The sequence below is a fragment of the Tsukamurella hominis genome (assembly GCF_965137015.1).
GTDB lineage: Bacteria > Actinomycetota > Actinomycetes > Mycobacteriales > Mycobacteriaceae > Tsukamurella > Tsukamurella hominis.
Window position 1 is genome coordinate 219536 of sequence record NZ_CBCRZG010000003.1, and the last position, 57671, is coordinate 277206.

Below are 57671 nucleotides of genomic sequence, written 5' to 3' on the forward strand. Positions count from 1 at the left end.
GCCCTCGATGTCGGCGATCGCGCGGGCGGCGGTCCGCCGCGGGAAGCCGCAGACGGCGGGGGTGGGGTGCAGCGCGAGCGCGAGGTCGAGCGCGGTGGTCGCGGGGTCGGCGAGGCGGCCCTCGATCTTGGTGCCGAGGTGCCACACGGGTCCGGCCCTCGTCACCGACGGTGCGGCGGGCACGTCCAGTTCCGCGCACAGCGGCGCGAGCGCGGCGGCGATCTCGTCGACCACGTAGGCGTGCTCCTCGCGGTCCTTCTCCGAGTCCAGCAGGCCCTCGGGCGTGGTCGCGGTGCCGGCGAAGGGGTGGCAGAAGACGGTGTTGCCCATGCGTCCTACGAGGATCTCCGGGCTGGAGCCCACGAGCCAGCGGCCGCGGTAGGCGTCGCCGGCGGCGGCGAGGTCCACGGCGAAGGCGTTGCCCTCCAGGTCGCGCTGCTCCAGGGCGGCGGCCACGGCGAGCGGGTCGAGCGGCGCGGCGGCCTCGAAGTCGACGGCGCGCGCGAGCACCACCTTCTGCAGCTCGGAGTCGTCGATGAGCGCGATGGCGCGGCGCACCCGGTCGACGTGCTCGGCCGGCGCGGGGTGCTGGGCGGTCTGGGTCAACGTGGGCAGCTCGGCGGCAGCGCCGGCGGGGGCTCCGAGATCGGCCCCGCGCGCTCCGCTCCCGGCGGCCGGTGCCACATCGCCGAAGTGCTCCGGCACCGTCAGCGCCGCGGGATCGGCCAGGTCGAAGGGCAGCGCGCCCACCACGGCGGGGGCGGTGCCGGCGCGCAGCGCGGCGGCCGCGGCGTGCGGGTCCAGGAAGGTCGCGGCGGTACCGCGGGCGGCCAGGCGCTGCCCGGCCGCGGTCAGCAGGAAGTGCGGATGGTCGCTCTCCCCGCTCGCCGATGCCGTCATCGCAGTGCCTCCAGAACCTTGCTCGTAGTCTCCACTCTGCCGCATCGTCCCGCCACATAGGTGAGTGCGTTGGCGTGATCCTGCGCGGAGAAGTCGGCGACGGCGTCGCGGACCACGTAGGGCTGCACGTCGCGCATGAAGGCGTCCAGCGCCGTGGTCATGATCCCGATGTGGGCGTAGATGCCCGCGATCACCAGCTGATCGCGGCCCCAGGCGCGCATCCGCTCGGCGAGGTCCGACTTGGCGAAGGCGCTGTAGCGCCACTTGGTGAGCAGCACGTCGTCGTCGGCCGGGGTCAGCTCGCCGATGATGTCCTGGTTGGCCGTCTTCAGGCCCGGGCCCCAGAAGTCGGTGAGCAGCGCGCGCTCCTCGGGGTCCTGGTCGCCGGGCTGCGCCGTGTAGACGACGGGCACGCCGGCGGCGCGGGCCGCGGCGCGCAGCGCCACGATGTTCGGCACCACGGTGTGCAACGGCTCCGCGTCGCGCTCGAACGGCCCCACGAAGTGCTCCTGCATGTCGTGGATCAGCAGGACGGAGCGCGCCGGGTCGACGGTCCAGTCGACGGTGTCGGGGCACTCGATCTCGGGCAGGTCGTAGACGACCGTCTTCGGCAGGCTCACAGCTTCTCCTCGTCCTTGCGCCCGACGAGATCCGCCAGCGCGCGCCGCAGTTCGCGGCGACTGATCTTTCCGACGCCCGTCGTGGGGAATTCGCCGACGAACTCCACCCGGTCGGGCACCTTGTACTCGGCCACGCCGCGGGCGCGGACGAACTTCTTCAGTTCGGGCACGGTGGGCCGCTCGCCCCCGGTCAACACCACCGCACACGTGCGCTCCCCCAGGAACTCGTCGGCGACGGCCACGACGGCCGCGTCGATCACCAGGGGGTGGGCGATGAGGTGGTTCTCCACCTCCTCGGCGGCGATCTTCTCGCCGCCGCGGTTGATCTGGTCCTTGGCGCGGCCCTCCACCACGAGGTGCCCGCTCGGGAGCCGCCGCACGATGTCGCCGGTGCGGTAGAAGCCCTCGTCGTCGAAGGACTCGGCGTCGACGCCGCCCAGGTAGCCGCGGATCGTGTACGGCCCGCGCGTCCACAGCAGCCCGGGCTTGCCCTCCGGGACGGGCGCACCGTTCTCGTCGAGGACGCGCACCTCGTCGTCGGGCGAGATGGCGCGGCCCTGCGTGCCGAGGACGAGCTCCTCGGGGTCGTCGTCGCGGGTGTAGTTGACCAGGCCCTCGGCCATGCCGAAGACCTGCTGCAGGCGGCAGCCGAGCTCCGGGGTCACGCGCCGCGCCGCCTCGGGCGGGAACTTGGCGCCGCCCACCTGCAGCACGTCCAGGCTGGCCAGGTCGGCGGTCGCGCCGGGCACTGCCTGCAGCCACAGCATCGCGAGCGGCGGGACCAGCGACGTCATGGTCACCTTCTCCGCCTCGATCAGGGGGAAGGCCTTCGACGGTGCCGGGTCCGTCCCGAGCACGACGGTGCCGCCGGCCCAGAGGACGCCGAGGATGCCGGGGCTGCTCATGGGGAAGTTGTGCGCCACGGGCAGCACCACCAGGAAGCGAGTGCCAGGCCCGAGTCCGCAGATCTTCGCGGACTCGCGGACGGAGTACAGGTAGTCGGCGTGGGTGCGCGGGATCAGCTTCGGCACACCGGTGGTGCCGCCGGAGAGCTGCAGGAACGCCAGGGATTCCGGATCGACGGTGACAGGTGTCCCCTCCGCGACGTCACCCGCGAACGGCAGGTCGTCGACGACGAACGCCTCGGCGCCGGTCTCGGCGGCGACCTCGGCGGCCAGCGCGCGGTGGTCGAAGCGGTTGATGGTCGCCGCCGTGATCAGGGCCTTCGCGCCCGACGTCTGCACGAAGTGCACGAGCTCGCTGCGGCGGTGCGCCGGCAGCGCGAACACGGGAACGGCGCCGATCCGGAAGAGCCCGAACAGCACGGTGACGAACTCGGCGGTGTTCGGCAGCTGCAGCACCACCCGATCACCTGCGGCGATCCCCGTGGCGCGCAACCCCGCGGCGGCCACGGCGGCCGCCGTGTCCAGCTCGCGGTAACTCAGTCGCACCGGCGCGCCGGCGACGTCCTGCGCGACCAGCGCTTCGGCGTCGCCGAAGCGCTCCGCGGCCTCCGGCAGGAAGGACGCGAAGGTCTCGCCGGTCCAGTAGCCCGCCGCGCGGTAGCGCGCGGCGAACTCCTCCGGGAAGTAGCGGGTCTGCGTGCTGGTCATACGGTGGCGCCTCCGTCGACGGTGAGTACCTGCGCGGTCACGTGCCGCGCATCGGGCGAGAGCAGGTAGTCGATCGCACCCGCGATGTCGTCGGCATCGGCGATGCGGCCCAGGGGGATCCCCAGCCGGTGCCGCGCCAGGTCGCCCGCGATCGCGGCCTCCGCGGCGGCGGCGCCGCCGAAGGCGGTCTGCATGGGCGTGGCGGTGGATCCGGGCGCGACCACGTTGATCCGCACGCCGCTGCCCGCGAGCTCGAGCGCGAGGGTCAGGGTCGCGTTGTGCGCCGCGGCCTTCGACGCGCCGTACGCGCCGAGGCCGACGCGCGGGCCGTTCCCGGCGTTGGAGCCGACGACCACGACGGCGCCGGCGCCGCGCTCCGCCATCCGGCGGGCAGCGGCGGTGAGCACGTGCACGGTGCCGGTGAGGTTCACGGCGAGCGCGGCGGCCCAGTCCTCGGCCGCGGTGTCGAGAACCGGCCCGGCGACGAGGATTCCCGCGCAGTGCGCGAGCGCGTCCACGGGCCCGCCCGCCTTCTCGGCGGCATCGAGCGCCGCGGCGACGGCGTCGGCGTCGGTCACGTCGAGGACGTGCGAGGTGGCAGTGCCGCCCGCGTCGGCGACGGCGCGGGCGGTCGCGACCAGCCCGTCGGCGTCGCGGTCCGCGAGGGCGACGGGGCCGCGCCGCGCGAGCCGCAGGGCGGTCGCTGCGCCGATCCCGGAGGCGGCGCCGGTGATGAATGCGTGCATGTCTGCGTCCCCGGGTCAGCCGAGATAGGCGCCGGAGTCGCCGAGGATCTTGGCGGCGGGGTGCTCGGCACCGTCGGCGGTGCGCACCGTCTCGACGATGAGCGCGGGGTTGCCGCCGCGCCAGGAGTCCGGCCCCGCCACCACGGCGATGCCGTCACCGTCGGGCACGCAGACGCGGCCCGGGGTGCCCCCGTACCGCTTGGTGGACACCGAGGCTCCGGTGATCGCGAGCCGTTCGCCACGGAAGACGGTGTGGGCGTTCGGGTACGGATCGGACTGGGCGCGGATGAGCCGCTCGATCGCGTCGGCGGGCCAGGACCAGTCGATGGCACTGTCGGCGTCGGACCGCTTGTGGAAGTAGGTCGCGGCGGCGGGGTCCTGCGGGATCGGCTGCGCCGTCCCGGCTTCCAGTTCGCCGAGCGACCGGGCGACCAGCGGGCCGATCAGGTCGACGGTCCGGTGGAACAGGTCGACGGTGCGGTCGTTCGGGCCGACGGCGACGGACTCCTGGGCGATGATGGGCCCGGTGTCGAGGCCCTCGTCCATGAGGTGCGCGGTGACGCCCACGTGGGTCTCACCGTTGATGAGCGCCCAGATCAGCGGTGAGAAGCCGGCGTACTTCGGGAGCAGCGAGTCGTGGATGTTGAGGGTGCCCAGGCGCGGCATCGAGTAGATCGACGTCGGCAGCCAGGTGCGCCAGTTGTTGGCGACGATGATGTCGGGCTCGGCGGCCGAGACCGCTTCGAAGAGGGCCTCGTCCGGCTTCTTGGCGAGGTGCACGGGCACGCCGCGGGACGTGGCGAGCTCCTCGACCGAGTCGTTCCACATCATCTCGTACGGGTTGTTCGAGACGGGGTGGGTCACGGCGAGCGCGACCTCGTGGCCGGCATCGAGGACGGCGGACAGTGTGCGGTGGCCCCAGGTCTGGAAGCCGAAGGTGACGACGCGCATCATGCTCCCTTCGCGACGGTGGTCAGGCGGGTGTCGGCGACGAGTCCGTCAAGGATCTCGCCGGCGCGGACGGCGACGTTCGACAGGAGCGTCGAGCCGAGGCCGTGGGTGGACTCGGTGGCGCCCTGGACGTACAGGCCGTCGAGCGGCTCGCCGTCGATGGTCAGCACGTAGTCGCGGCCGACCTGCATGCGCTCGGGCGCGACGTCCCAGCCGGCGAGGACGTCGGAGACGCCGATGGAGCGGAAGCCGGTGGCGCACACGACGGCCGAGTAGTCCTGGCCGGTGGTCTCGCCGGCGATCCGGTCGCGCAGGGTGACCCGCACGCCGGTGTCGGAGCCCACCGCCGAGGTGACGACCGTGGCGGGGCGCATCAGCAGCCGGCGATGGCCGGAGACCTTCTCCTGGTACTCGACGGCGTAGAGCTCGTTGATCAGCTCGATGTCGACGCAGCCGTAGTTGGTGGTCGCGTGCCGGGCCATCAGCTCCTCGCGGACGTCCGCGGGCGCGTCGTAGAAGTCGTCGACGGCGGAGGGGTCGAAGACCTTGTTGGCGTACGGGCTGTCATCCGCGGGCTGGAAGCCGTAGGAGTTGTAGACGCTCTCCACCACGGCGTTCGGGTAGCTCCGGTGCAGGTACTGCGCGACCTCGGCCGCGCTCTGCCCGCCGCCCACGACGAGGAAGCGGTGCGGCGCTTCGACATCCAGGTCGGCCGCGGCGAGGTGCTCGAGCAGCCGGTGGTTGTGGAACAGGCGCGGGCCGGCGGCGGCCCACTCGGGCAGCCGCTCGCGCAGTCCGGTCGCCACGACGACGGACCGGGCGCGCAGGGCCCCGTCACCGTCGGGACCGGTGAACCGGACGAGCCATCGCGCACCGTCGACCGCACCGTCCACGCGCTCGACGGCGGTGACGGTCGTGCCGTAGTCGATCCGGGCGGACACGCTCTCCGCCACCCAGGACAGGTAGTCGGTGAACTCCACCCGGGTGGGGAAGAAGGTCTGGTGGTTGATGAAGTCCACCAGCCGGCCGCGCGCCTCGAGGTAGCTCAGGAAAGTGAACGGGCTGCGCGGGTTGCGCAACGTCACCAGATCCTTGAGGAAGGCGATCTGCATCGTGGCACCGTCCAGGAGCATGCCGGGATGCCAGGCGAAGGCGGGTTTGCGTTCGAGGATCGTCATCGACAGCGGCGGCAGGCCCGTCCGGTTCCGCTCATCGAGGGCCGCGGCGAGCCCCAGATTCGACGGTCCGGCCCCGATCCCGACCACATCGGCGATCGCGTGCTGCTGTCCCATGTATCTCCCTCGTCGACTATCTAGATAGGATAGGCATACCTGAAAGTAGAGACCATTCGCCAGTCGTGCGAACGTCTGTGTCCATCGACACAGGCCACCCGTCGAAGAGGAGAAACCGTGTTCGGGTCATCCCGCATCACTCGTACCGCCCTTGCCCTTGCCGCCGCTACCGCCCTGGTCACGGGCACCGCAGCGTGCGGATCCGGCTCGCCCACCGACGAGCACGCCCAGCACGACGCGGGCTTCCCCGTGTCGATCACCTCCGCGCTGGGCACCACCGAGATCAAGGCCCGACCGGAGCGCGTGGTCACCCTCGGGTGGGGCAGCACGGAGGCCGCGATCGCGCTCGGCGTGACGCCCGTGGGCATGCGCGACATGTCCTCGGAGCTCGGCAAGGACGCCGGCGGGATCACGCCGTGGGTGCAGGAGAAGCTCGGCGACACGAAGCCGGTCCTGCTGCCGGAGTCGAGCAAGTCGCTCCCGCTGGAGCAGATCGCGGCCCTCAAGCCCGACGTGATCCTGTCGGTCCAGGCGGGACTGACCGCGGACCAGTACGCGCAGCTGAGCAAGATCGCGCCGACCGTCGCACAGCCCGGCCGCAACTGGCAGACCTCGTGGCAGGACCAGACCACGCTGGTCGGCAAGGCGCTGGGCCGCGAGGCCGAGGCGAAGGCGCTGATCGCGGACACCGACAAGCGCATCGCCGAGGTCAAGGCCGCGCACCCGGAGTTCGCCGGCAAGACCGTCGCGGCGGCCAGCGGCACCACCACCGACGGATTGAACTTCTACTTCGACACCGATCCTCGGGTGCAGCTGCTGCAGAGCTTCGGCTTCACCGTGCTGCCCGAGCTGGCCGCCCTGCGGGAGGCCACCCCGCCCGGCAAGTTCGCAGCGCCGGTGAGCTGGGAGAACGTCCCGAAGTACAACGCCGACGTGCTGACCTCGTGGTACCTCGACCCCGCGAAGCGCGAGGCCACCGAGGCCAACCCGTCGTTCGCGAGCCTGAAGGCCGTGCAGCGCAAGGCCTACGTGCCGCTCACGGACCCGCCGCTCGTCTACGCCGTCAGCTCGCCCAACGTCCTCGACGTGCCGTGGCTGCTGGAGCGCTACGTGCCCACGCTGTCGATCGCCGCGAAGCAATCCGCCAACTGATTCGGCGCCGCGCCGCCGGGCGGCGCCGTCCGGCGGCGCCACCGCGCTACAGCCCCGCGGCCTCGAGGGCCTGCTCATAGAGGTCCGTCGCCTCGTCGCGGGACTTGCCCGCGGCGAGGGCGTCGGCGAAGACGGCGCGCAGCTTCTCCTCCCCCGCGGCCTCGAAGCGCTTGGTCCACGCCTCGGCGTCGTGGCGCCAGTACCCGACGACGTCGGCACGGTCGCGCGCCCAGCCGAGTCCGCGCACGTGCTTCTTCGCGGCGCGGGTGTCCGCCGCCTCCCCGGCGAGCCAGAGGTATCCGTCGGTCGGCAGGTCGACGGTGCGCAGTGCCTCCGGCAGGCGACTCGGCGCGGCTCCGTTCCCGGTGCCGATCAGCTCGATGATCTCCGTGCCGGGACGCTCGGGGAGGTAGGCGATCTCGCTGCGGTCGAGGACCTCGGCGATCACCGTGACCTCGACGTCGCCCGGAGTCTCCTCCAGGATCCGGGCGAGCGCGGGCAGCGCCGCGAGGTCGCCCGCGAGGACGTGCCGCGAGGCGTCCGCCGCGGGGTCGTACCAGGAGCGGGGCCCGGCGGCCAGGAGCCGCCAGCCCGGCCGGGCGGCGCGGAACCAGTCGATGGCGGGCCCGTGGCCGTGCTCGGCCACGTCGACGAGCATGCGGCGGGTCGCGGGATCGTAGGCGCGCACCGAGTAGTTCCGGTGGCCGAGGCTGCGCTCGGGATCGGCGATCTCCCAGCCGCCGAGCGCACCGGGATCGTCCGACGGTCGGGCGGTCAGCTCCGTGCCGTCCGGCGAGAAGTAGAAGGCGATGGACTCGTCCCCGGGCGCGATGGGGACGTAGCCCCCGGCGGTACCGCCGCCCACCTCGAACTCGAGTCGCAGCAGGTTCTCCGCGACCTGCGAGGTCGAGGTGAGGGTCAGGACGAAATCGTTCCACTTCATGGGTCACTCCGGGCGGGTCGGGCCGCGGCGCGGATCGGGCACGCTCCGCGGCGAACGGGACGGCGGCATGGTCCGGCGGGCGAGACACCTCATCAGCAAGTGTAGGCTTACCTACCTGACCGCACCGCAGATTACCCCAAGGAGACGGTTTCCGATATGTCCACCTCCCCGCTGACCGCAGACCGCGTGCGCGCCGACGTCGCCGAGCTGCTGCAGGTGCCCGCACACTCGATCGCGGACGACGACAACCTCTTCGACCTGGGCCTGGACTCGGTGCGGGTCATGACGCTGATCCAGCGCTGGCGCGACGCGGGCGCCGCCGAGCTCGAGTTCCCCGACCTCGCGGAGCAGCCGGAGCTCGCCCACTGGCAGCAGCTCGTGGTCGGCGCATGAACCCGTTCGACGAGCCGGACGCCGGCTTCCTCGTGCTGCGCAACGCCCTCGACCAGCGCTCGCTGTGGCCGCGCTTCGCCGAGGTCCCCGCGGGCTGGACCGTCGAGTTCGGACCCTCCTCACGCGAGGACTGCCGGAGCCACATCGAGGCCGCGTGGACGGACCTCCGCCCACGACGCGCCGACCCCCGCCAGCTGATCACCGCCCAGGAGCACCCGACGTGACCCTTGCAGAGGCCGCCCCCACCCCGGCTCCGGCCGGCACCGACGCACCGACCCTGCTGCCGCTCACCGCGGCCCAGCACGGGATCTGGAACGCGCAACGGCTGGAACCCGATTCGCCGTACTACGTGGTGGGCGACGTGCTGGAGATCGCCGGCGACCGCAGGGTCGACCTCGACGCCCTGCGCGCCGCGATCGCGCGCACCGTCGCCGAGGCGGGCAGCCTGCGCCTGCGCGTGGTCGAGACCCCGGACGGCCCGCGGCAGTGGATCGACGCCGCGGCCTCCCCGGCGCCCGACGTCGTCGACCTGCGCGGTGAGCCGGACCCGCGGTCCGCGGCCGAGGCGGCCGTCGTCGCCGAGCGCGCCCACCTCGCGGCGGAATGCGCGGGGATGACGGACCGCGACCTCTTCGCCTTCCGCATCCTGCGCCTGTCGGACACCGAGGTCTGGTACACCCAGTTGGGGCACCATCTGGTCTTCGACGGCTACTCGGCCGCGATGCTCTCGCGCCGCGTCGCCGCGCACTACACCGCGCTCGTGACCGGGGCCGAGCCGCCGAAATCCCCGTTCGGCTCCTTCGCCGACTTCGTCGCCGCCGATCAGGAGTACCGCGCGAGCGAGCGCCACGAGGCCGACCGCGCCTACTGGCGCGACGAACTGACGCCCCTGCCCGAACTTCCGGATCGCCCCGGCGTCGACGGCCCCGCGGGCGAGGTCCTCGCCGCCCGGACCGAGCTGCCCGCCGAGGTCTTCGACGCCCTGCGCCGGGTCGCCGACGAGTCCGGCACCACGTGGGGCGAGGCACTCATCGCGTGCTACGCCGCCTTCCTGCACCGCACGCTCGGCGAGTCCGACGTGGTCTTCGCCATGCCGCTCATGTGCCGCAGCGGTGGTGTCGCCCTGCGCACCCCCGCGATGGCGGTGAACGTGCTCCCCCTGCGCCTGCCGGTGCGCGCCGAGGACCGTCTGACGGACCTGAGCGCCCGCGTCGCGGAGGCCATGCGGCGCATGCGCGCCCATCAGCGCTACCGCGGCGAGGACCTCCCCCGCGACCTGGGCGCGCCGAACGTCGGCGCCCTGCTGCACGGGCGCGGCATCAACCTCAAAGCCTTCGACCTCACCCTCGACTTCGCGGGTTCCGAGGGCACGATGCGCAACGTCGCCGGCGGCCCGCCGGAGGACTACGGGCTCAGCGTGATCCCCACGTCCTCCGGTGGGCTGCTGCTGGGCTTCGAGGTGGACGCGCGCGCCGCGACACAGGAGCAGGTGCAGGGCCGGCTCGACGCGGTGACCACCCTGATCACCCGGCTCTCGTCCCGCGCCGCGCCCGCGCTGGGCCAGGTCGAGCTGCTGCCTGCGGGCCTGCGCGACGCCCTGATCGATCGTTCTCGCACACCGGAATCCACCCATCCCGCGCAGGACGTCTCGGCCGCGCTCGACGCACAGGCCCGCCGCGACCCCGCGGCCCTCGCCCTGGTCCACGGCGACGAGCGACTGACCTTCGGCGAGCTCGACGACCGCGTGCACCGCACCGCGCGGCTGCTCCGCGCCGAGGGCGCGGGCGCCGACGACGTGGTCGCCCTGGCACTGCCCCGCGGCGTCGACCTCGTGGTCGCGATCCTCGCGGTCCTCGACGCGGGCGCCGCCTACCAGTACCTCGACCCGGCGCACCCCGCCGCGCGACACGCGGAGCTGGTCGCGGACTCGCGGCCCGTGCTCCTGGTCGGCGCCGCTGGTTCCGCTGCGCCCGACGACGTCCCGTCGCTCCACCTCGACGATCCGTCCGTCGGGGCCCGGCTCGACGCCCTGTCCGGCGCTCCGCTCAGCGAGTCGGAGCTCGCCGCGCCGCGGCACCCGGACCACCTCGCCTACGTCATCCACACCTCGGGTTCCACCGGTCGCCCGAAGGGCGTCGCCGCGCGGGTCGGCGGGCTCACGAGCCTGCTGCGGCACCACCGCGCGACGCTGGCCGATCTCGCGACGGCCCGCGACGCCGAGCGCCGCCTGCGCAGCGCGCACACCTATTCGTTCTCCTTCGACGCCTCGCTCGACCAGCTGCTGTGGCTGCTGAGCGGCCATGCGCTGCACCTGTACTCGACGGAGACCGCGCGGGACGCCGACGCCCTGCTGGCCGCGTACCGCGCCGACCGGATCGACGTCGTGGACACCACCCCGTCGATGGCGGCGCCGCTCATCGACGGCGGGCTGCTCGACGGCGAGCACCGCCCCACCCTGCTGATCCTGGGCGGCGAGGCGACCGGGCCTGCGCTGTGGCGCCGGATCGCGGCCGCGGGCGTGCCCGCGGTGAACGTCTACGGCCCCACCGAGGCGGCCGTGGACGCCACCGCCGCGGTCGTGGCCGGGGAGACGCCCGTCATCGGCCGGGCCGTGCCCGGCACCGCCGCGTACGCGCTCGACGGTGCGCTGCAGCCGGTCCGCGACGGCGAGATCGGCGAGCTGTACCTCGCCGGCCCGCACCTGGCGCGCGGCTACCTGAACCTGCCCGCGGCGACCGCCGAGCGGTTCGTCGCGGACCCCTTCGGCGAACCCGGCTCGCGCATGTACCGCACCGGCGACCGCGTGCGGTGGGCCGGCGACGGCGGCTACGAGTACCTGGGCCGCGGCGACGGCCAGGTGAAGATCCGCGGCTACCGGATCGAGCTGGCCGAGGTGGAGACCGCGCTCGCCGCGGTGGCGGGGGTGACCAGCGCCGCCGCCGTGGTGCGCACCGACGCCGGCCGGGATCGCCTGGTGGGCTATGTGACCGGGGCCGTGACGGCGGACGGCGTCCGCGCCGCACTCGGCGAAGCGGTGCCGGAACACATGGTTCCCTCCGCGATCGTCGTGCTGGACGAGCTGCCGGTGACGATCAACGGCAAGCTCGACCGCGCCGCCCTGCCCGCGCCCGCCGTACAGACCGCCGGCCGCGCCCCGCGGACCGACCGCGAGCGGCTGCTCTGCGCGGTGGTCGCCGCCGCGTTCGACGTCCCCGAGGTGAGCGTCGACGACGACTTCTTCGGCCTGGGCGGCGACAGCATCAGCGCCATCACGGTGTGCAGCGAGCTCCGGGCCGCGGGGCTCGACGTGCGGCCCCGGGACTTCCTCTCCGGCAGCAGCTTCGCGACGCTCGCCGCCGGCGCCGCCGAGACCGGCGCGCAGGACGAGGGCCCCGCGATCCCCGCCGAGGGCGAGTTCCCCGCGCCGCCGATCGTCGCCGCGCTGCTGGATCTCAACCCGGGCTCGCGGGACATCGCGGGCTACGCGCAGTGGATCGCCCCCGAGCTGCCCGCCGGCGCCACCGCCGAGTCCGTGCGGACCGCCCTGGAGGCCGTCGTCGCCGCGCATCCCGCGCTGCGGCTGCGGATCTCGGGCCGCACGACGCTCACGATCGACGAGGCCGCCCCGGAGATCGAGGTCTCCGAAGGCACCGACACCGTCGAGGACGCGGCCGCCGAGCTCGCCGTCGGCCTGGACCCCGCCGCCGGCGCCGTGCTCCGCGCGCGGATCGTGCGCGCCGACGGCGCCCCGGACCGGCTGGTCCTGGTGATCCACCACCTCGCCGTCGACGGAGTCTCCTGGCGCGTGCTCCTGCAGGACCTGCCGCAGGCGCACCGGGACGCCGCCGCGGGCCGAGCGCCCGCGCTGCGCGCCGAGGCGACGCCCTGGCGCGCACACGCGCTCGCCCTCGCCGAGCGGGGCGAGAGCGGCACGTACCGCGGCGAACTCGAGCACTGGCGGGCGACGCTCGCCGACGCCGAACGGCTCGGCGCGCGGCTGCTCGATCCCGCCGTCGACCGGGTCGGCACCACCACGACCACGCACACCCGCACGGCCGCCGCCCTCGCCGCCGCCGTCACCGACGCCCTGACGCGGGCGTACCGCGCCAACGCGGAGGAGACGCTCCTCGCCGCGCTCGCCCTGGCCCTCCGACTGCGCCGACGCCGCGCCGGCCTCGCCCCGCGGGGAGCCGCGACGGTCACCGTCGAGGGACACGGCCGCGAACAGGTGCTGCCCTCCGCCGATCTCGCGCGGACCGTCGGCTGGTTCACCGTGGAACACCCCGTCCGCCTCCCCGTCCCGTTCGACGACGCGGAGCTCGATGAGGCGCTCGCCGGCGGCGACGCGGCCGGGCGGATCGTGCGCGCCGTCAAGGAGGCCCGCCGCGGCGTCCCCGGACACGGCATCGGCTACGGCGTGCTCCGGCACCTCGACGCCGAGGCCGAGCCGCTGGGGGCGGCACCCGACGTGGTCTTCAACTACCTCGGCCGGTTCGCCGCGCCCGACGACGGCTGGCGGCTGCCCGGCGAAACCCCCTTCGCGGTGCTCGACCCCGCCGCGAAGGCGGTCGAACAGGTGCTCGCGATCAACTGCTTCGACGGTGCCGACGGGCTCACCGTCGAGTGGACCGCGGCGGGCGGCGTGCTCGACGCGGCGACGGTCGCGGAGCTGCAGGCGTGCTGGGCCGAGGCCCTGGCCGCGCTGGCCGCGCACGCCGAGCGGATCGGGCCCGACGGTGGCGGCCTGACCCCGTCGGACCTGCCGCTCGTGACGCTGGACCAGGCCGACATCGACCTCCTGGAGCAGGACGGCCCGATCGCCGACGTGCTCCCCGCCACGGCATTGCAGGTGGGCCTCGCGTACCACTCGCAGGTGTTGGCCGAGGGCGAGCCCGACGTCTACACGGTGCAGGCCGCGACCTACCTCGACGGTCCCGTCGATCTCGACCGGATGGCGGCCGCGGCGGCGGAACTGCTGCGTCGTGTGCCCTCGCTGCGCACCCGGCTGGCTTACACCGCCTCGTCCGACGTGGTGCAGGTGATCCCGGAGACGGCGCTCCCCGACTTCACCTTCGTCGACGTGAGTGACCGCCCGGATCCGGCGGCGGCGTTCGCCGCCGTCGCCGCGGCCGAGCAGGCCCGCCGCTTCGATCCGTCGACGGCACCGCTGATCCGGTTCCTGCTGTGCCGCACCGGCACCGACAGGTACCGTCTGGCCCTGACCAACCACCATTCGTTGCTCGACGGCTGGTCCATGCCGATCGCGGGCCGCACCCTGCTCGCGATCTACGCAGAGCTGGGCGGCGGGCCGGCGGCACCGGCCTCGGCGCCGCTCGACGGCTACTACCGCTGGCGCGCGGACCGGAACGTTCGCGCCGCCCGCGCGGCGTGGGCCGAGGAGCTGGCGGGGCTGGAGGCGCCGACCCTCCTGGCTCCGACCGGTTCCGGCGCGACAGAAGCGGCACCCGAGCGGATCCTGGTCGAGCTCGACGACGACCTGACGCGCGGCCTCGCCGAGCTGGCGCGCACCCGCGGCGTCACGCTGACCAGCGTGCTGCACACCGCGTGGGGCCTGCTCCTGGGCCGGCTGACCGGCCGCCGCGACGTGGTCTTCGGCTGCCCCGTCTCGGGCCGGCCGGTGGAAGTGCCCGACGTGGGCACGATGGTCGGTCAACTCGGCGAGTCCATCGCGATCCGCGTGCGGGCCACGCCGGAGCAGCCGGTCGGCGAGGTCCTCGCCGACGTGCACCGCCGCGCCCTCGCGCTCTCCGATCACCATCACCTCGGCCTCGTCGAGATCACCCGCGCCGCAGGGCTCGGCGATCTCTTCGACACGATGGTCGTCACCGAGAACTTCCCGCTCTCCGACCGCAGCGTGCAGCCGGTCGAGCCCGGCCTCGACCTCACGGGCGTCGACATCACGGACGCCACCCACTATCCGCTCACCGTGGTCGTCCTGCCCGGCGAGCGCCTGACCCTGGGCCTGGGCTACCGCACCGACGTGCTCGCCGAGGACACCGTGCGCGCCTACGGCCGGTGGCTCACCGCCGTGCTGCGCGCCGTCGTCGCCGCGCCGGACACCCCGGTCGGGGCGATCGGCACGCTGCCGGCCGACGAGCGGGCCGCGATGCTGGCGCTGGGCGACGTGCCCCTGCGCGGCGCGTACGGGCCGCTGCTCGAGGAGTTCGGCGCGCACGTCGCCGCGACGCCCGACCACCCCGCCGTGGTCTGCGACGACGAGCAGCTGACCTACCGCGAGCTGGACGAGGCCGCGAACCGGATCGCCCACCGCCTGCTGGCCGACGGGGTGCGGCAGCAGGACGTCGTCGCGGTGTTCGCCGAGCGCGGGCTGCCCTGGTACGTCGCGGTCTTCGGCGTCCTCAAGGCCGGCGCGGTGTACCTGCCGCTCGATCCCTCGTATCCCGCGGCGCGGCTGCAGTTCCTCCTGGAGGACGCGGCACCGTCGGCCGTGCTGACGTGCGGCGCGATCCCGGAGGCGACCACGGCGTCCGTGCCCGACGGGGTGCCCGTGCGCGCGGTGGACCCGTGGGACGTCGCCGGCGAGGCGACCGATCCGGCGCACGCGCGGGAGGGCCTCACGCCGGACGCCCTGGCGTACATCATCTACACCTCCGGCACCACGGGCCGACCGAAGGGCGTCGCGGTGAGCCACCGCGGCCTCCCCGACCTCATGGCCTTCGTGGTCGAGGTGCTCGGCTTCCGTCCGGACGAGCGGGTGCTGCAGACCGGCTCGCCCAGCTTCGACATCTCCGTGCTGCAGGTGCTGGGTCCGCTCATGGCGGGCGCCACGTCCGTCATCGCTCCGGACGCCGTCCGCGTGCCGGGAGACGAGTTGCTGGAGTACATCGAACGGCAACGGGTCTCGGTGATCAACCTGCTGCCCTCCTTCCTGGCGGCGATGCCGGACCACGCCGAGGTCGACCCGTCGGTGATCTTCATGGTGGGCGCCGAGCGCCTCGACCCGGAGCTCGCGGACCACTGGGGGCGGGGCCGGCGCGCCCTGTTCAACTGCTACGGCCCGACCGAGGCGACGATCAACGCCGTCACGTGGCGGTACGAGCCAGACGACCCGGGCCCCCTGCCCATCGGCCGGCCCGACCCGAACCTGCCCTGCTACGTGCTCGACGAGGGGCTCAACCCGGTGGGGACGGGCGTGCTCGGCGAGCTGTACCTCGCGGGCGACTCGCTGGCCCAGGGCTACCTGCACCGCCCGGACCTCACCGCGGCGACCTTCGTGGCGAACCCCTTCGGAGAGCCCGGATCCCGGATGTACCGCACGGGCGACCTCGTGGCGTGGCGGGCGGACGGCACCCTCTCCTTCCACGGCCGCGCCGACCACCAGGTGAAGATCCGCGGCCTGCGGATCGAGCTCGGCGAGATCGAGACCGCGCTCGCGCGGCAGCCCGGCGTGCGCGCCGCGGCCGTGCTGGTGCGCGACGACCGGCTCGTCGGCTACCTCGTGCGCAACGACGGCGCGCAGCCCGATCCGGACGCGATCCGGACCGCCCTCGGCGCGGAGCTGCCGGCGCACACGGTGCCCGCGGCCTACGTCGTGCTGGACCGGCTCCCCCTGGGCCCCACCGGGAAGCTGGACCGGGACGCGCTGCCGGAGCCCGCGACGCGGGCCGACGGCGGCCCCGACCGGGAGCCCGCGACCGCAGCCGAGGCCGCGCTGCTCGCCGTGTTCCGCGAGCTGCTGGGCGACGAGGTGCGCCTCGCCGACGACTTCACCGAGCTGGGCGGCGATTCGCTGATCTCGCTGCAGGTGGTCTCCCGCGCCCGGCGCCGCGGCTTCGAGGTCAGCGCGCGCGACGTCCTGGAAGGACGCTCCGTCGCCGGGATCGCGGCGCGCGCAGTCGCCTCCGCGGCGCCGGACGCACCGTCGGGCAGCGACTTCGAGCAGTTCCTCGACGTCCTACGGCTGGACGGGACCGACGCTCCGGACGTCTTCACCGGGCGGCATCCGGCGAAGGTCGGCGTGCACACCTTCGGCGGCCAGATCCTGGCGCAGGCGATCGTGGCCTCGGCCGCGACGCTCTCCACCGCGGCCCTGCCGCTGCACGCGGCGCACACCCACTTCGTCGAACTCGGCACGGTCACGGAGGATCTCACCTATCGCGTGACCCGCCTGCGCGACAGCCGAGGCGCGGCGAACCGGCAGGTCACCGTCGAACAGGACGGACGGATCCTGGCGGTCATGACGCTCGCCTACCAGGCGGACGCCTCGAACCCGCTGGAGCACACCGATCCCGCGCCGGAGGCCGGCGAGCCGTCGGCCCTCCCGACGATGGCGGAGCGGTTCGCCGGGCACGAATCGGCGTTGCGCGCCCTCGTCGACGCCTCCCACCCCATCGACATGCGGTTCGCGTCGGAGCCGGTGTGGGACAAGCGGGGCGCCGACGGCGCTGACAGCAGGAACCTGGTGTGGATGCGCGCCGACGGCACGCTGCCCGGCGATCAGGTGCTCCACGACGCCGCCCTGGCGTGGGCGTCCGACCTCACCGTGCAGGACCCGATCATCGCCCGGCACGGCCTGTCCTGGGGCTACGACCGGGTGGGGGCGGCGACGCTGAACCAGTCGCTGTGGTTCCACCGGCACACCCGGTTCGACGCGTTCCACCTCCTGGTCGTGGACTCCCCCGTCGCGCGCGGCGGGCGGGGACTGACGACCGGACACTTCTACGCGGACGGCGAGCTGGTCGCCACGGTGACCCAGGAGGCGATGGTGCAGGTGCTCCCGGACTGACCTCGGGGAGCGGAACGCGAACAGCCGCGGCCGGAGTGACGTCCGGGCCGCGGCTGTCGCGTTGTGGAGCGGGTGGAGCCGTTACTTCTTGAACATCTTCTCGACGACGTCGAGCGTCGCCATGGCCTTGTCGAAGTCGGGACGCTGCACCCAGTAGGGCAGGTCGAAGGCCCGGTTCGCGGTGAAGGCCGGGAGCGAGGCGTAGACCGGCTGCGAGCGCAGGGAATTCGCGTCGAAGGTCTGCCCGCTGAAGCCCACGATGAAGATCGAGGGCTGCGTCACCGTGCTGGGCAGCTGCTCCGGGGTGATCTCGTAGGAGTCGCCACCGGCGGTGTACGGCTTGAACTTGCCGCTCGCGAAGATCGGCGCGGGCTCGATGCCGAGCTTGGCGAACTCCGCGGGCACGCCGCGGTTCTCGATCAGGCCGTAGGCCTTGCCCTGCGCGGTCATCGAGAGGAAGGCCACGGGGCCGGGGGGCGGCGTGATGCCGGCCTTCACCTGCGCGACGCGGTCGTCGTACTTCTTCACGGCGTCCTGGTAGACCTGCGGCTGGTCGAAGGCCTTGGCGAGGAACTCGAACTGCTGGTTCCAGCTCTCCAGCTTGTTGTCGACCACGAGCGTCGGGGCGATGGCCTTGAGCCGGTCGTACGCGTCGTTGGTCTGCTTGAACGGGAAGCCGAGGCCCCCGCCGACGATGAGGTCGGGCTTCTCCGCGGCGATCGCCTCGAGGTCGTAGCCGCCGGCCGGCCACTGCATGAACTTCGTGCCGGCCTTGGTGAAGTCGTCCTTCCACGCGTCGAAGGGCTGCGCCTTCGCGGGGTCGCGGTCGGTGTACTCGGTGACCATGGCGGTCACGGGGAGACCCAGGTCGTACAGGTAGCCCGCGAGGTTGTAGTTCAGCAGCACGACGCGCTTCGGCTTGACCGGGATGGTCACGTCGCCCTTCACCGTGCTGACGGTGCGCGTCGCGGACGCCTCGGTACCGGAGTCGGTCGAGCCGCCCCCGCACCCGGCGACCAGCCCGACGGCGCACAGGATGGCGACGAGGTATCGCACGTGCTTGGCCATGAAGAAGCCCTTTCTCGGAATATTTAGGACAGGCTTATCAAAGCACATGCGGCGGTGCGATAGACACCCACCCCGATTCGGTCATGAGGTTAGGGTAACCAAAGTGGTCGGTACCGTGAAGGCATGACACGCGTAGACACAGCCTCCCCCGCCCGCACGGTCGCCCGCACCGTGGCGCTCGCCGTCGCCGGCCTCGTCCTCGTCCTGTTCACCGCCGCCGTCCTCCTCTCCCAGATCTTCGCCGCGGTCTCGGCCGCGTCGGTGTTCGCGCCGGTCTGGCGGGCCGTCGGCACCGTCGGAGCACTGGTCACGGGCACCGATCCGGCGCCCGTCGACGTGGCCACCGGCAGCGATCTCGCCTGGGCCTGGCAGTTCCACGCGGGTGCACTCGTGATCGGCGTCGTGGCGGGCCTGATCTGGGGCGCGCTCGCCGTGCGGTCCGGCGCGCGGGGAGAGGCGGGCGTCGATCGCGCCGCCCGCGTGCTCCGCGCGATCGCCTGCGCCGTGCTCGCGGTCGCGATGCTGCTCTACGGGCTGGCCAAGGTGATCCCGGCGCAGATGGGCCACATGAACCTGCCTGCCTACCAGCTGCAGGCCGTCGGCGATACCGAGCCTTTCTCCCTGCTCTGGGGGTACATGGCCGCCTCGACGCCCTACACGGTGGTCACCGGCGCGATCGAGCTCACCGCCGGCCTGCTGCTGATCGTTCCCCGCACCCGTCTCGCCGGGGCACTGCTCTCGATGGTCGCCCTGACGCAGATCGTGCTCCTCAACCTGTTCTACGACGTGCCGGTCAAGCTGCTCGCCGCCGAGCTCCTGGTGATCGCGCTCGTGCTGGTGTTCCCGTTCCGCCGTGGGCTGCTGCGCGCCGTGTTGCCCGCCCCATCGTCGCCCGCGCGACGGACCGGGACCGTCGTGGCGGCCGTCCTCGCGGTGGTCCTCATCGCCGTCACCGTCGCCGGGAACCTGGCGCGGGTCGGCACGATGAACACCCCGCGCGACCCGCGCGACGGGGTCTGGCGGGCCACGGCCCTCACGGTCGACGGCGCGCCCGCCCTCGCCGCCGGTGACGCGGGCCCCGTCTGGACGTCGATCGCGATCACCCTGCGCGGCACCGCGGACCGTCCGGCGAAGGGATCGGCGCAGGACAGCCTGGTCACCCAGACTCCCGACGGCGCCGTCACCGCCTGGGGGCTGCGCGCCGACGGCGACCGGTTCACCGTGCGCCGGGGCGCCGGCGCCGCACCCGTCGATCTGCAGGTCACGACGGTGCCCGACGGGCTGCGGCTGTCCGGCACCGTCGACGGGCATCGACTCGACGCGCGGTACGAGCGGCGCGACCTCGAGCGGCACAGCGACATCCGGCTGGTACAAGCCCCCTTCGATCGCACGCGCCCTCGGCTGTAGTGGCACAGTGGTCTTCCATGGAGCTACGCATCTTCGTCGAACCCCAGCAGGGAGCCACCTACGCCGACCAGCTCGCCGTCGCGCGGACCGCGGAGGAGGCCGGATTCGGGGCCTTCTTCCGCTCGGACCACTACGTGGCGATGAACGTCGACGGGGCGCCCGGCCCCACCGATTCGTGGATCACCCTCGGCGCGATCGGCCGCGAGACCTCCACCATCCGCCTCGGCACGCTGGTCACCTCCGCCACGTTCCGGTTCCCCGGACCGCTGGCGATCTCGGTCGCGCAGGTCGACGAGATGTCGGGCGGGCGCGTGGAGCTGGGCCTGGGCGCCGGCTGGTTCGCGGAGGAGCACGCCGCGTACGCGATCCCCTTCCCCGATGTGAAGGAGCGCTTCGACCGCTTCGAGGAGACCCTCGAGATCGTGACCGGCCTGTGGGAGGCGCAGGGTCCCTACACCTTCCGCGGCGAGCACTTCTCGCTCACCGACTCCCCCGCGCTGCCCAAGCCCGCGCAGAAGCACGTGCCGATCGTGCTCGGCGGCGCCGGCAAGAAGCGCAGCGCCGCCCTGGCCGCGCGCTTCGCCGATGAGTACAACACGCCTTTCGTGCCCGTCGCCGAGGCCGCCGCGGTGTGGGCCCGGGTGGACGCCGCCGCCGTCGCCGCGGGGCGCGACCCGCAGTCGATCATCAAGTCCGCCGCGCAGGTGGTGTGCGGCGGTTCCGACGAGGCCACCGTCGCGCGCCGGGCCGCGACCATCGGCCGCGAGCTGCCCGAGCTGCGGGAGAACGGCCTCACCGGCTCCGCCGGCGAGATCGTCGACAAGCTGGGCACCTTCGCCGAGGCCGGCGCCTCGCGGGTGTACCTGCAGGTGCTCGACCAGAGCGACCTCGACCACGTCGAGTGGATCGGCGCCGAGGTGCTGCCGCAGGTCGCCGACCTGTAGCCGCCACGCCACCGAAACCGGCCCTCAGCTCGGTCGCGCGGAAGTATTTCCGTCGAGCACGAGCTGAGGGCCGGTTTCTGTACGCAGGTCAGGCGCCGGCGGCCAGGAGGTTGGTCGCGGTGCGGCGCGCGAGCGCCATCGTGGTGATCATCGGGTTCACGCCGGAGCAGGTGGGCATGCCGCTGGCGTCGGCGATCCACACGCCGCGGGTGTCGTGCAGCTCGCCCGACGGATTCGCCACGGAGGTTGCGGGATCCGCGCCGAGCGGTGCGCTGCACATCTGGTGCGCGCTGAACACCGGGGTGCCGCCGGGTCCGATCGGAATCTCGTTCACCTGCGTGATGAAGGCGTCGAGGTCGTCGCCGCGGGTCCACGGCGCGAAGCGCTGTCCGGCCACGTAGATCTGGCGCGCGCCGGCGGCCTCCTGCATCCGGATCGAGGCGGTGATGCCCTCCCGGAAGTGCTTGCGGTCCAACTCGTCGTCGAACGGGTAGGCGTGCACGGCCTCGCCGTCCGCGTCGATGGTCACGGAGCCGACGCCACGGTCCTTGACCAGCACGACCCAGTCGGCGCGGTTACGGTACTGCGCGGTCAGCTCCTTGTGCGCGGCGCCGCCCAGCCAGGGCACGACGCTGGTGAACAGGCCCGGCAGGTGCTGCACGCACTCGACGAGGAAGCCGTACCCCGAATCGGCGTCGGCGAACTCGGTCATCACGCCCGCCATGGCCGGGCCGTGCCACGGGTCCTGCGGCTCGTCGTAGATGCCGCTCACCAGGGTGGCGGGGTGCAGCCGCAGCGTCGTGCCGACGGCCGGGCCGCCGAGCCCCGAGCGGAGCAGGAGCGCGGGCGATTCCAGGCTGCCGGCGGAGACGACGACGGTGGGCGCGTCGATCCGGACGGCGGTCTGCGCGCCGGTCGCCGGGTCGGTGTACGTCGCCTCGACGCCGGTGGCGGCGCCGTCGGCCGTGGTGATCCGCCGCACGCGGGTGTTCGGCAGCAGCCGGGCGCCCGCGTCGGACGCGTCCTGCAGGAAGGTGCGCAGGGCGCCGTTCTTGGCTCCGGTCTGGTCGCCCATGCCGCTGTACGCGCTGCGCACCGGGTCGAACCGGTCGGGGTTCACGTTGAGATCGACCTTCTTGTAGGCGTAGCCGAGCCCGGCGGCACCGTCGGACAGCCGCTCGTGGGGACCGTTCTGCAGCGCGACGTCCTCGTTGCAGCCCATGCGGGTGAAGACCGCGTCCAGGTGCTCGTCGAACTCCGGGCCGAGGGCATCGTCGAGACCCGCGCCGGCCCACTCCTTGCGGACGGTCTCGGGCGTCTTGAGCGAGTTGGACCAGTTGACGGTGCTGCCGCCGCCGACGGTGCCGCCCGCGGCCAGCATGACCATGCCGTCGGCGGACGGGAAGAAGCCGCCGCGCAGGAACAGCGTCTGGTAGGCGAACAGCTCGTTCTGCACGAAATCCGCTTCGTTGCGGTAGCTTCCGCCCTCGACCACGATCACCCTCTTACCGGCCTGGGCCAGGATCGCCGCGGCGACCCCGCCGCCGCTGCCGCTCCCGACGATCACCACGTCCGCGGCGAGGGTCTCGTCCGCGGCCGGGGTGATCGCGGTGATGGTCTTGGGCGTCGCCGGCGGCGCGGAGACCGGTCCCGGATAGCCCATGCCCGCCCACAGCGGGTTACGGCCCTGCTCGTCCATGAGGCCGTAGGCGATCATCGTGGACAGCTGGCACAGGCTCGCGATCGCCAGGCCCGCCTCCGGTCCGGACGCCGCCAGGCCCGCGACGATCGCCTCGCGCGCACCCTGCTCCCCCTCGGCCAGTCCCGCGTCCGCGGCGGCATCGAGTAGCCCGGCCAGGCCCACGAGCTGCTCGTCGGACATGTGCCCGAGCAGGTACTCCTCCACGGCGGCGTCGACCATGAGGTCACTGCCCTTGACCGCCCAGAAGCCGGACGGGTCGTCGTCGCGGGGCACCGACGCGACGAAGGTGTCGACGACGGCGGTGAGTGCGGCGCGCTGGCGAGGATCGAAGGCGAAGGTCATCTCGGTGCTCCCTGGGATTGCGGCATTGTTCGGGAGTTCCAATACTCGCTGTGATGCGCGTCATAGTCTTGGCGTCATGAGCAAGGTTCGCGACCACATTTGTCCGCCGGAACAAAACGGGCCGTCGTGGCAGGGCTGACGCCGCCGGCCCGGGAGTGGCTCGCGGAGTTCGCGCGGGCGGGCGAGAACGAGCAGGCCCTCGACGCCATGGTCGGCGAGGTCGACGACGCGATCGTCGCGGCGCTGCCGGAGATGGACGAGCCGCTCCTGCGCACCGAGCTGGACGCCAGCACCCGGGCGCACTGGCGCGGCGTCCTCGGCAACGCCACCCGTGAATCCATCGTCGTGCACCCCGGCGAGGAGACGCGCGATCTCGCGCGGACCATGGCGCGGCGCGGCTTCGAGCTGCGCGTGCTGCTCGCGGTGTACCGGGTGGGACAGAACGCGGCGTGGGACCTCTTCACCGCGCGCGCCGCCGCCGAGATCGCCGACGCCGAGGTGCGCTCGCAGGTGCTGCTGCACTTCTGGCCGCGCGTGACCCAGTGGCTCGACGCCTCGATCGAGGAGATGATCGGGACCTTCGTCGCCGAGCGCGAGCAGTGGCAGCGGGGCGCCCTGGCGCGGCAGGCCGCCACCGTCGACGCGGTGCTGGCCGGGCAGGACGTCGATCCCGCGGAGGCGACCGCCGCCCTGAACTACCCCGTCGCGGCGGCGCACATCGCCTACACGCTGTGGGTGGACGAGGCCGTGGCCGACGCCGACGTGCAGCGGCTCCTCGAGCGCGCCGCGACGGCCGTGCATCGGGCGGTCGGCGGCGAACACCGCCTGGCGCAGCGGATCGGCGCGCGCTCGCTGCGCTGCTGGAGCGCGGGATCGGGCGTACCCGGCGCTCTCGACCTGCCGCCGACGGTGTGCTGCGCGCTCGGCACCGCGCATCCCGGGCTCGACGGCTTCCGCCGCAGCCACGCGGAATCTGCGGCGGCGCTGACCGTCGCGCGGCGGACGGGGCGCGGCGTCGTGGCCTACCGGGACGTGGAGCTCGCCTGCCTCGCGCACGGCATCGCGGGGCCGGACGGGCCGTCGACGCTGGTGGAGCGCGAGCTGGGCGCCCTCACCGAGGACACCGCGGCCGCGGCGCGGCTCCGCGAGACGGCGCTCGCCTACCTCGGCGCCGGTGGCGACGCGCGCGCCGCCGGCGCGGCCCTGATGCTGCACCCGAACACCGTGCGCTACCGGATCCGCCAGGTGGAGCAGGTGCTGGGGCATCCCATCGACGAGCGCCGCGTGTACGTCGAGCTGGCGCTGCACTCGGTGCGCGCCTTCGGCATCAGTCCTGCAGTGCGCCCTTGAGATAGGCGGCGGCGCCGAGATGCTGGGCGCAGTCGTCGACGATGCTCACCAGCCGCACCGCGACGGTGACCGGCGGGTCCCAGGCCTCGTCGATCACGCGGGCCAGCTCGTCCGGCGTGACGCCGTCGAGGTAGCGGGTCGCCATGGCATCGACGTCGCGGAAGTAGCCGATGAGCAGCGCATCGCTGCCGTGCACCTCGGCCGCCTCGGCACGGGTGTGGCCGTACCCCGTCGACTCCGGCGGCAGGTCGAGGCCGAACCGGCCGTACCAGTCGTTCGCGGTCCAGACCTCCGGGACGCCGGCGATCGGCGCGAGCTGGGCGTCGATCACCCGGGCGCTGTGCCACACCAGCCACGTGATCGTGTTGGCGTCCGGCACGATCCGCCTGTTCGCGATGTCGGGGTCGAGGCCCTCGGTGACGTCCTCCACGTGCTCGCGGATCCGGGCGAACGCGTCGATCAGCAGGTCCCGTGCAGCGGCTGAGTCCATGGTTCCGACGGTACGCCAATAGCGGGACGGTCAGGACTTGGTTGCAGCGAGATACGCGATGACGACGAACGTGAGAAGCACGACGCCGGCGAGGATCCACCAGCCCACGACCTGCGCCATCCTGTACCTGTTGGCCGGTGCCGGAGGCGGAGGCGTGAAGCTGAGCCGTCCCGGAGTTCTCGGTCCGTTCGGGGCGGCGTAGTAGACGGTGACGGTCTGCCCGGCCCCTACACGGATCGGCAGGTTCGCGGTGCCGAACCGGATCGTGCGCACGGGACCGAGGTGCTGCGACACGTATCCGTTCACCTGAACGTTGAGCGTGTGGTCGCCCGCCGAGACGGGAAGGATCGACTCACCCCAGCTCGACATCCGGGCGATGCTGTCGACGAAGACTTCGAGATCGACGCCACTCTCGTAAGCGATCCCCGGCATCGCCGAATCACCGGGCCGGGAGATCAGACGGATCCACCCCTGCGCAGGTACCGCTGGCACCGTCACATCCACTCCCTTCGTCCTCGGCGCCGACCGGCGCGTCGAGGACAGAGTGCCAGGAACACCTTTCGTGATCCTTGTACCGGGCTGAAGGCCGCAGCGCACCGTCGAGGACGGGGCGCTGCGGCCCGCCCGGTCTCTCAGCCGAGGCTGCGGCCGAGCTGGCGGGCGAGGACCGCGGCGAAAGCGGCAGGGTCTGCGACCGAGCCGCCCTCCGCGAGAAGCGCCGTGCCGTAGAGGATCTCAGCGGCGTCCTTGAGCGCCTCGTCTTCGGAGGGCGCCTCCGCGGCGGCGACGCGGTCGCGGAGGCTCTTCACGAGCTCGTTCTCGGGGTTCAGCTCCAGGGTGCGGCGCGTGCGCGGCACCTCCTGCCCGCTCGCCCGGTACATCTGCTCCAACTGCGGCGTGAGGTCGAACTCCCCGCCGACGAGGCAGGCCGCCGAGGTGGTGAGGCGCGAGGTGAGGCGCACGCCCGCGACGTCCTCGTCGAGGGTCGTCGCCAGCCACTCCGTCAGCTGCTCGAAGCCCTCGGCCTGCGGGGCGTCGTCGCCGAGGTCGGCCTCGCCCTTGGCGATCGAGACGAACCGCTTACCGTCGAACTCGGCGCCCGGCGTCCACAGCTCGTCGACCTGATCGGTGAGGAGCAGGACCTCGAAGCCCTTGGCGGCGAAGGCCTCCAGGTGCGGCGAGGCCTCCAGGCGGGCGCGGGAATCGCCGGCCGCGTAGTAGATGACGTCCTGTCCCTCGGGCATGCGGGCGACGTACTCGGCGAGGCCGGTGGTGCCGGTCTCGCTGAACGTCGACTCGAACGACGATGCCTTGAGCAGGGTTTCGCGGTTGTCCTGGTCGTCGAGCAGGCCCTCCTTGAAGACCGCGCCGAACGCCGACCAGAAGGTGTCGTACTTCTCCCGCTCGTTCTCGCGGAGCGCGGTGACCGTCTGCAGGACCCGCTTGACAAGCCGCTTGCGAATCATGACCAGGTGCCGGTCGTTCTGCAGGATCTCGCGGGAGACGTTGAGCGACAGGTCCTGCGCGTCCACGACACCGGCGACGAAGCGCAGGTACGGCGGCAGCAGAGCCTCGCAGTGGTCCATGATGAAGACGCGCTTGACGTACAGCGCGGGGCCCGACTTGGTGTTGCGGTAGAACATGTCGAACGGCGGCATCGTCGGGATGAAGAGCAGCGCCTGGTACTCGAAGGTGCCCTCGGCGCGGACCGAGATGGTCTCCAGCGGCTCGTCGAAGGCGTGGCTGACGTGGCGGTAGAAGTCGGCGTACTCCTCGTCGGAGACCTCCTCCTTCGGGCGAGCCCACAGTGCCTGCATCGAGTTGAGGGTCTCCGGCCCCTTCGCCTCGGCGCCCTCGGACTCGTCTTCGCCGTCCTCGGTACCGGCGGGCGCAGCGGAGACCAGGCGGATCGGGAAGGCGATGAAGTCGCTGTAGCGGCGCACGACCGAGCGCAGCACGTGCTCGGAGGTGTAGTCGTGCAGGCTCTCGTCACCGTCGGCGGCGCGCAGGTGCAGCGTGATGGTGGTGCCGTGACCCGCGGGGATGTCGTCGCCGGTGAGGTCCGTGACGGTGTAGGTGCCGTGGCCCTCGGACTCCCAGCGGGTGGCGGTGTCCTCGCCGGCCTTGCGGGTCACCAGGGTCACGCGGTCGGCGACCATGAACGCCGAGTAGAAGCCGATGCCGAACTGGCCGATGAGCTCCGCGGAGGCGCCCTGCTCCTTGGCCTGCTTCGCGGCCTCGAGCTTGCGCCGGAGCTCCCCGGTGCCGGACTTGGCGAGGGTGCCGATGAGGTCGACGACCTCCGCGCGGCTCATGCCGATGCCGTTGTCGGCGATCGTGAGCGTGCGCGCCTCGGGGTCGGTGCGCAGCTCGATGTGCAGGTCGGAGGCGTCGGCCTCGAGGTCCTTGTCCTGGTAGGCCTCCAGCCGCAGCTTGTCCAGCGCGTCGGAGGCGTTGGAGATCAGCTCGCGCAGGAAGACGTCCTTCTCCGAGTACACGGAGTGAATCATCAGCGACAGCAGCTGATCGGTCTCGGCCTGGAACTGGAGGGTCTCTGCGGTCACGTCGTCGCCTTTCTGAACACGGACGGAGCTTGGTGTGGTTGGTGGAGATCGTTCTGAAACTCGAATCCTGCGGGCCGGCGCGGCGAATACCGCCGCGCCGCCTCGTACGATTCGACTTTCGACAAGGGAGGGCCCGGCACCATCGTCGAGAGGATGCCGGGCCCGAAATCCCTAGCCGGGTGGCAGGACTTAGAAGTCCATGCCGCCCATGCCGCCGGTCGGATCGACCGGGGCACCGGCCTTCTCCGGCTTGTCGGCGACGACGGCCTCGGTGGTGAGGAACAGGGCCGCGATCGAGGCTGCGTTCTGCAGCGCCGAGCGGGTGACCTTGACCGGGTCGTTGATGCCGGCGGCCAGCAGGTCCTCGTACACACCGGTGGCGGCGTTGAGGCCGGTGCCGGCGGGCGAGTTGCGGACCTTCTCGGCGACGACGCCGGGCTCGAGGCCCGCGTTGACGGCGATCTGCTTGACGGGGGCGTCGAGCGCGACCTTGACGATGTTCGCGCCGGTGGCCTCGTCACCCTCGAGAGCGAGGCTGTCGAAGACGGTGCCCGACTGCGCGAGAGCAGCGCCACCACCGGCGACGATGCCCTCCTCGACGGCGGCCTTGGCGTTGCGCACGGCATCCTCGATGCGGTGCTTGCGCTCCTTGAGCTCGACCTCGGTGGCGGCACCGGCCTTGATGACGGCGACGCCGCCGGCCAGCTTCGCGAGGCGCTCCTGCAGCTTCTCGCGGTCGTAGTCCGAGTCGCTGTTCTCGATCTCGGCGCGGATCTGCGAGACGCGGCCCGCGATCTGCTCCTTGGAGCCGGCACCGTCGACGATGGTGGTCTCGTCCTTGGTCACGACGACCTGGCGCGCCTGGCCCAGGACCTCGAGGCCGGCGGTGTCGAGCGACAGACCGATCTCCTCGGAGATGACCTGGCCGCCGGTGAGGATCGCCATGTCCTGCAGCATCGCCTTGCGGCGATCGCCGAAGCCGGGGGCCTTGATGGCGACCGACTTGAAGGTGCCGCGGATCTTGTTGACGATGAGCGTCGACAGGGCCTCGCCCTCGACGTCCTCGGCGATGATCGCGAGCGGCTTGCCCGACTGGATGACCTTCTCCAGCAGCGGCAGCAGGTCCTTGACGGTCGAGATCTTGCCCGAGACGAGCAGCACGTAGGCGTCCTCGAGCACGGCCTCCTGACGCTCGGCGTCGGTGGCGAAGTAGCCCGAGATGAAGCCCTTGTCGAAGCGCATGCCCTCGGTGAGCTCCAGCTGGAGACCGAAGGTGTTGCTCTCCTCGACGGTGATGACGCCTTCCTTGCCGACCTTGTCCATGGCCTCGGCGATGAGCTCACCGATGGCGGGGTCGCCGGCCGAGATGCCCGCGGTAGCAGCGATCTGCTCCTTGGTCTCGACCTCCTTGGCGGCCTTCAGCAGGTGCTCGGTGACGGCCTCGACGGCCTTCTCGATGCCCCGCTTGAGGCCCAGCGGGTTCGCGCCCGCGGCCACGTTGCGCAGGCCCTCGCGCACGAGCGCCTGGGCCAGAACGGTGGCGGTGGTGGTGCCGTCGCCCGCGACGTCGTCGGTCTTCTTGGCGACCTCCTTGACGAGCTCGGCGCCGATCTTCTCGTAGGGATCCTCGAGCTCGATCTCCTTGGCGATGGAAACACCGTCGTTGGTGATCGTGGGGGCGCCCCACTTCTTCTCCAGCACGACGTTGCGGCCCTTGGGGCCGAGCGTCACCTTGACGGCGTCGGCGAGGGCGTTCAGGCCCCGCTCGAGACCGCGGCGGGCCTCTTCGTCGAACGCGATGATCTTGGCCATTGCGAAGTGATTCCTCCAGATAGGGGCCGGTTCGGCCCTACTTTGGACACGTCTTCTAGGTCGATTCGATGCCCGCGACGGACGACCCGGCGTGTCACCTGCGCGGGTTGCGCACAGGGCCCGGTCTCACCTCTTCGACCTAGCACTCACGTAATCCGAGTGCTAAGTCGTTTCTAGCACTCGGCAGGGTCGAGTGCAAGGTCGTTCGCCGTGGGCTGGACGGACCCTTCCTACTCGTGGGTAGGATCCGGTCATGGCAACCCCTGTTCTGGAGTCGAGCGTCGTGATCGACGCGCCCGTGGAGAAGGTCTGGTCGGTCGTGTCCGACCTCGAGGCGATGGGCCGTCGCAGCCCGCAGTGCAAGAAGGTGTTCGTCTTCGGCGGCCCGCTCAAGGTGGGCACCCGCATGCTGAACATCAACCGTCAGGGCTGGAAGGTCTGGCCCACCAACACCCAGGTCACCGAGTTCACGCCGAACGAGCGCGTCGCGTTCCGCGTGGCCGAGAACCACACCACCTGGAGCTTCACCCTGGTGCCCGACGGCGACAAGACCACCGTCGTCGAGCGCCGCGAGGCCAAGGACGGCAAGACCACCGCGCTGAGCAGCGGCCTCATCGCCGCGCTCCTCGGCGGCAACGAGGACTTCGAGCGCGGCCTGCTGGTCGGCATGAAGCAGACGCTCTCGCACATCAAGACCGAGTCCGAGGCGAAGTAACCTCCCGAGATCGAGAAAGGGGCGCACCCGGTGGGTGCGCCCCTTCGTCCTCTGCGGAAGCCCGTGCGGCTACGCGGCGCTCTTGAGGATCAGGTAGGCGGCGCCGATGGCCTGGACCGCCTGCTGCCGCTGCGACGAGGTGAACTCCGCCGCGTACCGGCCCACGGCGACCGAGCACCAGGTGAGCCTCGAGGTCGCGCCCTCGTAGGTGGCGAAAGTCAGGCAGATCCCGCCCGGGACGCCCTTGATCTTCTCCTCCTCGACCTTCGTGAAGGCCTTCCGAGTCTCGTCGGTGAACTCGTCCACGAGGTGCTGCGCACCCTTCGCGTCCTTCGCCCGGTAGACGGTGCTGCCGCCGACGCCGACGACGTCGACGCCCGCATCGGCGAAGGTCTTCACCGACCGCGAGACGTCGGTCTGCCGTAGTACGGCGGACCGGGCGGGCAGGGAGTAGCCGCCGTCGCCCTTCGACGGTGCGAGGGTCAGCTTCGCGACGCCCTCGGGATCGAGCTGCAGTGTGCTCACCTTGTCGAGCGGCGTCGGCTGGAAGCCGTCGAGCGCCTTGGTCTGCCGGTCGAAGTAGGTGCGCAGCTGGTCCACGGAGAGGTCGCCGAAGGCGCCGATCACGTACTGCTTGTACGCGAGGAAGCCCACCGTCGCGGTGCCGACGGGGGCGCCGTACGTCTGCGTGTAGGCGACGGCTGCGTCGTAGCCGGGAATCCTCGTCTCCACCTTCGCCGGTAGATCCTCGCCGGAGGAGTCCTTCTCGCGCGCCCGCAGCGCCTGGCCGACGGCGGCCGAAGCGTCGGCCGGGCTCGCCATGCGGACCAGGACGACGGTCTCGCCGCGTTCCTTCCTCTTCGAGTCGTACTTGGTGCCCTGCTGCGTGTCGCTGGCGCCCACCGAAGCCGCGACCTCGGCCTTGGTGCCCAGTACATCTCCCGCCGCTTGACCGAAGACGCCCTTGACCATCCCCTGAATGGCCGACCGGGACGTGGCGCGCGCACTGCCGCGGAAATGCATGGCCGCATCGATCTCGTGGATGAACGGCACGGTCTCCGCCATCCGGTAGCCCTCGAGCGTCTCCCCGTCGGCCTGAGTCGTCGAGCCGATGGCCCGGGACGCGGTCGCGAACGATCCTGTCTCCGGCTTGGGCACGCCGGACGGATCGGCGACGGGGGTGCCGGCCACCGTCGACGAGCATCCCGCCAGGAACAGGGCCGACGCCGCGAGCGCCGCCAGGGACTTCTTCATGTTCATCCTCACTTCGCCTGCTGCAGAATCAGATACGAGGCGCCGAGAGCCTGCTTCGCCCGTGCGTCCTGCATGTCGCTGACCTCGGCCAGATAGCGCCCCACCGGCACGACGCAGTACGTCCGCTTGTCCTTCGAGCCCGTGTACTGCGGGAACGACCGGCATCGGCCTCCCGGAACGCCCCGCACCGTGGAGGACTCACCTCCGGGATAGAAGCGCGTGTTCTCCGCGATGAATCTGTCCGCGAGTTGCGCTGCACCAGCGGCGTCCCGCGCCCGATAGACGACGTTGTCCGCGTTCGCGATCCGGTCGACGCCCGTGGCGGCGAAGTCCGCCAGCGCGCCCGTCGTGTCCGAGGCGAACGGGGCGAAGCCCCGCGGCGAGTAGGTCGTCTCGAACACCGTCGGCGACTCCTCCACGAGCGTGTACCGCAACAGGTCCTCGTCCGCGCGGGTGAGGGTCGAGAACTTGTCGACGGGAGTCGGCACGAAGCCGGCGAGGGACTTCACCTGCAGGTCGAAGTACTTCTTGATCAGGTCGACGGAACTGTTCGTCCAGGCGCCGATCACGTACCGGCCGCTCGCGAGGAGCCCGACCCGTGAGGTCGAGTCCCCCGCGGACTTGGAGTACGCGATCGCCTCCGAGTAACCGGGTACGGTCTCCGGCTTCTTGGGCCTCGGTGTCTCGGAACCGAACGCCTTGTCGGGCGACAGGACCGCCGGGTTCGCCACCGCCGCCCGCGCCGCGGCCTCGTCCTTGAACCGGAACAGGCCGGTGATCAGGCTCCTCGACGACGTCGCATCGGACCCCGGAGCCTTGTCGCCGGCCGACGTGTACGCGCCGACCTCCATCCCGGCGACCGCGGTAGCGACCCCGTCACCGAACGCCATCTTGACGGTGCTCTCGATCCGTCCCACGGACGGGCGCCCGCCGTACCGGAGCGCAGGGTCGACCTCCGACGCCAGCGGGATGATCTCGACCATCCGGAACGCCTCCGCCGCGATGTGCATCTTCTCCGTCATCGCACCAAGCTGGCGCGGTGCAGTCGCGTAGGACCCCGTGTCCGGCTTGGGCACCCCCGACGGGTCCGCAACGGGTGAGCCCGGCACCGTCGTCGAGCATCCCGCGAGCAGCAGCGCACTCACGATCAGCGGAACCAGCCTGCGCTTCATGCGTCTCCTCAGATCAGTCCTGCCAATGCGCAAGACGCACTGCCACACATCTTCACGTTCGGGCATTGACAATATGCTCCCGCACACCGGGTCGCGACCACCATGTATCGAATTCATCCGTGATCGCGGAGGATCACATAACTCGCCCCCAACGCCTGCACCGCCTTCTCGTGTTGACGAGACGTCACCTCCGAGACGAAGCGACCGACGCTCACCACACACCACATCGAAGTCGATGACCCGCCATTCGAGTACTCGACGCATCTGCCGCCCGGCACTCCGTCGACATTCTTCGACTGAATCACCTTCGATCGCGCGATCAGTTCCCTGTTGAGCGCAAGCCTCACAGCTTCGGCACCGAATTCATCACGCGCCCGGTACACCGTGTTGTAGCCGGATCCCACCGCGTCGACACCGGCCTGATCGAATACCTGGCGCATTCGGCCGACATCCGTCTGCTGGTAGACGAGAGCACGAACCGGGACCGCGAATCCTTGTGAAGATTCGGGCGCCAACGTGAGACGCGCGAGGCCAGGAGAGTCCAACTCGAGGTCTGCGAATTCGGACCTCGGCGTGGGGACGAAGTCCCGCAACGCAGCGGTCTGCCTGTCGAAGTAGACCTTCGCCTGCTCCAGCGAGACGACACCGGAAACCGCCAGAACGAACCGGCCGGTCGGCAGGAACGCCCGCACGGACACCGCCCCCGCGGCCTTCCAATCCTGCGTGTACGCGACCGCTGCCGGGTATCCCGGGATACTGACCTCGACCTTGGGAGGAACTCCCACCCCGTATGTATCCGGGTCCGCCCCCAGCAGTCGCGCCGACACGGCGACACTCGCCTTCTCCGGAGATTCCATACGGACGATCGCCACCGCGAACTGTGCCGGTCGGGCAGGTCGCGGCCGAGCCAGGTCGTAATTGTCCGCCGATACGAGCACACCCACCTCGAGCGCGGCGAGTGCATCCGCGGCGGCCTCGCCGAAGACGTTCTTGAGAGACCACTGGCCGTAGCGAAGCTGCGCCGTGTTCATACCGCCCTGGTGGCTCATCTCGGCGTTGATCTGAGCGAGGTCCGGAATCGTCTCAGCCATCCGATAGCTCTCCATCGATTCCGCAGCGAAGCCATCCGGCGCCGTGAGCGTCCGAGGAATCGTTGCGAACGAGCCCGTCCGCGGCTGCGGCGAGGCTGACGGCGCGACATCCGGCGACCCGGCGACGGTCGACGTGCAACCCGGCAGAACGGACACCATCGCCACGAGCGCGATACAGCCCAGGAGGACGCGCTTCACCACCACCGGGATAGTCAAGCACGGTGTGCCAACGAGCCACTTAAGCCGCGCTAGGGTGAGCCGATGACCGAGCGCAGCCTGCAGGACACCGTCGAGAACCTGATGGACAGGGCCAGGTCGGACCTGGCGGAGCTGGTCGCGCACCCGTCCGTGCACGACTCCCCCGAGTTCGGCGCCGAGCCCAACGCGGCGTCGGCGGCATGGGTCGCGAAGGCCTTCACTGAGGCCGGCATCGGAAGCATCGAGCAGGTCACCACGTCCGACGGGTCGATCGCGATCGTCGGGCACACGCCCGCGCCGGAGGGCGCCCCGACGGTCCTGCTCTACAGCCACCACGACGTGCAACCGCCCGGCCCGCGCGAGGCCTGGAAGTCCGACCCGTTCACGCTCACCACCCGCCCCGGCCCCGACGGCGCGGACCGCTGGTACGGCCGCGGGTCCGCGGACTGCAAGGGCAACCTCGTCGCGCATCTGACCGCGCTGCGGGCGGTCCGCGGCGAGGACGGGTCCTTCCCCGTGGGCGTGCGAATCATCATCGAGGGCTCCGAGGAGGGCGGCGGCGAAGGCCTCGAGGACCTCGTCGCCGAGCGGCCCGAGCTGGCGCAGGCCGACCTCATCGTCATCGGCGACACCGGCAACGTCGCCGTCGGCCGCCCGACGCTGACCACGTCCCTGCGCGGCGTCGCGAGCGTGCGGGTCGAGCTCAGCACCGGCACCTCCGACCTGCACTCCGGCGCGTTCGGCGGGGCCGCCCCCGACGCCCTCGCCGCCCTCATCGCGCTGCTGGCGACCCTGCGCGACGGCTTCGGCAACACCACGATCGACGGGCTCGACAGCTCCGCACGCTGGGCGGGCGAGCCCTACGAGCCGGCGCAGTTCGCCGCCGACGCCGCGATCTACGACGACGCCGCGATCCTCGGCTCAGGCGCCATCGCCGACCAGCTGTGGGCGCGGCCCGCAGTCACCGTCATCGGCCTCGACGCCCCCGCGACAGCCACCGCCGCCGCGGCGATCCAGCCCCGCGCCGCGGCCCTGCTGAACCTGCGGGTGCCGCCGGGCACCGACCCGCGCCACGCCGGCGAGCTGCTCGTCGCGCACTTGACCAACCACGCCCCGTGGGGCGCGCACGTGGACGCGGTCGTCGAGTCCGTGGGCGAGCCCTTCGCCGCCGAGACCACCGGGCCCGCCTACCGGGTGCTGCAGGAGGCCCTCGTCGAGGCGTACGACGGTGCCGAGGTCGCGTTCAGCGGCCAGGGCGGCTCGATCCCGCTGTGCACCCAGCTGCGCAAGGCCGCCCCGACGGCCGAGATCGCGCTGCTCGGCGTCGAGGAGCCGCAGTGCCGCATCCACGCGCCGAACGAGTCGGTCGACCCCGGCGAGCTGCGGCGCACCGCGCTGGCCGAAGCGCTGCTGCTCACCCGGTTGGCCGGCGCGTGAGGCCCGTCGACGAGCACCGCGCCGCGGTCGCCGCGCTGGTTCCCGCACCGCGGACCGTCGACCTGCCGGTGGCGGACGCCCTGGGCCTCGTCCTGGCTCGCGACGTGCCCGCGCCGCTCTCGCTGCCGCCGTTCACCAACTCCGCGATGGACGGCTACGCGGTGCGCGCCGCCGACGTCGTCGCGGGCGCCGTGCTGCCCGTCGCCTTCGACGTGCCCGCCGGCCGCACCGACGTGCCCGCGCTCCCGCCTGGGGCCGCGTGCCGCATCATGACCGGCGCCCCCGTGCCCGACGGTGCCGACGCCATCGTCCCCGTCGAGCGGACGGACGGCGGCGGCGAGCGCGTCCGGATCGACGAGACGCCCGAGCCCGGACGGTTCTTCCGCGCCGCCGGCAGCGACATCGAGGCCGGGGAGACCGCGCTGCGCGGCGGCGAGACCGTCGGGCCCGCCGTCGTCGGGCTCGCGGCGGCCCTGGGCCTGACGACGGTGCCCGTGCTCGCCCCGCCCCACGTCGCCGTGCTGTCCACCGGCTCCGAGCTGGTGGAACCGGGCACGCCGCTGCGGCCCGGGCAGATCTACGAGTCGAACGCCCCGATGCTGGCGAGCGCGATCCGCGAGGCCGGGGCCACCGCGGAGGTCGTGCGGTTCGTGGCGGACGACGCCGACGCCTTCCTCGCCCGGCTCGCCGAGCGGATCTCCGCGGGCGGTGTCGACCTGGTCGTGACCAGCGGCGGCGTCAGCGCCGGGGCGTACGAGGTGGTCAAGGACGCCCTCGCGGCGCGGGGCGTCGACTTCGTCAAGGTCGCGATGCAGCCCGGCATGCCGCAGGGCTGCGGCACCGTCGACCTGGGGGGCGTGCGGGTGACGTTCGTGACCTTCCCCGGCAACCCGGTGAGCGCGCTGGTCTCCTTCGAGGTCTTCCTGCGGCCCGCCCTGCGCGCGGCGATGGGCCTGCCCGACCGCCCCCGACGCGTCGCGCGGCTCGCCGAGCCCGTGGACTCGATCCCGGCAAAACGCCAGTACCTGCGCGGACTCCTCACGAGGAACGACGACGGTACCGATTCGGTCTCGGTTCTCGGCGGGCCGGGTTCGCACTACCTACGATGGCTGTCACAGGCGGATTGCCTGCTGGACGTCCCCGCCGAGGTCGAGCATCTGGCCGCGGGGAGCCCGGTGGAACTGATCCTCTTGACCCACTAACGAGGAGATTCTCATGGTCGCGCAGTACGCAGACACCGTCATGCTCGCTTCGGCCAACTTCAGCGCGGGCTGGTTCGCGTGGATCATCATCGGCGGCCTCGCCGGCTGGATCGCCAGCAAGATCATGGGCACCGACAAGGACATGGGCATCATCAAGAACGTCCTGGCCGGCATCATCGGCGGCTGGCTCGGCGGCTACGTGCTGCGCCTGTTCGACGTCCAGACCGGTGCCTTCGGCTGGTTCCTCACCTTCGTCACCGCCCTGGTCGGCGCCTGCGTTCTCATCGGAGCAGTGAAGCTGGTCACCGGACGCAAGTGATGGCACCGTCGGGTGAGAAGATGTCACCCGATATGACAGCGAACAGTAAGGACGATTAGGTGGCGCGCCGACCTCGCACGCCGGTCGACGGCCATTTGACCGAGCACACCACCGGCATCGAGCACATCACCGAGCTCATCCGGCACACCGTCCCGCCGCTGCACCCCGCGGGGACCCCGTTCATCGCGGGTTCCCTCGGGGTCGCCGCGGTGGGCTACCGCAAGGGCTGGATCCGGGTTCCCGCCCTGCTCACCGCGGCCGCGTGCGCCGGCTTCTTCCGGCATCCCGCCCGCGTGACGCCCACCGCCGACGGCGTCGCGGTGGCCCCGGCCGACGGCGAGGTGACCCTCGTCGACGAGCACGTGCCCCCGCGCGAACTGGGCCTCGGCGACGCGCCGCTGCCCCGCGTCTCCATCTTCCTGTCGGTGTTCGACGCGCACGTGCAGCGCGCGCCGCTGGCCGGCGTCGTCGACTCCGTGGTGCACACCGACGGCAAGTTCCTGCCCGCCGACCTCCCCGAGGCCAGCGACCGGAACGAGCGGAACTCGGTGCGCCTCGCCACCGAGCACGGTCCCGTGGGCGTCGTGCAGATCGCCGGCCTCGTGGCGCGGCGCATCCGCACCGACTGCGCACCCGGCGACACCCTGGAGCTGGGCGAGACCTACGGCATCATCCGGTTCGGCTCCCGCGTCGACACGTACTTCCCCGCCGGCACCGAGCTGACCGTGTACAGCGGCCAGCGCGCGGTGGCCGCCGAGACCGTGATCGCGCGCCTGCCGTGACCGACTCGTCCACCGCGCCGCACCGCCCCGTCGGGGTCATGATCCTGCCGTCGATGCTGACGGTGGCCGCGCTGTGCGCGGGCCTGACGGGCGTGCGGTTCGCGGCGGACGGCAAGGTCGATCTGGCGATCATGCTGGTCGTCGTCGCCGCGATCCTCGACGGGCTCGACGGCCGCGTCGCGCGGCTGCTGGGCGCCTCCACCCGGATCGGCGCCGAGCTGGACTCCCTCGCGGACGCCATCAACTTCGGCGTCACGCCCGCGCTGATCCTGTACTTCGTGTGCTTCCCCGGATCGCCCGCCGGGTGGATCGTCGCGCTGCTCTACGTCGTGGCGATGGTGCTCCGGCTGGCCCGGTTCAACACCCTCGCCGCCGACCCGACGGCGCCCGCGTACACCAAGGACTTCTTCGTCGGCGTGCCCGCGCCCGCCGGCGCGCTGCTGGTCCTGGCCCCGCTGGCCGCCCAGCAGGAGTGGGGCGACGGCTGGTGGGTCAGCACCCCGATGGTCGCGGCGTGGACCCTGTTCGTCGCCGCGCTCACCGTCTCCCGCATCCCCACCTCCAGCTTCAAGACGATGACCGTGCAGCCCGCGAAGGCCGCCGGCGTGCTGGTGGCGGTCGCGGGCCTCGCGGCGCTGATCCTGACCTACCCGTACATCGCGCTGCTCCTCGTGATCGCGCTGTACCTGCTGCACATCCCCTTCGCGTGGTGGTCCAAGCGCTGGGTCGTCGCCCGGCCCGAGGCCTGGGACAACAAGCCCGCCGAGCGCCGGCAGATGCGCCGCGAGCAGCGCCGCGCGGTGCGCCCGCACCGTCGCGCCGCGACCGCCGGCCGCGGTCCCCGGCGCTCCACCGCCCGCCTGGGCCTGCGCCGCCCGACCCGCGAGGACTGAACCGGTCGCGGCCCGCCGCCGTGCGGCGCCGCGAACTAGGGTGGATCGCGTGTCGAACCTCTCGCTCACCGTCCGCCTGCAGACCTCGGCCCTCGAGGCGCGACGGGGCATCGTCCGCATCCATCCCGAGGCCCTCGCAGCGCTCGGCCTGCGCGAGTGGGACGGGATCGAGCTGCTCGGCGCGCGCCGCACCGCCGCGGTCGTCGCTGCGGCCCCGGCGGGCACCCCGCCCGGCGTCGCGCTCCTCGACGAGCTGACCATCACCAACTGCGGCCTCCGCGAGGACGCCACCGTCGTGATCACGCCCGCCACCGTCTACGGCGCGAAGCGGGTGCTGCTGCGCGGCAGCGCGCTGACCCGCAACGCCCTCGACGGTGCCGCCCTGCGGCAGGCGCTGCTCGGCAAGGTGATGATGCCCGGCGACAGCGTCTCGCTCCTGCCCCGCGATCTGGGTCCGGGCACGTCGACCGCGGAGGCCGTGCAGCAGCTGTCGCGGCTGGTCGGGATCACGTGGACGAACGAGCTGCTCACCGTGGTCTCCGTCGACCCGTCGCCGGGGCCGGTGTCGATCCAGCCGAACTCCGCGGTGCTGTGGGCCGACGATTCCGGCGCCCCCGCAACCGCCGCCACCGCAGAGGTCGTGACCTTCACGGAGGAGGTCCCGGACGTCGAGACGCCGGCCGTCCGCCCCGTCGCCGACCTGGTCGGCGCCGACGGCGCGGTCCGCCGCCTCACCGAGTGGCTGTCCCTCGCGCTCGACGAGCCGGAGCTGCTGGAGAAGCTGGGCGCGCCCGCCCGGCTCGGCGTGCTCATCACCGGCCCGACGGGCGGCGGCAAGGCCACCGTGGCCCGGTCCGTCGTGGCGCCGCGGCCGCTCGTCGAGCTCGACGGTGCGCTGACCGGCGCCCTGGAGCCGCAGGCGCGGCTCGAGCGCGTGCGCTCCGCGGTCACGCGGGTCCGGGAGGCGGTCGACGGCTCGGGCGCGGCGCTGCTGGTCCGCGACGTGGAGGCGCTGCTGCCCGCGACCCGCGAGCCCGTCTCGACGATGATCCTCGACGAGCTGCGCCGCGCCGTCGGGACGCCGCGGGTCGCGCTGCTCGCCACCACCTCCGCGCCGGGCGAGCTGGACTCGCGGCTGCGCGAGCCCGACCTCGCCGAGCGGACGGTCACCGTCGACCTGCCGGACGCGAAGCAGCGCGAACAGCTGCTGGACCTGCTGCTGCGGGACGCGCCGACCGTCGACCTGGACCTGCACGAGGTCGCGCTCCGGGCGCCGGGCTTCGTCGCCGCCGACCTCGCGGCGCTGTGCCGGGAGGGCGCGCTGCGTGCCGCGGCGCGGGTCGTCGGCACCGACGAGCGGATCGCCATCACCCAGCCCGACCTGCTCGGGGCGCTCGGCGTGATCCGGCCCGTGTCGCGGTCCGCCACCGAGGAGGTGTCCGTCGGGTCGATCACGCTCGACGACGTGGGCGACATGGTGGAGACCAAGCAGGCTCTCACCGAGACGGTGCTGTGGCCGCTGCGCCACCCCGACACCTTCGCGCGGCTCGGCGTGGAGCCGCCGCGCGGCGTGCTGCTCTACGGCCCGCCCGGCTGCGGAAAGACGTTCGTGGTCCGCGCGCTCGCGGCGTCGGGGCAGCTGTCGGTGCACGCGGTCAAGGGCGCGGAGTTGATGAACAAGTGGGTCGGCGAGTCGGAGAAGGCCGTGCGCGACCTGTTCGCACGGGCCCGGGGCAGCGCGCCGTCGCTGATCTTCCTCGACGAGGTGGACGCGCTCGCGCCGCGGCGCGGGCAGTCGTCGGACTCGGGCGTGGGCGACAAGGTGGTGGCCGCGCTGCTCACCGAGCTCGACGGCGCCGAGCCGCTGCGCGACGTGGTGGTCCTGGGCGCGACCAACCGCCCCGACCTCGTCGACCCCGCGCTGCTGCGGCCCGGCCGGTTGGAGCGGCTGATCTTCGTGCCGCCGCCGGACGCCGAGGCCCGCGCGGAGATCCTCAAGACCAGCTCGCGGTCCATTCCGCTGGCCGACGACGTGGACCTCCCGGCGCTGGCGGAGCAGCTGGACGGCTATTCCGCCGCCGACTGCAGCGCCCTGCTCCGCGAGGCCGCGCTCACCGCCATGCGGCGCGACCTGGACGCGGCCACCGTGACCGCGGCCGACGTGGAGGCCGCGCGGCTTGCCGTCCGGCCGTCGCTGGACCCCGTCCAGGTCGCGGATCTGCAGGCGTACGCGGACCGTCGGGCGACGTAGCCGTTCAGAAACCGCGTCCCTGAGTGATCTGGGCGAAGCATTTCCATCGCGACCGAGATCGAGCCCGGTTTCAGAAGTCGGTTGTGCCGCGATGCCGTCCTTTGCGGACCAGGGCGAGGACTTCCTGGAGGAACGCGGCCCATGCCTGATCGTCCATCACCTCGTCGTAGTCGATCCGGAGCACTCGGTAGTTGCCGACGGTCGAGGTGCGGTCGCGCCTGCAGTCCGCTTTCCGCCGCGCGCCGTTGTGATGGCCGTCGCTGTCGCACTCGATGATCAGTCGATCGCCGACCATCAGGTCCACCCTGCCCACGCCGGGTATCACCACCTGGGTCCGCACCCCGATGTGCGCGCGGCGCAGCCGGTACCGCACGACCGATTCCGTGCCCAACTCCGCCGCCGGATCCAGCTGGTCGAGCAGTCGCAGCGTCCGCACCGGTGCGCCGTCGAACCAGTGCCGGATGTCAGCGAGGTCGACGGGCGGGGTCAGCCGCAGCAAGGAATCCGCGACTGCGACGAACATGTCCGGGTCGAGGCAGTTGGCGGCGCAGATCAGTGCCTCGGGCAGCGCATCGACCGCGGTGATCGGTGTCGCCAGCGTGCGGTGGGCGCGGCACTGATGATCGAACCTCGGTGTGTCCCGGTACCGGGACCATCGCGTGTGGAGCCGCTTCTGCTGCGGCGGGATCCATACTCCGGGCCGATGCTTCAGCGCCGAGACGCACGCGACCGTCGCGCCGGCCCGCACCGCCGCGACCACCGCCGCATCGGCACCGGGGGTCTCGTACCAGCCGCGGCGGATCACCCTGAGCGCCGTGCGCCGGCGCAGATCATCCACCTCGGTGGCGTCGGCGCCCGCTCGGACCAGCTGCCTGCGGGAGACCACTCCGCCATTACTCGCGGCGAGCCCGGCGATCAGATCATGAATGTTCATGGGGCGATCGTGCCGGTCGTCTCCGCCTGATCATCCCGAGCCGGGGCTCCCCTGTGGACAGAACACGTTAGGTACCCAAATCTGTGGAGCACCCCGTTCCGAAACCGCCGTTCTGCGAGGTCAGGATGGAAATACTTCGCCGTGATCGAGTTTCGAGCGGGTTTGTGAACGCGCTAGACCTTGCTGACCGAGTAGAAGACGGCGTTGGGGACGGCGCCGGCCTGCACCGAGCTGACCGTGACGACGTAGCCCTTGCCGGAGAACTGCGCGGACCGGGTGGCGTTGTCGGGCGTGCCGGCACCGGCGCCGAGCGCGATGTAGCCGGCGTCGGTGAGCTTGCGGGTCGCGGCGTCGAAGCCGCCGTCGCCGGCCTGCACCGTCACGTTGTAGACGGTGACGCCGCCCTGCGTGCGCTCGCCCGCGTCGATGAGGTTGCCGTCGACGATGGGCACGTCGGCCTTGGGGAAGGACGCCGGCAGGGTGACGGAGGCCGCCGGGGTGTCCTTGGCGTCGTCGCCGCACCCCGCTGCGCCGAGGAGCAGCGCCCCCGCAGCGAGGGCGCCGAACGCGCCGCGCGTGAGGCGCGAGACCCGCGCCCTCGAAGTGGTCGGACGATCCGTCGACTGGTCCATGCAGCTCCCGACATGCCTACCGGTAGAATTCCAAAAGAACGACACCCCGCTCACAAAAGGACGGAGTGCCCTTGCTTGTCATCCTTGTCTGTTTGTCACTGGCGACCTTAGCCGCACCCATCGTGGTCGGTCGCTTCGGCGCGCGCGGATTCCTGGCGCTCGCGCTGGCCCCCGCCGCGGCCCTCGTCTGGATCATCACCGTGTGGCCCGCCTCCGGCGAGCCCGACCGTACCGAGTCCCTGCAGTGGGTCCCGGCGCTGAACATGAACGTCGACCTGCGGCTCACGCCGCTCGCCGCGGTCATGTCGGTCCTCGTGCTCGGTATCGGCGCGGTCATCCTCGTCTACTGCGCGGGCTACTTCACCGGCGTCTCCAACACCCGCAAGCTGCCCACCTTCGCCGCCGAGCTCGTCGCCTTCATGGCCGTCATGTTCGGCCTCGTGGTCAGCGACAACATGCTGGTCATGTACGTCTTCTGGGAGCTCACTTCGGTGCTGAGCTTCCTCCTCGTCGGCTACTACGCCGAGCGCGCCACCAGCCGCCGCGCCGCGACGCAGGCGCTGCTCGTCACCACGCTCGGCGGCCTCGCGATGCTGGTCGGCATCATCGAGCTGGGCGAGCACTACGGCACCTACCTGTTCTCCGAGGTCATCGCCCGCGCCGTGGGCGACCCGTCGACGATCTCCATCGGCGTCGAGGTGGGCGTCGTCCTCATCCTCATCGGCGCGATCAGCAAGTCGGCGATCGTGCCCTTCCACTTCTGGCTCCCCGGCGCCATGGCCGCGCCGACGCCCGTCTCCGGCTACCTGCACGCCGCCGCCATGGTGAAGGCCGGCGTCTTCCTCGTCGCGCTGCTCGCGCCCGCCTTCGCGCACCTCACGTCGTGGCGGGTCATCGTGCTGGGCCTCGGCATCCTCACGATGATCCTGGCCGGCTGGCGCGCCCTGCGGGAGTTCGACCTCAAGCTGATCCTGGCCTTCGGCACGGTCAGCCAGCTCGGCATGATGATGGTGCTCGTCGGCACCGGCGAGCGGAACGTCGCGCTCGCGGGCATGACGATGCTCACCGCGCACGCCCTGTTCAAGGCCACGCTGTTCATGGTGGTCGGCATCATCGACCACGCCACCGGCACGCGCGACATCCGGCGCCTGGCCCGGCTGGGCGACCGGCAGAAGGTGCTCGCGGTCATCGCCGCACTCGCCGCCGCGTCGATGGCCGGCATCCCGCCGCTGTACGGCTTCGTCGGCAAGGAGGCGGCGCTCGAGACGATGCTGCACGCCTCGCTGCCGTCGCCGCTCCCCGTGATCCTGCTCGTCGGCCTGTGCGTCGGCTCCGCGTTGACGATGGCCTACAGCATCCGTTTCCTGTGGGGCGCCTTCGGCCGCAAGGGGCAGATCAAGGCGACCAGCGCCGTCGAGAACATGCACGCGATCAGCCCGCTGTTCCTGGCCGGCCCCGCGCTCCTCGCCGCGCTCAGCCTGCTCGACGGGATCTTCTCGCCGTGGCTCGATCACGTGCTCGCGGAGTACCCCGATCGGTCCTTCCCGCCGGCCGAGGACCCGTACCACCTCGCGCTGTGGCACGGCTTCACGCTGCCGCTGCTGCTGACCGCGCTGATCATCGCGACGGGCATCGTGATCGCGCAGCCGCACAGCCCGTTCGCGCGGCTGCGGCGGCGCAACAGCGTGCTGCTCGGCAATGCCGACCGGCTCTACGACGCCACGCTGCGCGGTGCCGACGTGCTGTCGCTGCGCATGACGCAGAGCACCCAGCGCGGTTCGCTGCCGCTCACCCAGGGCACGATCCTGCTCACGCTGGTGCTGCTACCGATCCTGGTGCTGGCGTTCGGGACTCGCGCGCGGCCCGACATGCGGATCGAGGCCTCGCCGCTGTTCCTCGCGATCTCGCTGCTGATGTGCGCCGCGGCGCTCACCGCGGTGCTGCTGCGGAACCGTCTGGCGACGGTGCTCGTCGTGGGCGTCACCGGCTACGGCACGGGCGTGATCTTCGCGATCTACGGCGCCCCCGACCTGGCGCTCACCCAGTTCCTGGTCGAGACGCTGACCCTGGTGATCTTCGTGCTGGTGCTGCGCAAGCTGCCCGCGGAGGCGCCGATCACCGGCAGCCGTCCCTCGCGGGTGGCGCGCGCGCTCCTCGGCGTCGCGGTGGCGGCGATGGTGGTCGTGGTGGCGATCGCGGCGCGCGCCGCGCGGGTGGCCGCCCCCGTCGCGGACCGGCTTCCGGAGCAGGCCTACAAGTTCGGTTACGGCCACAACACGGTGAACGTGATCCTGGTCGACATCCGCGCCTGGGACACCTTCGGCGAGATCTCTGTGCTGCTGGTGGCGGCGACGGGCGTCGCCTCGCTGGTCTTCCGCAACCGCCGCTTCGGCTCGGCGCCCAGGGTCAGCGCGGAGGCCGCGGCCGCGGCCGCCGCCGCTCCCGGCACCACCTGGCTGCGGGGCAGCGCGCTCCGCGACCCGCGGCACCGCTCGCTGGTCCTCGAGATCACCTCCCGCATGGCCTTCCCCACGATCATGGTGGTCTCGGTCTACTTCTTCTTCGCCGGCCACAACGCGCCGGGCGGCGGCTTCGCGGGCGGCCTCACCGCCGGCCTCGCGCTGGTCCTGCGCTACCTCGCGGGCGGCCGGTACGAGATCGGCGAGGCCCTCCCGCTCGACGCGGGCCGGATCCTCGGTACCGGCCTGCTGCTCGCCGCGGGCGGCACCATCGTCTCGCTGCTCGCGGGCGCGCCGGCCATGTCGTCGGTCGCCTTCGAGTTCACCCTGCCGGTCTTCGGTGACGTCAAGGTGGTGACCGCGCTGATCTTCGACGCCGGCGTGTACCTCATCGTCGTGGGCCTGGTGCTCGACGTCCTGCGCAGCCTGGGAGCACGACTCGACCTGGAGGGATCCCCCGCCGACATGACCTCGCCCCTGCCCGTCCAGACGGGGGGTGGCGCGCGATGATCGTCGACATCGGTCTCTTCGCCGCGATCGCCGTCATGGTCGCCACCGGCGTGTACCTGCTCCTGGACCGCAGCCTCACCCGCATGCTGATGGGCATCATCCTGTTCGGCAACGCGGTGAACCTGCTGATCCTCGCGCTGTCCTCCCCGCCCGGGAACCCGCCCATCGTCGGGTACTTCTCGGAGGGTCGTCTCACGGACGCCGATCCGCTGGCGCAGGCGATGATCCTCACCGCGATCGTCATCACGATGGGCATGGCGGCGTTCATCCTCGCGCTCGCCTACCGCTCCTTCACCATCAACACCGACGACGAGGTCGACGACGACCCCGAGGACACGAAGGTCCTCGAGCGCGACGTCGACGTCGCGGCCGACGACCCCGACTACGACGCCTCGGACGACCCGATCACGGGCGCACCGTCGGCCCTCGGCGACGCCTACGGTCCCGACGGCGAGCTGCTCTCCCCCGAGGAGCTCAAGCGGGCCCGCGTCGACGTCGTCGACACCGGGGCACTGCCCCTGCCCGCCGTGCCGCGGGAGAAGCAGCTCCCGCCGGGCGAGAACAGCGAACAGGAGGGCGAGCGATGACCGAATCGATGATGCTCGCCCTCATCCCCCTGCCGACGGTGCTGCCGATCGTGGCTGCCGCCATCACCATGGTGATGGGCCGGCACCCGCGGCTGCAGCGACTGATCTCGCTGATCTCCCTCGTGGCGATCGTCGCGGTCGCGGCGCTCATGCTCTATTACACCGACCGGCACGGCACCGTCGCGCTGCACGTCGGCGGCTGGGGCGACCGCGACGGCAAGGGCGGGCCGCTGGGCATCACCCTCGTCGCCGACCAGCTGGCGGCGCTCATGGTGCTGGTGTCGGCGATCGTGCTGCTGGGCGTCCTCGTGTACTCGGTGGGACAGGGTATCCGCGACGGCGACGAGCACCAGCCCGTCTCGATCTTCTACCCCACCTACCTGATCCTCGCGGCGGGCGTGTGCAACGCCTTCCTCGCGGGCGACCTGTTCAACCTGTTCGTCTCCTTCGAGATGCTGCTCGCCGCATCCTTCGTGCTCCTGACGGTGGGCGGCAGCGCCGACCGCATCCGGGCGGGCGTCTCGTACGTGATGGTCTCGATGGTCTCGTCGGTGATCTTCCTGCTCGGCATCGGCTACGCCTACTTCGCGACGGGCACCCTCAACCTCGCGGACATGGCGATCAAGCTGCAGGACCTGCCGTCGGGCACCACGACGACGCTGTTCGCCGTGCTGCTCGTGGCCTTCGGGATCAAGGCGGCGGTGTTCCCCCTGTCGACGTGGCTGCCGGACTCGTATCCGACGGCGCCCGCCCCGGTCACGGCGGTCTTCGCGGGCCTGCTGACCAAGGTCGGCGTGTACGCGATCATCCGGGCGCACACGCTGTTGTTCCCGGGCGGCTCGCTCGACGACGTGCTGATGATCGCCGGCCTGCTCACCATGATCGTGGGCATCCTCGGCGCGATCGCCCAGACCGACATCAAGCGTCTGCTCTCGTTCACGCTGGTCAGCCACATCGGTTACATGATCTTCGGCATCGCCCTCTCCACGCCGCTGGGTCTGAGCTCGACGATCTACTACGTGGTGCACCACATCCTCGTGCAGACGACGCTGTTCCTCGTGGTGGGCCTCATCGAACGGCAGGCGGGCGCAGCCTCGCTGCGCCGCCTCGGCGGCCTCGCCGCGGCCAGCCCGGTGCTCGCGATCCTGTTCTTCCTGCCGGCACTGAATCTCGGTGGCATCCCGCCGTTCTCGGGCTTCGTCGGCAAGGTGGGCCTGATCGAGGCCGGCGTGCGGCAGGGCTCGGTGCTGGCGTGGGTGCTGGTCGCGGGCAGCGTGATCACCAGCCTGCTCACCCTGTACGCCGTGATCCGGGTGTGGACCAAGGCCTTCTGGCGCCCCCGCTCGGACGCCCCCGAGGGCCAGCTGGCCGTCGCGCACCCGGAGGCCCTGCTGGACGACGCCGACGTCATCGAGTTCGCCGACCGCGAGGACCCGGGCCGCATGCCGATGAGCATGGTCGCGCCCACCGCCGGCCTGCTCGGCGTCGGCCTGATCCTCGCGATCTTCGCCGGCCCGATGTTCGGCGTGACCGACCGCGCCGCGGATCAGCTCATCGGACGGGCGGATTACATCGAGGCCGTGCTCGGCCCGGAGGCCCTGGACAAGCTCAAGACGCCCGACGGTGCGCCCGTCACCGTCGGACCGCAGGGAGGCGCGCATGGCTAAGCGACTCGTGACGCGGGTCCTGCCGGACCTGCGCGACGGCCGCGCCGTCGGTGTGAAGGTGGCGCAACTGATCTGGCTCGACGCGGTGTGGGTGATGCTGTGGGGCAGCGTGACCTGGGGCAACATCGCCGGCGGCCTGCTGGTGGGCCTCGCGATCCTGCTGCTGCTCCCCCTGCCGCCGGTCCCGGTCGAGGGCCGCGTGCACGTCGGCTCGCTGCTCAAGCTGATCGGCGTCTTCCTCGTGGAGATGTTCCGCTCGTCGATCGAGGTGGCCTGGCTGGCGATCCGGCCCGGCGGGATGCCGCTGAGCGCCGTGCTCCGCGCCAAGGTCTCGATCAAGTCCGACCTGGTGCTCACGCTGCTGGTGGACATGATGAACCTGATCCCCGGCACGATGGTGCTGGAGATCGACACCAAGCGGCGGCTGCTCTACGTGCACGTGGTCGACGTGAGCAGCGAGAAGGCGGTGCGGCAGTTCTACCGCAGCACAGCGCGTCTCGAGCGGCTGTTCATCAACGCCTTCGAGCGCGACAACGAGTGGCACGCCAGCCCGATGCACGGCATCGACGACGACGATTTCCACCACGTCACGCCCGGCGCCCGCGGCCTGGCGGGCGACGCCCGCCGGATGGCCGCGCCGGAGATCGCCTACCGCAAGGCGCAGAGCAGTGAGGGAGAGGAGAAGTCGTGACCGTCGTCTTCGTCATCACCGGCGTGATCCTCATGGCCGCCGCCTTCCTCACCGCCTACCGCCTGCTGCGCGGCCCGAACACCCTCGACCGGGTCGTCGCGGTGGACGCGCTCGTCGCGATCGCCGTCGGCGGGCTCGCCGTGTGGGCGGCGTACAGCCGCAACTCGTCGGTCATCCCCGGCATCGTGGCCCTGTCGCTCGTCGGCTTCGTCGGCTCGGTCTCGGTGGTGCGCTTCCGCGTGCCCGACGATGCCGGGACGGCCCCGTCGCCGCCCGACGAGACGCCGGACATCGCGCCGCGGAACGGGGGCCTGCGATGATCGTCGACGTCGTCTCCTCGATCCTGTTCCTCACCGGCGCCGTCTTCGCGGTGACCGCCGCGATCGGCATCATCCGCTTCCCAGACACGCTGACCCGCATGCACGCGGCGACGAAGCCGCAGACCCTGGGCATGCTCCTGCTGCTGGCGGGCGCGATCGTCCGGATGACCGACTCGGTCGACGTGTGGATGCTGGTGCTGGCCGGGCTGTTCACGATGATCACCGCGCCCGCGGTCGCGCACCGGGTGGGCCGGGTGGCCTACCAGGAACAGCGGCTGCGCGACAGCACCATCGACCCGGACCAGATGGAGACGGGCAGCCGCGACTAGCGGCGTCTCCGGTCCGTCAGGCTCCGGGCCGCCCGGACCAGCGCATCCGCGACCACGGCAGCGCGATCGCCGACGGGTCGTCGACGAGCCGCGGCCCCTCCGGTTCCGCCGTGCCGGCGTGGTCGGCCAGCGCGCGCAGGTAGCGGTGGCCGGTGTCCGGCAGCACCTGCACGGTGGCGTCGACCGACGCGCCGTGCTGCCGTTCGTAACCCGCCGTCACGTGCCCCGCTCCGGAGGACAGGCCCGCGAAGAGCGCGTACTCGCGGAGCAGCCGGTGCGTACCGGCGCGGGCCACCTCGAACGACACCCAGTGGATCACGTCGTAGAGCCCGTGCCGCACGTTGTCGAACGGGATCGACGAGCCGATGCCGGCGATGAGCATGGCGGGATCCTCCACGTGCTCGGCGCCGAAGGTGACGCTGCCGAAGGGTTGCACGCCGACCAGCTCCACCGCCAGGCCCGCCTCCTCGAAGCCGAGTCGCAGTGCGCCGCTGGACACCCCCGAGCCGACGGGCGCGACGAGCCGCACCGACGCGACTCCCTCGGCCGCCAGCTCCGCCGCCGCGGCCCGGGCGATGTCGCGGTAGCCCAGGTAGTGCACCGGGTCGTGATACTGCCGCATCCAGTGCAGCGACGGGTCCTGCGCGAGCAGTTCGGTGATGCGCCGGACGCGGCGATCCTGGTCGAGTTTGAGCGAGGCCGACGGCGGCATCTGTTCGAGTTCGACCCCCAGGGCGAGGAGTTGGACCCGTAGTCCCTCGTCGATCGTGGTCGATCCGACGATGCGGCACCGCACGCCCGCCTCGTGGCAGGCCAGGGCCAGGGCGTAGGCGTAGATGCCCGACGACGAGTCGATGACGGTGCCGCCCGGCCGGACCCGCCCCGCGTCGAGCGCCGCACGCAGTGCCGCCCGGGCCGAGGCGACCTTCATCGACTCGAACCGCAGCAGGTACCGGTCGTCCGCGCCGCGGAGCAGGGCGGGGCGACTCAGCGCCTCGGCGATGTGGCCGTCGATCCTCATGCGGCGCCGCCGACCACGATCGGGGCGTCGGCCACGCGGAAGCCGACGGCGCGCACGCGGGCACACGCCCGCCGCAGGCGCTCCCGCGGGTGCTCGCGCTCGAACAGCAGCCCGGCCACGTTCCCGGAGTGGGCCACCTGCACGCCGAGCGCTCCGCCGCGCTCGGCCGCCGCGATGAGGCGGTCGAGACCGGGCTTGTGGTGCCGACTCTGGTTGAGTAGCGCGCTGCGGGTCGCGACCGCGCCGACCCCCGCCGCGTCGCCGGCCGCGACCGCGCGGCGCAACAGGGCGCGCAACTCCTCGTACTCCGCCACGGCCCCGGCTCCCGCCCGGGGCAGCGCCAGCGTGTCGACGGGGCCGCCCAGCACGCACCGCACCAGCAGCAACGCCGGCAGGGTCTCACCCAGCTCCTCGATGACGTGACCGTGCCGGTGCGCGAACAGGATCGGGCGGTCGGCCCACAGCGGGTCCGAGGCCCCCTCGGCGGCGACGGCGAGCCGCGCGACGGTGTCGGCGTCGAGCTCGACGTCCGCGCAGTCCGCGACCGCCCGGACCGCGGCGAGCACATCGGCGGTCGAGGAGCCCAGTCCCAGGCCGACGGCCGTCGTCCGCGCGATGCGGAGCTCGCCGCCCGTGCAGCCAAGCGCGCCGCGCTCCCGCAGGTGGGCCAGAGTGGCCGCGGCCGCCCTGCGCGCCTTGTCCAGGCCGCGCGCGCCGCCGGCGGTCCGCGCCCGCACCGCGCCCGAGGCGTCCGGGGCGAAGACCGCCACGGACCCGACGGTGCCGATCGGCACGGTCACCAGGCCCGGACACTCGCCCTCGACCGGGCAGCGGAACCGGCCCTGCAGGAGCTCGCCGTGGTGGCCGGTGCTCCGCCCCACCCCGCGACCGCGGGAGGCGTTGCGCAGTGCGCTCATCCGATACGCTCCTCGGCGCGGGCCCCGCGCAGCGCGCGCCGGGCGAAGAAGGCCGAGAGCGCGGTGGCACCGCCGAGGACGACGCCGACGCCGGTCCAGCCGCCGAGCGCGAGGGCCCCGCCGGCGAGGGAGGCGCCCGCGAAGACGCCGACGCTCTGCGCCGCCCCGTTGAGCGAGAGGACGGTGCCGCGCACCGGTCCCGCCCCGCGGACCAGCGTGGTGGTCACGGCGGCGGCGATCACGGCGTGCGAGGCCGAGACGAGGGCCACCATCGGCCAGGCGACGGCGACGTGCGGCGCGGTGTAGAGCGCCACCATCGCGCCGGAGGCGACGAGGATCGCCGCGAGCACCGTGCCGAGCAGGCGGTCGGCACCCCGATCCTGCATCACCCTGCCGCCCAAGAAGTTCCCGAGGAAGAAGGCGAGGCCGGACGTCGCCCAGACCAGGGAGAACCACCCCGTCCCGATCCCGAAACGCTGCCCGAAGGCGGCGGCGATGTAGGCGAGGGAGCCCATGAAGGCGAGCGTGCGCAGGAGCGAGACCGCCAGGGTGTCGAGGGCACCCGGAATCGACCGTACGGTGCGGAAGGCCTGGAGGTAGCTCACGGACGTGTTCCCGCCGCGCGGATCGCGGCGGCGGGCGATCAGCGCCGCGACCACGAGCAGCACCACGGCGGTCGCAGCCATGTCGGCGCGCCAGCCCCACAGCACGGCGGGCAGCGCCAGGACCGGCGCCGCGAGGACCGCCGTCAACGTCATGGTCGACGAGACGAGGGTCGCGGCCCGCGCGGAGGCCGCCGGGGTGTCGAACCGGTCCGCCGCCATGGCCGACACCGCGGGGTTGAGGACGGCGGTGCCCGCGCCGATCAGCAGGCAGAAGGTGACCCAGGCGACGGTGCTGCCCTGCAGCGCGAGCCCGCACCCCAGTGCTAGCACGAGCAGGGCCAGCGCGGCCACCGACGAGCGCGAGAGCCGGTCCAGCAGCGGCGCGGCCGCGACGCCGACCAGCAGGGCCGCCACCCCGCCGAGACCCCGCAGGCCGCCGATGAGGTCGACGCCCGCGTGCGCGTCGGCGGCGATGGCGACGAGGAAGTTCGCCATCACGGTGAACGGGACGAGGCCCAGCGCGGCCGCGGCGAGCATCGGCCAGATCGCTCGGACCAGCACCCGGTCCGGCAGGGGGCGGTCCCCGGGTGCGCTCATGCCCGGCCCCGGTAGAGGTACATGGGCGAGGCATCGGCGGAGAACTGCGAGAACGGGAAGTGCTCGGCCGAGAGCGCGCTCAGGCCCGCCCCGAGGAAGGCGCGGGCGACGGCCGACCCGCTCTGCGCGTACACGGCGAGCGGTACGTCGCGCTCCCGGCAGGTCGCAAGGATCTCGTCGAAGCTGCCGTTGCCCAGGGTCATCCCGGTCGCGAGCACCGCGTCCGCCTCGGCGAGCACCGCACGATGATCGTCCGCGACGGGATCGCCCCAGTGGGTGCGCTGCAGGTTCCGGTCCGCGAGCAGCGGCTCGCCGCCGCGCTCGCGGATGGCGGCCACCAGGGGGTTCACCACGCCGATCAGCGCGACGCGGGCGCCCGGGGCGACCGAGAGGAGTTCCGCCACCGCGGCGTCGCGGGCGATCGCGCGGACGTCGGGGGTGCCGGTGGGCAGTGTCCGGAGCTCGGCGCGGGGGTCCTCGCGGTGCGGCGCCGCGGCACCGAGGGCGGCGTCGGCCGCGGCGATCCGCAGGGGCTGCGCGGCATGCTCGAGCAGGGCGGCGAGCGGCTCGCCGGACAGGTCCGCGACGTCGGGGTCGAGCTCGCCCTCTTCGAAGGCGCACGCGCCGAAGGAGTCTCCCACGCGGACCAGGACGTACCGGTTCCGGTAGCGCTGCTCGCTCCCGGCGAGGCGGGTGCCGTGCGCGACGAAGAAGACGCTGCGGGCCACCTCGTCCTGCGCGACCTCGCGGGCGAGGTCGAGGACGTCGGCGACGGAGCCGGGGGCGGTGTCGGGCGCGGTCATCGGGCGGCTCCGCTCTGCTCCAGGTAGTCGGCGAGGGCCGCCGCGGCGTCGAGGTTGCGCGGACCGGCGACCAGCTCGGCGTAGTCCACCACGCGGATGCGGTTCTCGCGCACCGCCGACGACTCCTTGATCGGCGACGACTGTCGCAGGTAGTCGATCTTCTGCTGCGCGGGCTGCTTGTCGTAGTCGACGATGACGATCACCTCGGGCTGCGCCTGCACCACGGACTCCCACCCGACGGAGGTCCAGCGGCCGTCCACGTCGTGGGTCACGGAGCGGCCGCCCGCGAGGGAGACCACCTGGTCGGCCGCGGCGCGGCGGCCGGCGGTGTAGGGCTCCGCGGTCCCGGAGTCGTAGACGAACACCGACGGCTTCACCGTCTTGCGGGCGGCGCGCTCCTGCAGCGCGCGCTCGCGGGCGCGCAGGTCGCCGACCAGCTTCGTGGCGCGGTCCGGGACGCGGAAGATCGCGCCCAGGTTGGTGAGGTCGGTGTACGTGTCCGCCAACGGATTCACCTCCCGCGCGGCGGGCTTGTCGCCGTAGTTGTAGCAGGTCTCCTCCTGCATGTAGCTGTCGATCTGCAGCTTGCCCAGCGACTCCGGGGTGACGCCGCGGGCGGGGCTGAACCCCGCCTGCCAGCCCGCGAACACCCAGTCCGCCTTGGCGGCGACGAGCGGCTCCTGGGTGAGCACGCCGTCGCTGAGGATCGGGACCTTGGCGTACTCGTCGCGGTACGGCGACTTCGCGATCACGCCGTGCACCGTCTTCGGCAGGACGATGCCCTTGATGCGGTCGGTGAGGCCGAGCGCGAACATCTTCTCGATCGCCGAGACGTCGTACGGCACCGCGGCGGTGGGCGACCGGTACTGCTGGTGCACACCGCAGTTGGTGACATCGACGAGGTCGGTCGCGGTCTCGGCGGGGCGGGCGCCGCAGGCGGTGCCGGCGAGCAGGGTGCTCGCCGCGAGGGCCGCGGCGAGCAGGGGACGGGGGTGCATCGGTCGATCCTTTCGATCGGTCGGTTTCTACAGTTCGAAGCGGATGCGCGGCGGACCCGTGCCGGCCGCGGCGACCACGGGCCGCACGCCGTAGACCTCGGCGATCCGGTCGGGCGTGAGCACCTCGCCCGGGGTGCCGGTGGCGACCACCCGGCCGCGGTCGAGGAGCACCAGGCGGTCGCAGCTCTGGGCGGCGAGGTCGATGTCGTGGATGGCGGTGACGGTCGTCTTGGTCGTCGCCCGGAGCAGGCGCAGCAGGTCCAGCTGGTGCCGCACGTCGAGGTGGTTGAGCGGCTCGTCGAGCAGGAGGACCGGTGTGTCCTGCGCGAGGGCGCGGGCGATGAGGACGCGCTGCCGCTCGCCCCCGGAGAGCCCGAGCACGCTGCGGTGCCGGAGCGCGGTGGCGTCCACCGCGACGAGCGCCGCCTCGCAGGCCTCGATCGCGGCGGCGCTGCCGGCGTCGCCGTGGGCGAAGCGCCCCAGCATCACCGTCTCCTCCGCCGTGAACCCCAGATGCCCGGTCTCGCTCTGCGTGACGGCGGAGACCAGGCGCGCACCGTCGCGCCGGCGCACCGCTGCGAGGTCCCGCCCGCCCACGCGCACCGTCCCCGCGGCGGGGGCGATCGCCCGGTAGAGGCAGCGCAACAGCGTCGACTTGCCGCTGCCGTTCGGCCCGATCAGCCCGACGTGCGCACCCGCGGCGATGTCGAGCGAGATGTCGTGGAGCACTCGGGTTCCGCCGAGCTCCACGGTGATCCGATCCAGTTCGATCCTCACGCCGCGCCGCCCAGCAGTCCGCCGCGACGCCGCAGCAGGACGATGAAGACGGGCACGCCGACCAGGGCGGTGACGATGCCCAGCGGCAGCTCGCGCGGCGCCACCACCAGGCGGCTGAGCAGGTCCACCCACACCAGCAGCAGCGCACCGACGAGCGGGGCGAGCAGGAGCACCGCCTTGTGCGCCGGGCCGACGATCATGCGGACCGCGTGCGGGACGACGAGCCCGACGAAGCCGACGGTGCCCGCGACGGCGACGAGGACCGAGGTCATGACCACGATGACCAGGAACAGGATTCGGCGCGCGCGGTGCGGGTCGAGGCCGAGCGCCGCGGCGGCCTCGTCGCCCTGCGCCAGGACGTCGAGCACGCCCGCGAGGCGCCCGGTGATGGCGGCGCACACCGCCACCGTCGCGGCGACCAGCGGGAGCACGGACCACTGCGCTCCCCCGAGACCGCCCAGCAGCCAGAACATCACGGACCGCGCGGCGTCGCCGACGGGGTCGAAGAAGACGATCGCGCCCGCCAGGCCCTGGAAGGCGAAGGCGAGCACCACGCCGGTGAGCACCAGCCGGACCGGGCTGAGGGCACCGTCGGCCGTCCGGCTGAGCAGATAGACCAGCAGCGAGGCGAGCACCGCGGTCGCGAAGGCCGCCCCGGCCGTGCCGGCGACGCCGAGGCCGGCCACGACGCCGGTGGTGACCACGAAGCTCGCGCCCACGGACGCACCGCTGGAGATTCCGAGGATGAAGGGGTCGGCGAGCGGATTCCGGACCAGGGCTTGGCAGGCGACCCCCGCGATGGCGAGGCCGGCGCCGACGAGGGCCGCGAGCAGCACCCGCGGCATGCGCAGGTCCCAGAGGATCGAGTAAGTGGACTGGTCCTCGCGGGCGAGAGTGCCGCCGGTCAGGCCCGCCCAGAGCAGGCGCCGGGCGTCGCCGAGCGGCACCGTCGCCGCGCCCTGCGACACCGCGACGCCAATCGACACGACGAGGACCGCCGCGAGGACTCCGGCGAGGAGCAGCGGGGAGGCGCCGGCGCGACGGCCGAGCGAGGTGGTGAGCACGCGACAAAGTTAACGAGAATCATTTTCGTTAACAAAGACGCATGCGGCTATGCGTGCATCGACACGCGGCTACGGCAGGACGAGCTCGCTCGTCACCGACCGCACCACGTCGCGGTAGGTGTCCACGTTGCAGACGCCGCCGGCGACGGCACGCTGCCGCTGATAGGAAGCGCCACGGCGGGCGATGTCGGCGACGGCCGCCAGCTCGCGGGAGCAGCCGAGGCGCACCGCGATGGGCGCGAGCTGCTCGAGCAGGTCGTCGAGGTCCTCCGTCACCAGGCGCTCGTTGTTGTCCGCGTCCTGAATGATGATGGCGTCCAGGCCGTACCGGGCCGCGCGCCACTTGTTCTCCTGCACGTGCCAGGGCGGCAGCGTCGGCAGGGTTTCCCCCGCGTCCAGCCGCGAGTCCAGCCACACGACGAGGCAGTGGATGAGGGCGACGATCGCCTCGAGCTCCGCGAACGACGACATGCCGTCGCAGATCCGCACCTCGATGGTGCCGAGGTGGCACGCGGGGCGGATGTCCCAGCGGATCTCGTTGAGGTGGTCGATGATCCCGGTGGTCTTCTGGTCGTGCACGAAGCGCTCGAACTCGCTCCACCGCTCGAACTGGAAGGGCAGGCCCGCGGTGGGCAGCTGCTGGAACATCATGGCGCGGGTACTGGCGTAGCCGGTGTCGTGGCCGCCCCACATCGGGGAGCTCGCCGACAGAGCCAGCAGGTGCGGGTAGTGGTTGAGCAACGCCGAGATGATCGGCAGCACCTTGTCGCGGTGGTTCACCCCGACGTGCACGTGCACGCCCCAGATGAGCATCTGCCGGCCCCACCACTGGGTGCGGGCGATCAGCTCGTCGTAGCGCGGATTGTCGGTGAGCTGCTGCGCGTTCCACTGCGCGAACGGGTGGGTGCCGGCACCGAACAGGTCGACGCCCATCGCGTCCGACGTCTCGCGTACCGCCGCGATGATGCGGGCGAGGTCCGCCATCGCCTCCGCGGTGTTCTCGCAGACGCCCGTCACCACCTCGACGGTGTTGCGCAGCATCTCCGAATGCACCTGCGGCGCGATGTCCGGATGGGCGGCGCGGATACCGTCGAACAGTTCCCCGGCCCTACTGACCAGGTCCGCGGTCTCCCGGTCGACGAGGGCGAATTCCCACTCGACGCCGATCGTCGGCCGCGGCGACGCCTCGAAGGCGACGGGCTCGATGATTAACCGACCTTGATCACGCCGCAGGCGATCCGCCCGCCGGCGTCGCCGGTGTTGAGAGTGGTCTCGTCCGGCACGGGCTGGCCCGGAACGATGTTGGTGTAGCGCGCCGACGGGATGTTGCCGAAGTTGTCGGGGCCCGCGTGGATCATGAGCGCGTTGCCCTCGGTGTTCTTCTTGATGTCGGCGAGGGTGAAGGCGCCGGTGCTGGTGACGGTCTGGCCGGTGCCGTTGGCGTTCACGTAGACCGAGACCAGGTCGCCCGTCATGGGGTGGCCGGAGGCGCCGGGCTTCTGCCAGTGGCCGCCGGCGGAGCCGAAGTTGGTGGCGGAGCCGGGTGCGCCGTTCTTGGCGACCGAGTTCGGCTCGCACTTGCCGACCTCGTGGATGTGCATGCCGTGGAAGCCGGCGGGGAGGCCGGTGACGCGGACGTCGATCACCACGACGCCGTCCTTCTCGGAGAAGGAGGCCTTGCCGGCGCTGCTGCCGTCGGGCTTGACGAGCGAGGCCTCGGCGGTGCCGGCCGACGGCGAGCTCTCGCCCGGCTTCTCCTCGCCGTGCGCGGCGTTCGGATCCAGGCTGCGAACGGGGCCCTGCGCGGGCACCGTCGCCCCGGTGACGACCGCGGGGTTCGTTCCGGGCGTGTCCGAGGGCTTCTCGTTGGTGGTGCAGCCGGCCAGGGCGATGGCCGCCACCGGAAGGATCGCGATCGGGGCGAGGAACTGACGCTTCGTCATCGATGACTCCTTATGCGACGGCTACCGGGGCTGGGCCGCCCTGGGGCTGGTGTTGCCCGAAATCATATCGGGGCCGCTCTCGCGGTGAGGGACAGGTACCCGCTCCGGCCGGTCGCCGCCTACTTTTTGACGACGGCGACGGCGAGCGCGCCCTCGCACGCCTCGAGGCCGGCGGGGCGCGCCGCGGTGGCGGACCCGGGGAGCGCCGTCGAGACGGTCTTGGCGGTGTCCTCGCCGCCGTCCGCGAAGTAGACGGTGGTGGCGCGCGGCGCGGCGGGCCGGTTGGGCCAGGGTGCGGCGGTCTCGCCCTGCACGGTGAACCCGGCCTTCTTCAGCTTGTCCCGCGTCTCGGCGACCGGGGCCCTGGCGACGGAGATCAGGCACACCGGGGGCTGGTCGGCGGCGGGAGCCGCGGTCTCGGTGGCAGCGGCCTTGATCTTGGCCTCC

At 72.2% G+C, this 57671-nt stretch carries 48 protein-coding genes (2 of these 48 running past the window's edge); 20 read left to right on the forward strand and 28 right to left on the reverse strand.

All coding sequences use genetic code 11. The annotated features are described in order from the left end of the window. The 6 genes in view from ACM9LD_RS05825 to ACM9LD_RS05850 are tightly spaced (at most 15 nt apart) and all read right to left on the reverse strand, a layout consistent with a single transcriptional unit that may run on beyond the window. A protein-coding gene (locus ACM9LD_RS05825) for an isochorismate synthase (RefSeq protein ID WP_415675799.1) crosses the window boundary here: on the reverse strand, positions 1 to 900 show its 5' portion. The gene continues 225 nt to the left of window position 1, outside the view; the window shows 900 of its 1125 coding nt (coding positions 1-900); its start codon is at positions 898 to 900; its stop codon lies off the left edge, out of view. Beyond that, the gene (locus ACM9LD_RS05830; RefSeq protein WP_415675800.1) at positions 897 to 1520 is read right to left on the reverse strand and encodes an isochorismatase family protein; all 624 of its coding nucleotides are present in this window, start codon (positions 1518 to 1520) and stop codon (positions 897 to 899) included. Before ACM9LD_RS05830 ends, ACM9LD_RS05825 begins: the two co-directional genes overlap by 4 nt. Then, positions 1517 to 3133, reverse strand: a complete 1617-nt coding sequence (locus ACM9LD_RS05835; protein WP_415675801.1) for a (2,3-dihydroxybenzoyl)adenylate synthase — start codon at positions 3131 to 3133, stop codon at positions 1517 to 1519. Before ACM9LD_RS05835 ends, ACM9LD_RS05830 begins: the two co-directional genes overlap by 4 nt. Next, positions 3130 to 3879 (reverse strand): SDR family oxidoreductase, encoded by a 750-nt coding sequence (locus ACM9LD_RS05840; RefSeq protein ID WP_415675802.1) that lies wholly within the window; start codon positions 3877 to 3879, stop codon positions 3130 to 3132. Before ACM9LD_RS05840 ends, ACM9LD_RS05835 begins: the two co-directional genes overlap by 4 nt. 15 nt (positions 3880 to 3894) lie before the next feature. Next, on the reverse strand, positions 3895 to 4830 hold the full coding sequence (locus ACM9LD_RS05845) for a methionyl-tRNA formyltransferase (RefSeq protein ID WP_415675965.1): 936 nt from the start codon (positions 4828 to 4830) through the stop codon (positions 3895 to 3897). After that, complete coding sequence (locus tag ACM9LD_RS05850; protein ID WP_415675803.1) at positions 4830 to 6122, reverse strand: lysine N(6)-hydroxylase/L-ornithine N(5)-oxygenase family protein; 1293 nt, start codon at positions 6120 to 6122, stop codon at positions 4830 to 4832. Before ACM9LD_RS05850 ends, ACM9LD_RS05845 begins: the two co-directional genes overlap by 1 nt. Positions 6123 to 6239: 117 nt before the next feature. On the opposite strand from ACM9LD_RS05850, the gene ACM9LD_RS05855 reads away from it, so the two are divergent. Then, a complete protein-coding gene (locus tag ACM9LD_RS05855; RefSeq protein ID WP_415675804.1) occupies positions 6240 to 7274 on the forward strand; it encodes an iron-siderophore ABC transporter substrate-binding protein in 1035 nt (344 codons plus the stop codon). Positions 7275 to 7320: 46 nt separating this feature from the next. On the opposite strand, the gene ACM9LD_RS05860 is transcribed toward ACM9LD_RS05855, so the two are convergent. Next, the gene (locus ACM9LD_RS05860) at positions 7321 to 8217 is read right to left on the reverse strand and encodes a siderophore-interacting protein (RefSeq protein WP_415675805.1); all 897 of its coding nucleotides are present in this window, start codon (positions 8215 to 8217) and stop codon (positions 7321 to 7323) included. 156 nt (positions 8218 to 8373) lie between these two features. Between ACM9LD_RS05860 and ACM9LD_RS05865 the strand changes: the two genes are divergently transcribed. Genes ACM9LD_RS05865 through ACM9LD_RS05875 form a run of 3 tightly spaced genes read left to right on the forward strand, consistent with a single transcriptional unit; the run spans position 8374 to position 17377 of the window. Next, positions 8374 to 8610, forward strand: coding sequence for a phosphopantetheine-binding protein (locus ACM9LD_RS05865; RefSeq protein ID WP_415675806.1), 237 nt, complete (start codon positions 8374 to 8376; stop codon positions 8608 to 8610). Further along, entirely contained in the window at positions 8607 to 8834 is a 228-nt protein-coding gene (locus ACM9LD_RS05870) for an MbtH family protein (protein WP_415675807.1), read from the forward strand. The genes ACM9LD_RS05865 and ACM9LD_RS05870 overlap by 4 nt, the downstream gene beginning before the upstream one ends. Continuing rightward, on the forward strand, positions 8831 to 17377 hold the full coding sequence (locus tag ACM9LD_RS05875; protein ID WP_415675808.1) for an amino acid adenylation domain-containing protein: 8547 nt from the start codon (positions 8831 to 8833) through the stop codon (positions 17375 to 17377). Before ACM9LD_RS05870 ends, ACM9LD_RS05875 begins: the two co-directional genes overlap by 4 nt. Positions 17378 to 17458: 81 nt before the next feature. On the opposite strand, the gene ACM9LD_RS05880 is transcribed toward ACM9LD_RS05875, so the two are convergent. Then, positions 17459 to 18445 carry a Fe2+-enterobactin ABC transporter substrate-binding protein gene (locus ACM9LD_RS05880; RefSeq protein ID WP_415675809.1) on the reverse strand — a complete coding sequence of 329 codons (987 nt, stop codon included), beginning with the start codon at positions 18443 to 18445 and terminating at the stop codon, positions 17459 to 17461. A 123-nt stretch (positions 18446 to 18568) separates the two neighbouring features. On the opposite strand from ACM9LD_RS05880, the gene ACM9LD_RS05885 reads away from it, so the two are divergent. Continuing rightward, positions 18569 to 19852, forward strand: coding sequence for a hypothetical protein (locus ACM9LD_RS05885; RefSeq protein ID WP_415675810.1), 1284 nt, complete (start codon positions 18569 to 18571; stop codon positions 19850 to 19852). Between the two features lie 17 nt (positions 19853 to 19869). Next, a complete protein-coding gene (locus ACM9LD_RS05890; RefSeq protein WP_415675811.1) occupies positions 19870 to 20796 on the forward strand; it encodes an LLM class F420-dependent oxidoreductase in 927 nt (308 codons plus the stop codon). A gap of 88 nt (positions 20797 to 20884) precedes the next feature. Here the strand turns inward: ACM9LD_RS05890 and ACM9LD_RS05895 are convergent, their stop codons facing one another. After that, positions 20885 to 22840: a GMC family oxidoreductase N-terminal domain-containing protein gene (locus ACM9LD_RS05895; protein ID WP_415675812.1), complete on the reverse strand. Its 1956-nt coding sequence runs from the start codon at positions 22838 to 22840 to the stop codon at positions 20885 to 20887. 126 nt (positions 22841 to 22966) lie between these two features. Here ACM9LD_RS05895 and ACM9LD_RS05900 point away from each other — a divergent pair, with 126 nt between their 5' ends. Further along, complete coding sequence (locus ACM9LD_RS05900; protein WP_415675813.1) at positions 22967 to 24190, forward strand: PucR family transcriptional regulator; 1224 nt, start codon at positions 22967 to 22969, stop codon at positions 24188 to 24190. Here ACM9LD_RS05900 and ACM9LD_RS05905 read toward each other — a convergent pair. The 4 genes from ACM9LD_RS05905 to groL form a co-directional block, all read right to left on the reverse strand. After that, positions 24168 to 24680: a mycothiol transferase gene (locus ACM9LD_RS05905; protein WP_415675814.1), complete on the reverse strand. Its 513-nt coding sequence runs from the start codon at positions 24678 to 24680 to the stop codon at positions 24168 to 24170. The genes ACM9LD_RS05900 and ACM9LD_RS05905 overlap by 23 nt on opposite strands. A 30-nt stretch (positions 24681 to 24710) precedes the next feature. Next, complete coding sequence (locus ACM9LD_RS05910) at positions 24711 to 25184, reverse strand: hypothetical protein (protein ID WP_415675815.1); 474 nt, start codon at positions 25182 to 25184, stop codon at positions 24711 to 24713. Positions 25185 to 25312: 128 nt separating this feature from the next. After that, positions 25313 to 27244 (reverse strand): molecular chaperone HtpG, encoded by a 1932-nt coding sequence (gene htpG / locus ACM9LD_RS05915; RefSeq protein WP_415675816.1) that lies wholly within the window; start codon positions 27242 to 27244, stop codon positions 25313 to 25315. Positions 27245 to 27433: 189 nt separating this feature from the next. Further along, on the reverse strand, positions 27434 to 29056 hold the full coding sequence (groL, locus tag ACM9LD_RS05920; protein WP_224645236.1) for a chaperonin GroEL: 1623 nt from the start codon (positions 29054 to 29056) through the stop codon (positions 27434 to 27436). A gap of 253 nt (positions 29057 to 29309) precedes the next feature. Here groL and ACM9LD_RS05925 point away from each other — a divergent pair, with 253 nt between their 5' ends. Further along, positions 29310 to 29771, forward strand: coding sequence for an SRPBCC family protein (locus ACM9LD_RS05925; protein WP_224645237.1), 462 nt, complete (start codon positions 29310 to 29312; stop codon positions 29769 to 29771). Between the two features lie 69 nt (positions 29772 to 29840). Here ACM9LD_RS05925 and ACM9LD_RS05930 read toward each other — a convergent pair whose 3' ends face one another. The 3 genes from ACM9LD_RS05930 to ACM9LD_RS05940 all read right to left on the reverse strand — a co-directional run bounded on the left by ACM9LD_RS05930 (position 29841) and on the right by ACM9LD_RS05940 (position 33489). Further along, positions 29841 to 31025 (reverse strand): DUF7373 family lipoprotein, encoded by a 1185-nt coding sequence (locus ACM9LD_RS05930; RefSeq protein WP_415675817.1) that lies wholly within the window; start codon positions 31023 to 31025, stop codon positions 29841 to 29843. Positions 31026 to 31033: 8 nt separating this feature from the next. Continuing rightward, positions 31034 to 32197, reverse strand: a complete 1164-nt coding sequence (locus ACM9LD_RS05935; RefSeq protein WP_415675818.1) for a DUF7373 family lipoprotein — start codon at positions 32195 to 32197, stop codon at positions 31034 to 31036. Positions 32198 to 32310: 113 nt separating this feature from the next. Next, positions 32311 to 33489, reverse strand: a complete 1179-nt coding sequence (locus ACM9LD_RS05940; RefSeq protein ID WP_415675819.1) for a DUF7373 family lipoprotein — start codon at positions 33487 to 33489, stop codon at positions 32311 to 32313. A gap of 60 nt (positions 33490 to 33549) precedes the next feature. Here ACM9LD_RS05940 and ACM9LD_RS05945 point away from each other — a divergent pair, with 60 nt between their 5' ends. The 6 genes from ACM9LD_RS05945 to ACM9LD_RS05970 are packed head-to-tail and all read left to right on the forward strand — an operon-like array spanning position 33550 to position 40370. After that, entirely contained in the window at positions 33550 to 34923 is a 1374-nt protein-coding gene (locus tag ACM9LD_RS05945) for a M20/M25/M40 family metallo-hydrolase (protein WP_415675820.1), read from the forward strand. Further along, the gene (gene moeA, locus ACM9LD_RS05950; protein ID WP_415675821.1) at positions 34920 to 36125 is read left to right on the forward strand and encodes a molybdopterin molybdotransferase MoeA; all 1206 of its coding nucleotides are present in this window, start codon (positions 34920 to 34922) and stop codon (positions 36123 to 36125) included. The genes ACM9LD_RS05945 and moeA overlap by 4 nt, the downstream gene beginning before the upstream one ends. A gap of 13 nt (positions 36126 to 36138) precedes the next feature. Further along, positions 36139 to 36444, forward strand: coding sequence for a GlsB/YeaQ/YmgE family stress response membrane protein (locus ACM9LD_RS05955; RefSeq protein WP_415675822.1), 306 nt, complete (start codon positions 36139 to 36141; stop codon positions 36442 to 36444). A gap of 59 nt (positions 36445 to 36503) precedes the next feature. Beyond that, positions 36504 to 37226, forward strand: coding sequence for a phosphatidylserine decarboxylase (locus ACM9LD_RS05960; RefSeq protein WP_415675823.1), 723 nt, complete (start codon positions 36504 to 36506; stop codon positions 37224 to 37226). Between the two features lie 38 nt (positions 37227 to 37264). Next, on the forward strand, positions 37265 to 38119 hold the full coding sequence (locus ACM9LD_RS05965) for a CDP-alcohol phosphatidyltransferase family protein (RefSeq protein WP_415675966.1): 855 nt from the start codon (positions 37265 to 37267) through the stop codon (positions 38117 to 38119). 49 nt (positions 38120 to 38168) lie between these two features. Continuing rightward, positions 38169 to 40370: an AAA family ATPase gene (locus ACM9LD_RS05970; protein ID WP_415675824.1), complete on the forward strand. Its 2202-nt coding sequence runs from the start codon at positions 38169 to 38171 to the stop codon at positions 40368 to 40370. A gap of 70 nt (positions 40371 to 40440) precedes the next feature. Here the strand turns inward: ACM9LD_RS05970 and ACM9LD_RS05975 are convergent, their stop codons facing one another. Then, a complete protein-coding gene (locus ACM9LD_RS05975) occupies positions 40441 to 41175 on the reverse strand; it encodes an endonuclease domain-containing protein (protein ID WP_415675825.1) in 735 nt (244 codons plus the stop codon). 302 nt (positions 41176 to 41477) lie between these two features. Continuing rightward, complete coding sequence (locus tag ACM9LD_RS05980; RefSeq protein ID WP_415675826.1) at positions 41478 to 41936, reverse strand: hypothetical protein; 459 nt, start codon at positions 41934 to 41936, stop codon at positions 41478 to 41480. 71 nt (positions 41937 to 42007) lie between these two features. On the opposite strand from ACM9LD_RS05980, the gene ACM9LD_RS05985 reads away from it, so the two are divergent. Genes ACM9LD_RS05985 through mnhG form a run of 6 tightly spaced genes read left to right on the forward strand, consistent with a single transcriptional unit; the run spans position 42008 to position 48499 of the window. Further along, entirely contained in the window at positions 42008 to 44905 is a 2898-nt protein-coding gene (locus ACM9LD_RS05985; RefSeq protein WP_415675827.1) for a Na+/H+ antiporter subunit A, read from the forward strand. Beyond that, the gene (locus ACM9LD_RS05990) at positions 44902 to 45492 is read left to right on the forward strand and encodes a Na(+)/H(+) antiporter subunit C (RefSeq protein WP_415675828.1); all 591 of its coding nucleotides are present in this window, start codon (positions 44902 to 44904) and stop codon (positions 45490 to 45492) included. Before ACM9LD_RS05985 ends, ACM9LD_RS05990 begins: the two co-directional genes overlap by 4 nt. 11 nt (positions 45493 to 45503) lie before the next feature. Next, the gene (locus ACM9LD_RS05995; protein WP_415675967.1) at positions 45504 to 47159 is read left to right on the forward strand and encodes a Na+/H+ antiporter subunit D; all 1656 of its coding nucleotides are present in this window, start codon (positions 45504 to 45506) and stop codon (positions 47157 to 47159) included. After that, on the forward strand, positions 47152 to 47850 hold the full coding sequence (locus ACM9LD_RS06000) for a Na+/H+ antiporter subunit E (RefSeq protein ID WP_415675829.1): 699 nt from the start codon (positions 47152 to 47154) through the stop codon (positions 47848 to 47850). Before ACM9LD_RS05995 ends, ACM9LD_RS06000 begins: the two co-directional genes overlap by 8 nt. Then, positions 47847 to 48170 (forward strand): monovalent cation/H+ antiporter complex subunit F, encoded by a 324-nt coding sequence (locus ACM9LD_RS06005; RefSeq protein WP_415675830.1) that lies wholly within the window; start codon positions 47847 to 47849, stop codon positions 48168 to 48170. The genes ACM9LD_RS06000 and ACM9LD_RS06005 overlap by 4 nt, the downstream gene beginning before the upstream one ends. Then, positions 48167 to 48499 (forward strand): monovalent cation/H(+) antiporter subunit G, encoded by a 333-nt coding sequence (mnhG, locus tag ACM9LD_RS06010; protein WP_068522911.1) that lies wholly within the window; start codon positions 48167 to 48169, stop codon positions 48497 to 48499. Before ACM9LD_RS06005 ends, mnhG begins: the two co-directional genes overlap by 4 nt. Positions 48500 to 48515: 16 nt before the next feature. Here mnhG and ACM9LD_RS06015 read toward each other — a convergent pair whose 3' ends face one another. From ACM9LD_RS06015 to ACM9LD_RS06060, 10 genes are all read right to left on the reverse strand, one after another. Further along, positions 48516 to 49520 (reverse strand): pyridoxal-phosphate dependent enzyme, encoded by a 1005-nt coding sequence (locus ACM9LD_RS06015; RefSeq protein WP_415675831.1) that lies wholly within the window; start codon positions 49518 to 49520, stop codon positions 48516 to 48518. Next, positions 49517 to 50437 carry a GHMP family kinase ATP-binding protein gene (locus tag ACM9LD_RS06020; protein ID WP_415675832.1) on the reverse strand — a complete coding sequence of 307 codons (921 nt, stop codon included), beginning with the start codon at positions 50435 to 50437 and terminating at the stop codon, positions 49517 to 49519. The genes ACM9LD_RS06015 and ACM9LD_RS06020 overlap by 4 nt, the downstream gene beginning before the upstream one ends. Beyond that, positions 50434 to 51639 (reverse strand): MFS transporter, encoded by a 1206-nt coding sequence (locus tag ACM9LD_RS06025; RefSeq protein ID WP_415675833.1) that lies wholly within the window; start codon positions 51637 to 51639, stop codon positions 50434 to 50436. The genes ACM9LD_RS06020 and ACM9LD_RS06025 overlap by 4 nt, the downstream gene beginning before the upstream one ends. After that, entirely contained in the window at positions 51636 to 52442 is an 807-nt protein-coding gene (locus ACM9LD_RS06030; RefSeq protein ID WP_415675834.1) for a Rossmann-like domain-containing protein, read from the reverse strand. Before ACM9LD_RS06030 ends, ACM9LD_RS06025 begins: the two co-directional genes overlap by 4 nt. Continuing rightward, on the reverse strand, positions 52439 to 53440 hold the full coding sequence (locus ACM9LD_RS06035) for an ABC transporter substrate-binding protein (RefSeq protein WP_415675835.1): 1002 nt from the start codon (positions 53438 to 53440) through the stop codon (positions 52439 to 52441). Before ACM9LD_RS06035 ends, ACM9LD_RS06030 begins: the two co-directional genes overlap by 4 nt. 27 nt (positions 53441 to 53467) lie before the next feature. Then, positions 53468 to 54217 carry an ABC transporter ATP-binding protein gene (locus ACM9LD_RS06040; RefSeq protein WP_415675836.1) on the reverse strand — a complete coding sequence of 250 codons (750 nt, stop codon included), beginning with the start codon at positions 54215 to 54217 and terminating at the stop codon, positions 53468 to 53470. After that, positions 54214 to 55281, reverse strand: a complete 1068-nt coding sequence (locus ACM9LD_RS06045) for a FecCD family ABC transporter permease (RefSeq protein ID WP_415675837.1) — start codon at positions 55279 to 55281, stop codon at positions 54214 to 54216. Before ACM9LD_RS06045 ends, ACM9LD_RS06040 begins: the two co-directional genes overlap by 4 nt. Before the next feature lie 69 nt (positions 55282 to 55350). Continuing rightward, on the reverse strand, positions 55351 to 56487 hold the full coding sequence (locus ACM9LD_RS06050; RefSeq protein ID WP_415675968.1) for a glutamate--cysteine ligase: 1137 nt from the start codon (positions 56485 to 56487) through the stop codon (positions 55351 to 55353). A 2-nt stretch (positions 56488 to 56489) separates the two neighbouring features. Beyond that, the gene (gene sodC / locus ACM9LD_RS06055) at positions 56490 to 57224 is read right to left on the reverse strand and encodes a superoxide dismutase[Cu-Zn] (protein WP_415675838.1); all 735 of its coding nucleotides are present in this window, start codon (positions 57222 to 57224) and stop codon (positions 56490 to 56492) included. 119 nt (positions 57225 to 57343) lie between these two features. Beyond that, a protein-coding gene (locus tag ACM9LD_RS06060) for a LytR C-terminal domain-containing protein (RefSeq protein WP_415675839.1) crosses the window boundary here: on the reverse strand, positions 57344 to 57671 show its 3' portion. Its footprint extends 140 nt past the window's final position; only the last 328 of its 468 coding nucleotides appear in the window; its start codon lies off the right edge, out of view — the gene reads right to left on this strand; the stop codon is at positions 57344 to 57346.

Bases quoted from the DNA above. Each gene is read 5' to 3' on its own strand.
- ACM9LD_RS05835 (WP_415675801.1), bottom strand. From the start codon at position 3,133: ATGACCAGCACGCAGACCCGCTACTTCCCGGAGGAGTTCGCCGCGCGC.
- ACM9LD_RS05840 (WP_415675802.1), bottom strand. From the start codon at position 3,879: ATGCACGCATTCATCACCGGCGCCGCCTCCGGGATCGGCGCAGCGACC.
- ACM9LD_RS05845 (WP_415675965.1), bottom strand. From the start codon at position 4,830: ATGCGCGTCGTCACCTTCGGCTTCCAGACCTGGGGCCACCGCACACTG.
- ACM9LD_RS05850 (WP_415675803.1), bottom strand. From the start codon at position 6,122: ATGGGACAGCAGCACGCGATCGCCGATGTGGTCGGGATCGGGGCCGGA.
- ACM9LD_RS05860 (WP_415675805.1), bottom strand. From the start codon at position 8,217: ATGAAGTGGAACGATTTCGTCCTGACCCTCACCTCGACCTCGCAGGTC.
- ACM9LD_RS05865 (WP_415675806.1), top strand. From the start codon at position 8,374: ATGTCCACCTCCCCGCTGACCGCAGACCGCGTGCGCGCCGACGTCGCC.
- ACM9LD_RS05870 (WP_415675807.1), top strand. From the start codon at position 8,607: ATGAACCCGTTCGACGAGCCGGACGCCGGCTTCCTCGTGCTGCGCAAC.
- ACM9LD_RS05880 (WP_415675809.1), bottom strand. From the start codon at position 18,445: ATGGCCAAGCACGTGCGATACCTCGTCGCCATCCTGTGCGCCGTCGGG.
- ACM9LD_RS05885 (WP_415675810.1), top strand. From the start codon at position 18,569: ATGACACGCGTAGACACAGCCTCCCCCGCCCGCACGGTCGCCCGCACC.
- ACM9LD_RS05890 (WP_415675811.1), top strand. From the start codon at position 19,870: ATGGAGCTACGCATCTTCGTCGAACCCCAGCAGGGAGCCACCTACGCC.
- ACM9LD_RS05895 (WP_415675812.1), bottom strand. From the start codon at position 22,840: ATGACCTTCGCCTTCGATCCTCGCCAGCGCGCCGCACTCACCGCCGTC.
- ACM9LD_RS05905 (WP_415675814.1), bottom strand. From the start codon at position 24,680: ATGGACTCAGCCGCTGCACGGGACCTGCTGATCGACGCGTTCGCCCGG.
- groL (WP_224645236.1), bottom strand. From the start codon at position 29,056: ATGGCCAAGATCATCGCGTTCGACGAAGAGGCCCGCCGCGGTCTCGAG.
- ACM9LD_RS05925 (WP_224645237.1), top strand. From the start codon at position 29,310: ATGGCAACCCCTGTTCTGGAGTCGAGCGTCGTGATCGACGCGCCCGTG.
- ACM9LD_RS05930 (WP_415675817.1), bottom strand. From the start codon at position 31,025: ATGAAGAAGTCCCTGGCGGCGCTCGCGGCGTCGGCCCTGTTCCTGGCG.
- ACM9LD_RS05935 (WP_415675818.1), bottom strand. From the start codon at position 32,197: ATGAAGCGCAGGCTGGTTCCGCTGATCGTGAGTGCGCTGCTGCTCGCG.
- ACM9LD_RS05945 (WP_415675820.1), top strand. From the start codon at position 33,550: ATGACCGAGCGCAGCCTGCAGGACACCGTCGAGAACCTGATGGACAGG.
- ACM9LD_RS05955 (WP_415675822.1), top strand. From the start codon at position 36,139: ATGGTCGCGCAGTACGCAGACACCGTCATGCTCGCTTCGGCCAACTTC.
- ACM9LD_RS05965 (WP_415675966.1), top strand. From the start codon at position 37,265: ATGATCCTGCCGTCGATGCTGACGGTGGCCGCGCTGTGCGCGGGCCTG.
- ACM9LD_RS05980 (WP_415675826.1), bottom strand. From the start codon at position 41,936: ATGGACCAGTCGACGGATCGTCCGACCACTTCGAGGGCGCGGGTCTCG.
- ACM9LD_RS05990 (WP_415675828.1), top strand. From the start codon at position 44,902: ATGATCGTCGACATCGGTCTCTTCGCCGCGATCGCCGTCATGGTCGCC.
- ACM9LD_RS05995 (WP_415675967.1), top strand. From the start codon at position 45,504: ATGCTCGCCCTCATCCCCCTGCCGACGGTGCTGCCGATCGTGGCTGCC.
- ACM9LD_RS06000 (WP_415675829.1), top strand. From the start codon at position 47,152: ATGGCTAAGCGACTCGTGACGCGGGTCCTGCCGGACCTGCGCGACGGC.
- mnhG (WP_068522911.1), top strand. From the start codon at position 48,167: ATGATCGTCGACGTCGTCTCCTCGATCCTGTTCCTCACCGGCGCCGTC.
- ACM9LD_RS06015 (WP_415675831.1), bottom strand. From the start codon at position 49,520: ATGAGGATCGACGGCCACATCGCCGAGGCGCTGAGTCGCCCCGCCCTG.
- ACM9LD_RS06020 (WP_415675832.1), bottom strand. From the start codon at position 50,437: ATGAGCGCACTGCGCAACGCCTCCCGCGGTCGCGGGGTGGGGCGGAGC.
- ACM9LD_RS06025 (WP_415675833.1), bottom strand. From the start codon at position 51,639: ATGAGCGCACCCGGGGACCGCCCCCTGCCGGACCGGGTGCTGGTCCGA.
- ACM9LD_RS06030 (WP_415675834.1), bottom strand. From the start codon at position 52,442: ATGACCGCGCCCGACACCGCCCCCGGCTCCGTCGCCGACGTCCTCGAC.
- ACM9LD_RS06035 (WP_415675835.1), bottom strand. From the start codon at position 53,440: ATGCACCCCCGTCCCCTGCTCGCCGCGGCCCTCGCGGCGAGCACCCTG.
- sodC (WP_415675838.1), bottom strand. From the start codon at position 57,224: ATGACGAAGCGTCAGTTCCTCGCCCCGATCGCGATCCTTCCGGTGGCG.